Below are 57,671 nucleotides of genomic sequence, written 5' to 3'. Positions count from 1 at the left end.
CTTCTTGCCGCCGTTCTCGATCATCTCGTCGAGCAACTGCCTCAGTTGGAGCTGGTAGTCGTCGGTGAACTCGGTCGGATCGAAATCGCCCGCCATGCTCTCGACCAGCGTCTGCGCCATCTTCAGTTCCTTCGCCTTCGGCTTCTCCGCGTCGTCGAGGGAAGGGAACTCTGCTGCGCGAACTTCGTCGGGCCACAGCAACGTCTGGATCACCAGGACGCCGTCGCGAGCGCGCATCGCGGCCAGGCGCGTCTTCTGTCGCAGAGTGAAATGCACCAGTGCTGTTCGATCACTCTCGGTGAGTACAGTCGAAAGCAGGACGTATGCCTTCGGCGACGCCGAATCCGGTTCGAGGAAGTAACTCTTCTCGAACAAGATCGGATCGATCTGATCGTTCGGCACGAATTCCAGCACCGGAATCTCGTGCTTCTCCGCGGCCGGGAGTTTGTTGAAGTCCTCGTCGCTCAAGATGACGCGCGATCCGTCTTCCGAGTCGTACGCCTTGTCGATGTCCGCGAACTGAACCGTGTTTCCGCACTCGGAACACACACGGTTGTACTTGATGCGGCCACCGTCTTTTGCATGGACCTGGTGAAATCGGATGTCGTGGTCCTCGGTCGCCGAGTACACCTTGACCGGGACGTTGACCAGACCGAAGGCTATCGAGCCTTTCCAAATCGAGCGCATGCCTCCCATGATGGTCGCCGCCGGCCGTTTGCGCGAGGCAAACGATCACGGTTGATCCCGAACCGTTGCGTGTGGATGGGTCGGTTCGGGGCGTATCGAGCGGGTATCCGCTTCGAGAACCCGACTCGCACACCTGGGGGGACACTCCGATGAGAATCCGAACCTACCGTCGACGCGTCACCGCGGCGCTGGCGATTTCACTGGTTCCACTGCTGTTTGCGCCTTTGCCCGCGAACGCAGATCCGGCACGCACCGTAACCATCAGCGTCCGCTCCGATGCGATGGGCCGCGACATTCCACTCGAGGTGATCCTCCCCGCCGACACGAGCGCCCCACGGCCCACGTTGTATCTGCTCAACGGCGCCGGTGGTGGCGAGGACAGTGCAACGTGGGAAGGACGGACCGATGTCCTGGACTTCTTTGCCGACAAGAACGTCAACGTCGTGACGCCGCTGGAAGGAGCGTTCAGCTACTACACCGACTGGCAGAAGGACGATCCCGTACTCGGACGCAACAAGTGGCAGACGTTCCTCACTCGCGAACTGCCGCCAGTCATCGATGCGCAGTTCGGTACCAACGGGGTCAACTCCGTCGCGGCGATCTCGATGACCGCGACCTCGGTACTCAATCTCGCGATCTCAGCCCCAGGGCTGTATCGGAGTGTCGGGGCCTACAGCGGGTGCGCGGAGACTTCCACCCAGCCGGGTCAGGACTACGTGCGACTGGTGGTCGGTGCGCGGGGTGGCGCTGATCCGACAAACATGTGGGGACCGTTCGACGGTCCGGGATGGCGCGAGAACGATCCCGTCGTGAACGCGGAGAAGCTGCGGGGGACCGAACTGTACGTCTCCACCGGATCCGGGCTGCCAGGTCCGCACGACAACCTTCAGGCGCCCGATGTGAACGGAAACCCCGGAGCACTCCTGAATCAGATCATCGTCGGCGGCATCATCGAATCCGCGGTCAACGGGTGCACGCACGGATTGGCGGACCGACTGAACGCACTGGGCATCCCCGCGACCTTCGACTTCAAGCCGACCGGAACCCACTCGTGGGGTTACTGGCAGGACGACCTCCACAACTCCTGGCCGATGATCGCCAGCTCGATGGCAGCGCAGTAGTCGGTGCGGATCAGTAGTCGGTGCGGATCTGGTCACCGGAAAAACGGCGCGCGCATCAACGTCTTTCTCACGTGCCACGGTGACGATCGGAACAGTGTTGCCATTACCTTCGCCGTCGCGGCCGCGTCCCGTCGATCGGAAAGGTATGACCGCTGAGCCTCGACCGGTAGATCGAAGAACTTGTCGAAGAATGTGGTGACTTCGCCCGAGTCGAGGGTGAGAAGTGCGTTCAGACCAACGCGGCGGAGAGCGGATACCGCCTTGGCCGAGCGAGGCCAGAGTGCCGCGTTCGGATCCTCACCGTCGGCGATTGCTTTCGCGACAGTGTCGGCCTCGGCGAGTGAGGAGGCAACGCTGTATCCGGTTCCCGGATGCATCAGACCGCCTCGCCCGCCGAACCGGAGGACAGCGTCCGGGGACGAGTCCCTCGGGCCTTCGACCGCAAAACGGACTCGCTCGACCGGCGCGTCGTCGGGGACTTCGCAGCCCCGATTGTGAAGTCGGGTGCGCAGACGTGTTTCGAGTTCGCGCAACCCCAACGCCGGCCGGCCGACGAGGCAGGTCTCCTCGAGGAGGACTCGCTCGTTGTCGAGCGGGACCGCGTAGAGAAACGAGGGAGTGTCGGCGTCGGAGGTGCCGTTGTCTGTTCGCCAGTCCATGAACCAGGCCTCGCTGCCGCCCAGAATCGGATCGGCCAGAGCTCGGTCCACGATCATTCCGAAGGCCGTCTGCTGCGCGGTTGTCACTGCCAGATCGGTGCCTCGGGCGTCGACGACGACGGATCCCGTCAGCTGCGATCCGTCCACGCACACGACGGTGGTGGTGGACAGTGTTTGAGCGCGTAAGCCTCTGAACTGTATGGATGTGTCGGAGAGAAATGATTGCAGTAAAGATGTATTCAATACGCAATAGATGCGATCAAGCGTTTTCTGCCCGCTGGTCCACACGCTCGGGCGTTCGATCCGGCTCGCGATCACCTCGCCCGGCAGCCACGACGGCAACTCGTCTGCCCACGCCGAGTACGTCGGCGTCCACACCCGATGAGGATGCGGATCGACAACGACAACGGTGAGTTGCCGGGCGATACAGCGCGTCGCGAGTGCCCGCCCCGCCGGCCCTCCGCCCACGATCACCACGTCGGCGGAGGAGTCGAGTGTGCTCATGATCGGCGCACTACATCGATCCCGTTGCGAGCAGACCGCTGTCGACCCGGACCGTTTCGCCGGTGATCCATGCCGCCGCGTCGGAGACGAGGAAGCCGACCAAGCCGGCAACGTCCTCGGGGGTGCCGAGCCGCTTCATCGGGTAGCCCGCCGACGCCTTGTCCTCGCCGGCAGCGACCAGTGCTGCCGCGAACTGCGTCTTGACGATCCCGGGTGCTACGGCATTCACACGAATCTTCGGTCCCAGTTGCCAAGCCAGTTCTTCCGTCAACCGGATGAGCGCAGCCTTCGACGCGCCGTACGCCGCGATGACGCCCGTCGACCGGATCCCGGCCACACTTGCCAGGTTCACGACGGCTCCACCGTGTTCGCCCATCCACGCCCGATGTGCTTGTTGGACGTAACCGAGGGCGGCAACCACGTTCACGTCGAAGATCTTGCGCACGGCGTCGAGGTCCGCCTCCATGAGCGATCCGAAGACGGGATTGATTCCGGTGTTGTTGACCAGAATGTCGAGCGAACCGAACTCGGCGACGGCGCGGTCGACGGCACCGGAGCGGGCCTCGGCATCGGCAGCGTTGCCCGCGAATGCGACGACCTTGCCGCCGTGCCCCAGATCGGACAGTTCGGATGCAGCAGCCTCGAGGGGCTCCGGCTTGCGGGCTGTGATCAAGACGTCGGCGCCGCGAGCGAGGAGTTCGGCGGCGACAGCTTTGCCGATTCCGCGACTTGCGCCGGTGACGATGGCGGCGCGGCCTTCGAGGTCGCGAGGACGAGTGCTGTTTTCGCTAGTCATGTCCCGAACGTTAGCGGACTCACACGCTCCTGGTCGGAACGACCGTCAGGTCACGGTAAAATCGATAGTTCTTGTGTCTGTAGTCAGGCATTGTTTACCCGTATTCGTCGTTTTTCCTGAGGAGTTTGCTTGATTACCGCCACTGACCTCGAAGTTCGTGCCGGTGTCCGCACCCTTCTCACAGCTCCCGGGCCTTCGCTGCGCATCCAGCCGGGCGACCGGATCGGACTCGTCGGACGAAACGGAGCCGGAAAGACGACCACTCTGCGCATCCTCGCCGGTGAAGGTGAGGCATATGCGGGAAGCGTCGTACGCACCGGTGAACTCGGATACCTCCCGCAGGACCCCAAAGAGGGCGACCTGAGCATCCTCGCCAAGGACCGGGTTCTCTCTGCCCGCGGCCTCGACACGATGCTCCGCGAGATGGAGAAGCAGCAGATCCTGATGGGCGAGGTGCTCGATCAGGAATCTCAGGACCGCGCGGTCAAGAAGTACGGCCAGCTCGAGGATCGATTCTCGGCCCTCGGCGGCTACGAAGCCGAGAGCGAAGCCGCACGTATCACCAGCAGCCTCGGCCTCGAAGACCGTATTCTCGGGCAGCCGCTCAGCACGCTGTCCGGCGGTCAGCGTCGTCGTGTCGAATTGGCGCGAATCCTCTTTGCCGCCTCCGACGGCAGCGGCGCCCGCTCGGACACGACTCTGCTGCTCGACGAGCCCACCAACCACCTCGACGCCGACTCCATCACCTGGCTGCGTGGATTCCTCCAGAACCACGAGGGCGGACTGGTGGTCATCAGTCACGACGTCGACCTGCTCAACGACGTCGTCAACCGTGTGTGGTTCCTCGATGCCGTCCGCGGTGAGGCCGACGTCTACAACATGAACTGGAAGAAGTACCTCGACGCTCGTGCCACGGACGAGCAGCGTCGTCGCCGCGAGCGCGCGAACGCCGAGAAGAAGGCCGGTGCGCTGCGGATTCAGGCAGCGAAGATGGGTGCAAAGGCAACCAAGGCCGTCGCGGCTCAGAACATGGCCAAGCGAGCCGACAAGTTGATGGCGAACCTCGATGCAGAACGTGTCTCGGACAAGGTTGCGCGGATTCGTTTCCCCGAGCCCGCCGCTTGTGGCAAGACTCCGCTCATGGGCAAGAACCTCACCAAGGTGTACGGCTCGCTCGAGATCTTCACCGGTGTCGATCTCGCGATCGATCGTGGGTCTCGTGTGGTTATCCTCGGACTCAACGGTGCAGGTAAGACCACACTGCTCCGCATCCTCGCGGGCGCGGAGAACGCGGACGCGGGTGAGCTGATCGCCGGTCACGGACTCAAGGTCGGCTACTTCGCTCAGGAGCACGACACCCTCGACGACGACGCGTCCGTGTGGGAGAACATCCGCCACGCTGCGCCGGATACAGGGGAGCAGGAGCTGCGTTCTCTGCTCGGTGCCTTCATGTTCACCGGCCCACAGCTCGAACAGCCGGCCGGAACGCTCTCGGGTGGTGAAAAGACGCGTCTGGCTCTGGCCGGTCTGGTGTCGTCCGCTGCCAACGTTCTGCTTCTCGACGAGCCCACCAACAACCTGGACCCGATCTCACGCGAGCAGGTGCTCGACGCGCTCCGCAGCTACACCGGTGCCGTCGTCCTGGTCACCCACGATCCGGGCGCTGCCGAGGCACTCAACCCCGAGCGGGTCATCCTCCTGCCCGACGGCAACGAGGACCACTGGTCGCAGGAATACCTCGAGCTGATCCAGCTCGCCTAACCCCCTGTGAGTGGTTAGGGAGTCCCCGCACTCCTCAACCACTCACAGGGGCGAAGCCCCTCAATCTCGCCGCCGCACCGATTCCTCGACCAGATCGAGAACTGCCGAAAGGTTGTCGACGCCGTGGCCGGAGGCGATTCTCGCGACCAGGCCGTCCATCACCAGATCCAGGTATCCGATCAGAATTTCGGTGGGAACGTCGTCACGGAGCCGACCGGCCGATTTCTGTCTGGCGAGGCGCGCACTGGTCGCTTCCGTCAGTTCTACGGAGCGCTGTGACCACTTCTCGCGGAAGTCGGCGTCGTTGCGCAGTCGACGCGCTATCTCCAGTCGCGTTCCCAGCCAATCGAATTGATCGGGCTGCGCGAGCATGTCCCGCATGACCTGGACGAGTCCCTCTTCGGCGACGACATCTGCCATCCGGCTCGCATCCTCGCTTGCGAGAGCGAGGAACAGGCCGTCCTTGTCCTTGAAGTGATGAAAGATCGCTCCTCGGGACAAACCGGTGACTTCTTCGAGACGGCGAACTGTGGCGCCGTCGTAGCCGTATTCCGCAAAGCAGCGGCGGGCGCCGTCAAGGATCTGACTGCGCCGTGCCGCGAGATGGTCTTCACTGACCTTGGGCACGTTGTTGTCCTCGTCTCGCGCTTTCTTTGTGCTCTGAACGCACGTGGCGGACTCAGCACCTCGCTGAGTCCGCCACGTGGGTTAGAGCAGGGCTCGGTTGACTAGCCCCGGATCATGTTGCGAAGCACGTACTGCAGGATGCCACCGTTGCGGTAGTAATCCGCTTCGCCGGGGGTATCGATGCGTACGACTGCGTCGAACACGACCTTCTCGCCGTTCTCGCGCGTCGCCGTGACCTTCATGGTCTTCGGGGTGACGCCCTCGTTGAGCTTCTCGACGCCTTCGATGTCGAAGGTCTCGGTGCCGTCGAGCTTGAGCGAACCTGCGGACTCGCCGACCGGGAACTGCAGCGGGACAACGCCCATGCCGATGAGGTTGGAGCGGTGGATGCGCTCGAACGACTCGGTGATGACGGCCTTGACGCCGAGCAGGCTGGTGCCCTTGGCTGCCCAGTCACGCGAGGATCCGGAGCCGTACTCCTTGCCGCCCAGGACGACCAGCGGGATGCCGGCTGCCTGGTAATTCTGCGACGCGTCGTAGATGAATGCCTGCGGTGCGCCTTCCTGCGTGAAGTCGCGGGTGTAACCACCGGAGACGTCGTCGAGGAGTTGGTTGCGCAGACGGATGTTCGCGAACGTTCCGCGAATCATGACCTCGTGGTTACCGCGACGCGAGCCGAGGGAGTTGTAATCCGCACGCTCGACGCCGTGGGAGTCGAGGTACTGCGCAGCGGGGGTACCGACCTTGATCGGACCTGCCGGGCTGATGTGGTCGGTGGTGACCGAGTCGCCGAGCAGTGCGAGGACGCGAGCGCCCTTGATGTCCTTGACCGGAGCCGGATCCATCGTCATGCCGTCGAAGTAAGGTGGCTTCCGCACGTAGGTGGAGTTCACGTCCCACTCGAAGGTGTCACCCTTCGGGGTTTCGAGGTTCTGCCAGCGGCTGTCGCCCGCAAAGATGGTTGCGTACGACTTGCGGAACATGTCCTGGTCGATCGAGGACTTGATCGTCTCTTCGATTTCCTGCGTGGACGGCCAGATGTCCTTGAGGTAGACGGGGTTTCCGTCGGTGTCGTTACCGAGCGAATCGGTCTCGAAGTCGAAGTCCATGGTTCCGGCGAGGCCGTATGCGATCACGAGCGGCGGGGAAGCCAGGTAGTTCATCTTGACGTCGGGGGAGATACGTCCCTCGAAGTTACGGTTACCCGAGAGCACCGCGGTGACCGAGAGGTCGTTGTCGTTGATGGCCTTCGAGACTGCCTCGGGCAGGGGTCCGGTGTTACCGATGCACGTGGTGCAGCCGTAACCGCCGAGGTAGTAACCGAGCTTCTCGAGGTACGGCCACAGGCCGGCCTTCTCGTAGTAATCGGTGACGACCTGCGAACCGGGAGCCATGTTGGTCTTGACCCACGGCTTGGTGGCGAGGCCCTTTTCGACGGCGTTGCGTGCGAGCAGTGCAGCACCGAGCATGACCGACGGGTTGGACGTGTTGGTGCAGGAGGTGATACCTGCAACAACGACGGCGCCGTGGTCGAGAACGAACTCACCGGCGTCGGACTTGACGACGACCGGCTTGCTCGGACGGCCTTCTGCACCGTTGGCAGCAGAGAGAACGTCGACCGCTCCGTCGTCGGCAAACGACAGAACCGCGGGATCGGAAGCCGGGAAGGACTCTTCGACGGCCTCGTCGAGCTGGGTGTGCTCGGTCGGGTAGTTCTCTTCCACGTAGTTGTGGATGTCCTTGCGGAACGCAGTCTTGGACTCCGACAACAGGATTCGGTCCTGCGGGCGCTTCGGGCCGGCGATCGAGGGAACAACGGTTCCCAGATCCAGCTCGATGTACTCCGAGAAGACGGGTTCCTTGTCGGGGTTGTGCCACAGGCCCTGTTCCTTGGCGTACGCCTCGACGAGAGCGAGCTGCTCGTCGCTGCGGCCGGTGAGGCGCAGGTACTCGATGGTCTCGGCGTCGATCGGGAAGATCGCTGCGGTGGAACCGAATTCGGGGCTCATGTTGCCCAGCGTTGCGCGGTTCGCGAGCGGAACCTCGGCAACACCGTTGCCGTAGAACTCGACGAACTTGCCGACGACGCCGTGCTTACGGAGCATCTCGGTGGCGGTGAGCACGACGTCGGTTGCGGTGACGCCGGGCTTGATCTCACCGGAGAGCTTGAAGCCGACAACGCGGGGGATCAGCATGGAGACGGGCTGGCCGAGCATTGCTGCCTCGGCCTCGATGCCGCCGACGCCCCAGCCGAGCACGCCGAGGCCGTTGACCATCGTGGTGTGCGAGTCGGTGCCGACACAGGTGTCGGGGTATGCCTGTCCGTTACGGGACATGACGGTGGGCGCCAGGTACTCGATGTTGACCTGGTGAACGATGCCCATTCCCGGGGGGACGACCTTGAAGTCGTCGAATGCGCCCTGGCCCCAACGGAGGAACTGGTAACGCTCGCCGTTGCGCTCGTATTCGAGGTCGACGTTGCGCTCGAGTGCGTCGGCCTGGCCGAAGACGTCGAGGATGACCGAGTGGTCGATGACCATGTCGGCGGGGGAGAGCGGGTTGACCTTGTTCGGGTCGCCGCCGAGGGTGGTGACGGCCTCACGCATGGTGGCGAGGTCGACGATGCAAGGAACACCGGTGAAGTCCTGCATGATCACGCGGGCAGGCGTGAACTGGATTTCGATGCTCGGCTCGGCTGAGGGATCCCAGCTCGCGATTGCGCGGATGTGATCCGCGGTGATGTTGGCACCGTCTTCGGTGCGGAGAAGGTTCTCGGCGAGAACCTTCAAGGAATAGGGCAATTTCTCGGTGCCGGGGACGGCCGAGAGGCGGAAGATCTCGTAAGAGTTCTCACCGACCTCGAGGGTTCCCTTGGCTCCGAATGAATCGATACTGGTGCTCACGTCTGCTCCACTCGTCTATGAGGGTCGCTACCGACGGGGCTGTGTCGGCAGCTGAAGCGAGGTACTTCGGCCGGGAAGACCCTCCGTAGCTCACGCCAATCGCACAGTTCGCGTGAGAACTGTCCGAACATCGGAGCTGCAGTAGAACCTGTCCTGACCGGTGGTACCTCTTGGTCCAAGTCTAACAGTACGCTTGTCCTGTGAGAATTCAGGGCAAGTTGACCGAAACAATCTTCATGCAGACTGCGGGCCTGCGCAACGCAGGCTTGGCTGGGTGACCACACCCACAGTTACCGCTCGGGCGGCACGCGCGGCGGTTGCGTGTGACGCCTGGTGGCAGTCGACCTGAAGTAGGCTGCATGCAGGCCCGTCGCGGGTCGGCCGCCGAAAAACGACCTCGGAAGAACTCCCCGCATCTCAGCGGTGGACGGAATCCGAACAGCACCCGGATGAGAGATGTCTGCTCCTACCAATCACGCTTTTGCGCCTGTGCACGTGAAGTCCCCGTTGCACGTCGCTGTTCCGTCGGATGTCGATCTCGACGACGTGCTCGCGGACCTTTCGACGGACGGCGTCTCCGCCCCGGAGTCCGATGTTGTGGGGCTGACTGCGGTGGTGACCGACGCCCGTGAACGTGGTGTCGACTTGAGCGTCGTAGTGGTCGACGCAAATCCGGGCCGGCCTTCCGATCTTCGCGACCTGGCCACGACGGTCGGCAAAACCGAAGGCGGCACGGTTCTCGTTCTGAGCCCAGATTGGATGGGTAGCTACAGCGACTCGATCAGTCGCGTGCAGCTCGAAACCGCGCAGGACCGATCTTTCGGAGAAAGCGCGAGCGTGACCGCGGACCGCTTCTCGCACGAGATCGTGGCGCCGGGTCCGCCGTGGACGCTTTACACGGTCCTTGTCATCGCACTGGTTGCGGTTATTGCCGGAATTACCTTTGCCGTCAAGTGGCGGCGAGAGCCGGAAAACGCGCAAACCAGACATATCGCTTCGACTTCAGAAACGGCGACATCTTCCGACCACCGGGCCGATTCCGTCTGACCTTGGTCCTTTTGCGAGATTTTCAGTAACTCGTCGAAAACAGGTACTCACCGCTGTTTGCGGTGAGTACCTGCCCTTTTTGGTAACTGCATGCCATTCGACCAGCTCAAATACCGTTTGTGTTATTTGTGGCTAAAGTTTCCAAAGAACGCTTGAGTGTCGTACGGTACAACTGGCACTTTTTGGGGAAGAAGTGTCGCAGACAGGCTGATGTTGTTCGACGCGTACTTGTCGGTTGCCTTGTTCTCGAGGTGTCGACGGTGGCGTTCGTACGGCACGTCCAGGTCGACGAGCAGCTCTCGGGCTGTGGGCGACCGGTGCTTGGTCTGCGCATTCCCTCCCCGCACGGATCGGCGACCCAGCGGGCCGTGGCGTTACACGCGAGGGAGAGTTATTTGTGAGGCAAGTAACACGTGGCGGCGAGTCCCGTCGTGGTCCTTCCCGTAAGTCGATGCGCCTGGCGCAACTGGTCATCGGATTCGGCGTTGTCGGGTCCCTGATCGTCGGTACGCCCGCCATGTCCTCGGCCGTACCACCGCCGCCGCCGAATCCGAGTGACTCGGACATCGCTGCGGCCGATTCGCAGGTCTCGTCGAGCGTCGGCACCGTCAGCGCGCTCATCAATCAAGTCGCATCGGCCAACGAACAGTTGTCGGCACTCGACAACGAAGTTGCGATCAAGCGTGAAGACGTCAACAAGACGCTCGTGGATCTGCAGAACGCTCGCGGCGCCGCAGACACCGCAGCGCAGGCCGTCGGCGTCACCAAACAAGCTCTTAAGGACGCGTCGGCGCAGATCGAGGTCGCTCAGACGGACTTCGACAAGTACGCACGCTCGAGCTACGTCAAGGGCACCAACACCGCGTCCATCTCGTCGTTCCTCGACGCCAAGGGCCCGGGCGATGTCCTCGACCGCGCGCAGGTCCTCAAACTGCTCGCCAATACGCAGAGCGCAGTGCTTGACGGTCTCCAACGAGCACGTACCGAGCAGGCGAACAAGGACTCCGCGACCCGCCAGGCAAAGCAGCAGGCCGACGCCGCCGCCGAGGTCGCGGCACAACTGAAGGATCTGGCCGAGCAGGCGATTCAGATCGCGCGCAACGCTCTCGATCAGCAGGTTGCCAAGAAGGCCGCGATCGAAGCCGAGCGGAACTCCGCTCAGGCTCAGCTCGACGCCGCCCGCAATGCAGTCGCAGGTTTGCAGGGCCAACGCCAGGCGTATGCGACGTGGGACGAGCAGCGTCGCGCCGAGGAAGCTCATCAGAAGGCTCTCGAAGCTGCCGCCAAGGAAGCTGCCGCACAGGCTGCTGCCCGCGCAGCTGCCGACCAGGCCGCCAAGGATCGAGCTGCAGCACTGGCAGCGGCTCAGCGTCCGCACACCGCTGTGGAAGACCCGACTCCGACCGTCATCCCGGACGACGACGACACCTGGACTGACGAGGAAACCGGGACCGACGAGGAAACAGGCACGGACGAAGAGACCGGTACCGAAGAGGAAACGGTCACGACGCCCAAGCCCACCACCCCCAAGCCGACGACGCCGAAGCCCAGCACGCCGAAGCCTTCCGTTACCGGAAGCGCTGCAATCGAATCCGTCATCGACCGCGGAATGTCTCAGCTCGGCGTGCAGTACGCCTGGGGCGGCGGCGACGAAAACGGTCCGACGCGAGGCATCCGTGACGGCGGCGTCGCCGACAGTTACGGCGACTTCAACAAAGTCGGGTTCGACTGCTCGGGCTTGATGATCTACGCCTTCGCCGGCATCGGAATCTCGCTGCCGCACTACACCGGCTATCAGTACACCGCGGGCACGCAGGTTCCGTCTTCGGAGATGAAACGCGGCGACATGATCTTCTACGGCCCCAACGCCAGCCAGCACGTGGCGCTCTACCTCGGTAACGGGCAGATGCTCGAGGCACCACAATCCGGTTCGAGTGTCATGGTCTCCCCGGTTCGCTGGGGCGGAATGACGCCGTACGCCGTCCGACTGGTGTCCTGACCGTCAGAGGAAATGCCGCTGACACCCGCATTGTCAGGGAACTATCAAGTTCCCGACGTGGTGTTACGGCATCGAGCGCAACTACCTGGAATAGTTGACGGGGAACACGTTACTGTCGGTACTTTTCTAGGTGAAAGCGATGGATTCTTGGTGACCTCACGTGAAGATTCGGTCGGAACGGTCGACGTAAGCAAGGCGAGCGGAAGTGCGGACGGAGCAGCACCTTCCCTGGCAGCCGACGTTCAGACCTTGGAACGAGCGATCTACGAGGTCAAGCGAGTCATCGTCGGGCAGGACCGGCTTGTCGAGCGCATTCTCGTCGGACTTCTCGCCAAGGGGCACGTCCTCCTCGAAGGCGTACCCGGTGTCGCCAAGACGCTGGCCGTCGAGACTTTCGCGAAGGTCGTCGGCGGTTCGTTCTCCCGCGTCCAGTTCACCCCCGACCTGGTGCCAACCGACCTCATCGGCACGCGCATCTACCGTCAGGGCCGCGAGGAGTTCGACACCGAACTCGGACCGGTCGTCGCCAACTTCGTGTTGGCCGACGAGATCAACCGTGCCCCGGCCAAGGTGCAGTCCGCGCTCCTCGAGGTGATGGCAGAACGCCACGTCTCGATCGGCGGCAAGCGCTACCACATGCCCGACCCGTTCCTGGTGATGGCGACACAGAACCCCATCGAGAACGAGGGTGTCTATCCGCTCCCCGAGGCACAGCGCGACCGCTTCCTGTTCAAGATCCTCGTCGACTACCCGACAGTGGAGGAAGAGCGCGAAATCGTCTACCGGATGGGCGTGGCAGCCCCGGAGCCGCACCAGATCCTCGGTCCGGAGGAGTTGGTCAGGCTCCAACGCGTCGCCAGCAACGTCTTCGTCCACCACGCGCTCGTCGACTACGTTGTCCGGGTCATCGCCGCTACGCGTACGCCGCGTGAGGTCGGACTCGAGGACGTCGCGGGCTGGATCGCGTACGGCGCCTCACCCCGCGCGACGCTCGGCATCATCGCCGCGTCGCGGGCTCTCGCTCTCGTCCGCGGCCGCGACTACGTCGTGCCGCAGGACGTCATCGAGGTGATCCCGGACGTGTTGCGCCACCGCCTCGTTCTCTCCTACGACGCCATGGCCGACGAGGTGACTCCCGACGCGGTCATCGCCCGGGTGCTGCAGACCGTCGGACTGCCGCAGATCGCCGCGCGGCCTGTTCCTACCGTTCCCGGTCCGCCTCAGCAGGGCGCACCGCAGGCACCTCAGTTCAACGCACAGGGCACCGCGAATCCACAGGGCACAGTCAATCCACAGGGAAACGGCGCGCCGATCGCGACCGCTGAGACGATGAGTCGCCCGCAGTGACCGAAGGCCGCGACGGTGGCCAGGCGACACCCGCCGGATCCACCGGTTCGCCGCCGTCGTTCCGATCCGGCGAGCTCAGCGATCCCAAACTCACCGCTGCGCTGCGCACCCTCGAGCTGACGGTTCGTCGTCGCCTCGACGGTGTGCTGCACGGCGATCACCTCGGCCTGATTCCCGGCCCGGGTTCCGAACCGGGTGACGCCCGCGAGTATCAGCCGGGCGACGACGTGCGGCAGATGGATTGGTCCGTGACCGCGCGGACGACTCACCCACACGTGCGCCAGTCGGTCGCGGATCGTGAGCTCGAGACGTGGCTTGTCATCGACCTGTCTGCAAGTCTCGACTTCGGGACCGCCGGATGCGAGAAGCGCGACCTGGTTGTCGCCGCAGCCGCGGCGATCACTCACCTGACCAGTTCGGGCGGTAACCGCGTCGGCGCCATCATCTCGACGGGCGCCCAGACAACTCGAATTCCGGCCCGCGGTGGGCGCATTCATGCACAGGCGATGCTCCGCAAGATCGCGACGACTCCGCACGCCCCGGACGGGGTACGCGGTGATCTGGTCGGCGCGATCGAAGCGCTCAGACGGCCACAGCGTCGGCGCGGACTCGCGGTCGTCATCAGCGACTTCCTCGGGCCGATCGACTGGGAACGCTCGCTGCGCGCCATTTCGGGACGTCACGACGTGCTCGGCGTCGAGGTGGTAGATCCGCGCGACCTCGAACTTCCGGACGTCGGCGACGTGGTGCTCCACGATCCCGAGTCCGGCCGGACCAGAGAATTCACCACGACGCCGCAACTGCGCGCCGACTTCGCCAGAGTCGCCGCCGAGCACCGCGTCGAGGTCAGGCAAGCTCTACGTCGTTGCGGCGCACCGCTCATGTCCCTGCACACCGATCGGGACTGGATCGCCGACGTCGTGAGATTCATCTCGGCACGCCGACACAGTTATGGTGCCGGCGCCGGAACTGGGGGCGTTCGTTCGTGAGTCTTTCTCAATTCACCGCACCGTGGTGGCTGCTGTTCCTCGCTGTCATCGCCGCGTTGGTGGTCGGTTACGTACTCGTGCAGAAGCAGCGAGCCAAGCACACACTTCGGTTCACGAACTTCGCACTGTTGGAGAAGGTCGCGCCTTCGCGGCCCGGGCGGTGGCGTCATATTCCGGCGATTCTGATGGTCATCGCATTGGTGTTCTTCACCGTCGCCCTTGCCGGTCCGACGGCAGACAAGAAGGTCCCGCGAAACCGTGCCACGGTGATCCTCGTGATCGACGTGTCGCTGTCGATGCAGGCCACCGACGTCGAGCCGACGCGATTGGCAGCAGCGCAGGAAGCTGCCAAGTCGTTCGCCGACGGTCTGACTCCCGGCATCAACCTCGGGTTGGTCGCATTTGCCGGAACCGCTTCGGTTCTGGTGTCGCCCACCACGAATCGTGACGCGACGAAGGTCGCCATCGACAACCTCAAGCTCAGTGAGCGAACGGCGACGGGCGAGGCGATCTTCACCTCGTTGCAGTCGATCGACACGCTGTCGGCTGTTCTCGGCGGCAGCGATCAGGCGCCGCCGGCGCGCATCGTGTTGCTGTCCGACGGTAAGCAGACCGTTCCCGAGAACTCGGACGATCCGCGGGGCGGATTCACCGCTGCCCGTCAGGCCAAGGACAAGGGCGTTCCGATCTCGACCATTTCCTTCGGAACGACATACGGGCGAGTCGAGATCGAAGGAGACCGAATCCCCGTCCCGGTCGACGATGCGTCACTGAAGGAGATCGCCAACCTGTCCGGCGGAAGTTTCTTCACGGCATCGAGCCTCGAAGAACTGCGCCAGGTGTACGACACGCTCGAAGAGCAGATCGGTTTCGAGACGACACGAGGCGATGCGAGTCGACCGTGGTTGGTCCTCGGCGTCGTGTTCGCGACCGCTGGTCTGACGATTGCCCTGGTACGCAGGCAGCGTCTGCCCTGATCGAGAGCAGTTCCGAATTGTCCAAATACCGCTGGTACGCGGCCCGCAAAGAATTGATAGGTTGATCGCCATGTCTACCCCTCCCACGACAGTGGTTTCCGAACGGACCGTCACCACACCGCGCTCGGTGCTCGTCACCGGCGGTAACCGCGGAATCGGCTTGGCCGTCGCTCAGCGGCTCGCCGCAGACGGCCACAAGGTAGCCGTCACGCACCGCGGTTCCGGTGTCCCCGAAGGGTTGTTCGGCGTCGTTTGCGACGTCACCGACACCGAGTCGATCGACCGTGCATTCAAAGAGGTCGAAGCGCACCAGGGGCCGGTCGAGGTCATCGTCGCCAATGCCGGCGTCACCGACGACACACTGATCATGCGAATGAGCGAAGAGCAGTTCACGAGCGTCGTCGACGCGAACCTCACCGGTACGTTCCGCCTCTCGAAGCGTGCGACCCGGTCGATGCTGCGCGCGCGTTTCGGACGCTTCATCTTCCTCGGTTCGGTGGTGGGTCTGGCGGGACAAGCCGGCCAGGTCAACTACGCCGCGTCCAAGGCAGGCATCGTCGGTATCGCTCGTTCCCTGACAAGGGAACTCGGCTCGCGTTCGATCACCGCCAACGTCGTCGCACCGGGTTTCATCGAGACCGACATGACGGCAGCACTGGGCGACGACGTGAAGGACAAGGCCACCGAGTTCATCCCGTTGCAGCGGACCGGAAAGCCGGAAGATGTTGCAGCAGTTGTCAGTTTCCTCGCCTCCGACGATTCGGCATACGTCTCGGGTGCAGTCATCCCCGTCGACGGCGGACTCGGCATGGGGCACTGACCCGCTTTTCGCACACACACCTTTCTCGTACGTCTGAAATCAGGAGGACATCTCATGGGCGGTTTGCTCGAGGGTAAGACCATTCTTGTCACCGGCATCATCACCGATTCGTCGATCGCGTTCCACGTGGCCAAGGTCGCGCAGGAGCAGGGCGCGAAGGTACTGATCACCGGATTCGATCGTCTGCGCCTCATCGATCGCATCGCCCAGCGACTGCCGCAGCCCGTGCCGCCGGCAATCGCGCTCAACGTCCAGAGCTCGGAGGATCTCGCATCTCTCGCCGAGCGTGTGCGCGAGCTGGCTCCCGAGGGTATCGACGGCGTGGTCCACTCGATCGGCTTCGCTCCCCGCTCCTGCCTGGGAAGCCCGTTCATGGACGCGCCGTGGGAAGACGTGGCGGTCGCACTCGAGGTGTCCGCCTACTCGTACAGCGCACTGGCCAAGGCCTTGCTGCCAGTGCTCAACGACAACGCGTCCATCGTCGGAATGGATTTCGATCCGGCACGCGCAATGCCCTTCTACAACTGGATGGGTGTCTCCAAGGCAACCCTCGAGGCCGTCAATCGGTACGTGGCCAAAGAGGTGGGCGTCCGCGGCATCCGCTCGAACCTGGTGTCCTCCGGCCCGATCAAGACCCTGGCCGCCAAGGCCATTGCCGGCGACAGCACCGGTCCGGGCGCGGAGTTGGACAAGCTGAACACCGCATGGGACGGTGCTGCGCCCATCGGCTGGGACGTCGACGATCGCGAGCCGGTCGCCAAAACGGTCTGCACCGTTCTCTCGGATTGGTTGCCCGGCACGACCGCGTCGATCATCTACGTCGACGGCGGCTTCCACGCGATGGTCGGCTAGTAGCACCCCTTCTACTACACAGGTGAGTACCCGGGTGACCCCCGCCGAACGGCATCACGCAAGATTGAACTCATGACCGCAAGTATGGACATGCAGTTCGATGCTCTTCTCGTTTTGTCGTTCGGCGGTCCCGAAAAACCCGAAGACGTACGGCCGTTCCTCGAAAACGTCACGCGCGGTAGGGGAGTGCCACCGGAGCGGCTCGACGCCGTTGTCGAGCACTACATGCATTTCGGTGGAGTTTCGCCCATCAACGCGCTCAACCGAGACCTGATCGAACGGGTCGAAGGTGAGTTGGCAGCAGCCGGCGTGGACCTGCCCGTGTACTTCGGCAACCGCAACTGGCACCCGATGGTCGAAGACACCGTCGCCAAGATGCGCGAGGACGGTGTCCGCAATGCCGCCGTGTTCGCCACGTCGGCGTGGGGCGGTTACTCGGGATGTCGGCAGTACCACGAGGACATCGTCCGTGCCCGTGAAGCCGTCGGTGACGGCGCACCGACGCTGACAAAACTTCGCCAGTACTACGACCATCCGCTCGTCGTCGGCGCGTTCGCCGACGGTGTGCGCGCGGCCCGCGCAGAGTTGCCCGAAGCGACTCGCGATACCGCGCGCCTGGTGTTCACGGCGCATTCGGTCCCGAGTGCCGCAGACCGCAATGCAGGGCCGCCGGCAGAGGGCGGAAACCTCTACAGCCGACAGGTTGCCGAGGCTGCGAAGTTGGTTGCCGAGGCCGTCGGCGTCGAAGATTTTGATCTGGTGTGGCAGTCGCGATCAGGCCCGCCGCAGGTTCCGTGGCTCGACCCCGACATCTGTGATCACCTGGATACGCTGTCCGCCAAGGACGTTCGCGCCGTGATCGTGTGTCCTGTCGGTTTCGTCTCCGATCACCTCGAAGTGGTGTGGGACCTGGACACCGAGGCCAAGGACAAGGCGGCCGAACTCGGTATGGATTTCGTGCGCGCCGCGACACCCGGCCGCGATCAGCGTTTTGCGCAGCTGGTGCCCACGCTCGTTCGGGAACTGGCCGACGCCGAGCAGCCACTGCGATTGGGGGTCGAGCCGCTGCTCGGCTCGACCACCAACGGTCTTTCGTGTGCGGTGAACTGCTGCGCGGCCGTTCAGCGCCCCCGCTGACGGAAGCTTTTCGACGCTCAGGAGTTCGGCTGCTTCAGCTTTCCGCAGGGTCCCGGAACGGTGGACGTGCTGCGTGAGGTGAGGAGCGTCTCGACGATCTGTCGATCCTCGGGGCTCAGTGACGGGTCGATGTAGTTGAGCTTGGGCGCCCCCAGTTCGCGGACTCGCCCGGCGAGGGTCGCTACAAATGACACTCGTTCTTCGTCGTCGTCGTTGACGTCGTGGATCTGCAGCACCGACACCGGAAACTTGCGCAGCGTCACAGGCAGGAAGCGGGCGCCGAGCACATGGTCGACGTTGAATCCCGCCCACTGCCCCTGGTTGGCTTCCACGCATTCGGCGTCGGAGTGAATTGCGCTCTCGCCGATGTACTTACGGGCGGGGAGCATCTTCTTCGGTGCAAGTTCGGATGCACCTTGCTGTAGCACGGGAAAGTCGCCGTCCGAGTACAACCAGGGTTGGTTGGCCATCGAGATCAACCGGCCGGCGTCCAGATCCGGGAGATAGCGAGACTTGAGGAGAAACGCGACGCTGTCGACCGAGATGCCCAGCAGTTCGGCGGCCTTCTGTCGGCTCATCGCAAACGTCGGGGCATTCTTCGGGGCGATCTGGATCAAATTGACCATGCGAACTCCTGTAAGTGTTCAATTGTTGCGGGCTTGGTACAGCTGACATGACAATTCGCCGATTATCAACCTCTAGCTGATTTCCGACTTGTAGATGAGTCGGTTGTCACCATCCGAGTTCACGCAACCGGGGATCTCCGATCCCGAAGTGGTGGCCGATTTCGTGGATCACGGTTCGGCGAACTTGCTCGATCACCTCGTCTTCGGTGCTGCAGATCGCACAGATGGCCCTGCGGTAGATCGTGATGCGGTCGGGGAGGACGCCGGCGTACGTGGTGGTTCTCTTGGTCAGTGGGATGCCCTGATACAACCCGAGCAACCCCGGTCGTCCCCCTTCGAGTTGAACGGTCACCGCGACGTTGGCCATCTCCGCACCCAACTTCGGGGGCAGACTGTCGAGCGCCCGCTTGACCATGTCCTCGAACTGACTGTCGTCCACGTCGATCATCTGCCCATTGTGCGTGCGAGGGCGGGATCCGGGTGTGTCCATGTGGAAACAGTGCAGCTTACGGCTATGTTCATTGCGTGGCCGAAGACCTCTATCACCGTTACGAATTCACATTCATCGTTCAGATGCTGACAGTCTCGCAAGAGCAGGCGATCGAAGAGAGCTTGGGCGGAAAGGTCGAGGACCGGCGTGGACTGCAGTTGCTGACGCTCACCTCGGAAGGTATGCGAGCGGCGACGACGGCTATCACCGTGGTCGACCAGTTGGTGGCTGCAGGCGTGCGTCCCCAGCGGACGCATCCCGATTTGGTGTCACGTCAGGACATTGCCGACCGCGCGAGGGTGACGCGGCAAGCTGTCGGACAGTGGGTGCGAGGGGTCCGGCAGGCGGCTACTCCCTTCCCGATTCCGTACAACTCGGTCGCCGGGGGGATCTGGTTCTGGGGCGATGTTCTGGACTGGTTGCGCCGTCAGGGGTACAGCCAGGACACCGGTTTGCGCTACCCGACGCTGGACGAACATATTCGCATCGACCGCCATATTGCGATCAATCACAAGACTGCGGGTTGACCGATCAAACGGTTTGCCTGAAAATAGCTATTGAAACAAACCGACGGTAGGTATAAAGTCCCTAAATACCTCAATCAATCTATCGGTGCGTCGGTCCTGCTCTGGGGGGAGTTCGGTCTGCGCTGCAGATACCCGAGCATGCGAGCAGGAATCCATGGTTTCGACCCCCGAAGTTAGACCGATGCCCAAATCGGCCGCACTCACGACTTCTGTGGCTATTTCCAGCGCTGGAGCAACGACGAAGCTACGCGAAGATGCAACGGGCAGGGGCCGTCTGCGAGCGGCGACGGCGGCACTGTTCCGGCGCTCACGCCCACGCGCGGCTTCCGCGCCACCGTTGAGCGTGCTTCTTCTCGTCACCTCCGACAATGGTCTCTCGCAGCGGGCTGGTCTTGTTCTTCGCGAGGCGGGGCACCAAGTCCGCACCGCCGTCGTCGCCGACGCGGACGCAGTGCTGGCCGCGACGTCTGCGGGAGATTTTGATCTCATCATCTGCCCGTTTCTGAAAGCCTATGTACCGGAATCTATTTGGCAGCGGTGGACAACGATCATCATCCATCCCGGCCCGCCCGGTGATCGCGGACCGTCCTCGCTGGACTGGGCGATAACGGATGGCGAACCGATCTGGGGAGTGACCGCGTTGCAGGCCGCCGAGGAACTCGATGCCGGAGCGGTGTGGGCGTGGCGGACATTCGAACTCCAGAGCGGTGTAACCAAATCTTCGGTATACAACGAGGCAGTCACCGACGCGGCGATGGAGTGCATTACGGAGGTCGTCGAACATTTCCGTACTCCTGACTTCCAGGCGATCCCATCGGACCGAGTTGCGCGGCCCGTGGCATCGGCCCGATCGAGGCCCAGCATGAAACAGGCCGATCGCGTTTTCAGCTGGGAGGAAGACGCGTCGAGCATCGTCCGCGCCGTCAACGCCGCCGACGGGTTTCCCGGCGTCGCCGTTCAGTTGGGGCTCGACCGGGTCTACGTCTACGACGCTCACCCCGATACCCACGTCGATGCAGCGCCCGGCACCATTGTCGAGTACTTCCACCAGGCGATACGTGTCGCCACCGGTGCGGGCTCCGTATGGATCGGACATGCGCGGCTCGTCGGCGCCGGCAATGTCAAACTTCCGTCGACCGCGGTCGTACGTCCGGACGTGTTCGTTCCACAGGTCTGGGAGAGTCGTTACCCCGAGACCGACTATCACCGCGACGGCGAAATCGGATATCTCTCGTTCCGCTTCTACAACGGTGCGATGAGTACGAAGCAATGCGCCCGACTGGCCGCCAGGCTCCGCTGGGCGATCGCGCAGGACACCAAGATCCTTGTCCTGACGGGTGACTACGACAGATTCAGCAACGGTATCCACCTCAACGTCATCGAGACAGCGTCGGATCAAGCCGGAGAAGCGTGGGCCAACATCAAAGCCATCAACGAGATCGCGAAAGCGATCATCACCTGTACGGAACAGGTTGTGGTGGCGGCATTCACAGGCAACGCCGGTGCCGGCGGGGTCATGCTCCCGCTTGGAGCCGACGTAGTCGTGGCCAGGGACGGTGTGGTTCTCAATCCTCATTACGCCACGATGGGCCTGTTCGGCTCGGAACTGCACACGTACACACTTCCGGCTCGGGTCGGCGAGGAGCAGGCCCGCAGCCTGCTGGCCGAGTGCAGTGCGATCGGTATCCGTCGAGCCTTGGACATCGGACTTGTCGACGCGATCGGCCCCAGGCGGCCGGATCTGTTCGAGGCGTGGTTGCACGAGGTCGCCACCGACTTGCTCGAAGGAGATCGGATGGAATCGATGCTGGAGCGCAAACGTCGTCGACTGGAACGTGATCCGGTGGGGCCCTACGAGGAGCGTGAGCTCGAAGAGATGAAGATCGACATGTTCGGTGACCGCAACGGGTTTGCCGAGAAACGCCGGAACTTCGTGCTCAAGCTCTGATCGACACGCTGTTCGCCGACGCGACACGGGCAGTGCGAACGACGTCCCACAGTCGTCGCAGCAGGTCGTCACGCCTCTGCGCAGTGGACACGCTCGGGGCCTGATTGGTCGAGACCGACGCAGCGACGGTAAGAATGGCTGCCACGTTGTCGGCGGTGTCGATCACCTGTAGATGCCGAGGTGACAGTGTCGACGGCCAGCGGTACCCGGCCTGGGCCTGCAGCGCTTCGGCGACCAGCGTACGAGCGTCGCCCCCAGGCATTCCGGTGGCTACGGTCGGAAGCCCGCCGAGCACCTCCGCTGCGTCCCGAACAGCCTGGCGCAGTTCGTATTCGGCTTCACGGAGTCCGGTCGATTCGGCGCTGCCCGCCACAGTGGGAATGGAGAAAACCGTCCACCGCAAGACGTCCGGACCTTCCTTCGACGGCACGAGGCCGACTCCCGGCTTGCCGACGGCGCCGATCTGTATCCCTTCACCCGTTGCGATCGCAGCGCGTGCGAACTCGGTGCCAGTGGGCAGGCCACGTACATCGCCGGCCGTAGGAAGGACCAGGCGGACTTCAGCAGCCTCCGAGCGGGCGATTCTCAACAGGGTGGACACACCCGAAGCCGTGACTCCCGGCCACTCGAGATCGTGGCGGACCGCGGTTTCCGCATCGGCGGCGCCGATCAGGTGCATCGGCGCCCACGCGGCAAGGGCGTCGATGACGTCGTCCGGCGCAGCGTCGCCCGCGAGCCATGACGCTGCCCACACGGTGAGGGTTGCGCTGGGAGAACTCATGACCGTGAAGTTTAGTTCGGCGTGGCGACATGCGCGGCCCCGGCGTTGTGACCTAGCGTGATCCGGCGTGAGCGGTGGCAACGGATACGGTGACATTTTTGCGGGTCATACCCGCAAACAGAAGCGCGTGACGCCTGAAGTGGCGGCCGAACGTGATCTTGTCGTCGAGGATGCGGCGACAGGATTCTGCGGTGCGGTTGTCGGTTTCGAGCGCACGTACGACGGCGATTTCGTGCGACTCGAGGACGGGCGTTCCCGGACGCGGTTGTTCGCGATGCGCGAGGCGGCCTTCCTCCTCGACGGCTCACCGGTCACCCTCGTTCGCCCGGCCCCCAAGCCCGCGTCCACCAAACCCGCACGATCGGCTTCGGGTTCGACCCGAGTCGAAGGCTTACGTGCACGCACGGCACTGCCCAGCCGGATCTGGGTGGAGGGAGTACACGATGCTGCCCTCGTCGAGCGGGTGTGGGGCCATGACCTTCGCGTCGAAGGTGTTGTCGTCGAACATCTCGAAGGGCTCGACAATCTGGGGGAGCGGCTTGCCGAATTCGGGCCGGGCCCCGGCCGCCGTGTCGGTGTCCTCGTCGACCACCTGGTCACCGGTTCCAAGGAAACCCAACTGACTCAGGGCCTCGGCCCGAACGTGTTGGTGACCGGACATCCGTACATCGACGTGTGGGAGGCCGTTCGTCCCAAATCTGTCGGAATCGCCTCCTGGCCGAAGATTCCACGCGGCGAGGATTGGAAGACGGGAATCTGCCGCGAACTGGGCTGGGGGACACCTCAGGAGGGCTGGCGGCGGGTCTACAACTCGGTCGAGAGCTTCCGCGATCTGGAAGCTCCCTTGATCGGTGCCGTCGAACAACTTGTCGATTTCGTTACCGAGCCGAACTGACGTAGCGGCGGCCTGGGTCACACATTCTGGTTAGATGGTGTTGTGGCTGCACTTATTTGGCTGATCGGAGCACTGGTGCTCGCCGGGGCCGAAGCGCTGGTGGGGGATTTCTTCCTGCTGATGCTCGCCGGTGGGGCGCTCGCTACTGCCGGTGTCAGTGCTGTCACCGACTTCCCGGTGTGGGTCGACGCCGTCATGTTCGGAGTGTTCTCCGCCGCCCTCGTCCTGGGTGTGCGACCGATCATGTTGCGTCGCTTCGGTAGTCCGCCACCGACCCCGACCGGAATTCAGGCACTCGAAGGTAAACACGCTCTGGTTCTGGAAGAAGTGGGCGAGCATTCCGGGCAGGTCAAGTTGAACGGCGAGGTGTGGACTGCCAGGCCGTACGACACCACCGAGGTGTACCCGCCGGGCACCAAGGTGACGGTGATGGAAATCAACGGCGCAACAGCAGTCGTCTGGAGGGGACCTTAATGGCAGCACTCATAGTGCTCGGTGTGTTGGTGCTATTCGTGATCTTGGTGGTCGCGAAGTCGGTAGCACTGGTACCGCAGGCAGAAGCCGCGGTGATCGAGCGGCTCGGTAGGTATTCGAAGACGGTGTCCGGTCAGCTCACATTCTTGATCCCGTTCGCCGATCGTGTGCGCGCCAAGGTGGATCTTCGTGAGCGGGTGGTCTCCTTCCCACCGCAACCGGTGATCACCCAGGACAACCTGACACTGTCCATCGACACGGTGGTGTACTTCCAGGTCACCAATCCGCAAGCTGCGGTGTACGAGATCAGCAACTACATCGCTGCCGTCGAGCAGTTGACAACCACGACGCTGCGAAACGTCGTCGGCGGAATGACCCTCGAAGAGACTCTGACCTCGCGTGATTCCATCAATGGTCAGCTTCGTGGTGTCCTCGACGAGGCGACCGGCCGCTGGGGCCTGCGAGTGGCCCGCGTCGAGCTCAAGAGCATCGATCCTCCGCCCTCCATCCAGGAGTCGATGGAAAAGCAGATGAAGGCGGACCGCGAGAAGCGCGCGATGATTCTGACGGCTGAAGGCCACCGCGAATCCGCTATCAAGACAGCCGAGGGTGCCAAGCAGAGCCAGATTCTTTCCGCCGAGGGCAACAAGCAGGCCTCGATCCTCAACGCCGAGGGTGAGCGTCAGTCCCAGATTCTTCGGGCCCAAGGTGACCGCGCGGCCAAGTACTTGCAGGCCCAAGGCGAGGCCAAGGCCATCGAGAAGGTCTTTGCTGCTATCAAGTCCGGTAAGCCGACTCCGGAATTGCTTGCATACCAGTATCTTCAGACGTTGCCGCAGATGGCGCAAGGCGATGCGAACAAGGTGTGGCTCGTGCCCAGCGACTTCGGTGACGCACTGAAGGGATTTGCGAAAACGCTTGGCGCGCAGGGGCAGGACGGTGTCTTCCGTTACGAGCCGCCGGCCGCCGAAGAGAATCTTCCCAACCCTGAGGACGATTCAGCTGAGGTGGCGGAGTGGTTCGAAACGAAATCCGATCCGGCTATCGCAGAAGCAGTCCGTGCTGCTGAAGTTGCTGCACGCACTCCCGTCGAAGATCCGGCAGCTGCGGTCAGGCACCTCCGTGAAAGTGCGCCCGAGCAGCCCGGATTCGTAGATCCCGCGCTGCCGCAGCAGAGTGAAAATCCTTGGCCCGGTCAGCTACCGCTGCCGTCCGAACGCGAAGAATTCCAGCAGAAGTACCCGTACCAGGATCAGCCGCCGGAGGGCGGCCAGCGCCGGTAGGCGCCTCTCGTAGTAATCGGGACGGGCACTCGTCACCTACGTGATGAGTGCCCGTCCCGTTCCGCATACTGCGATCGCCCAGAGGACGCTGACGAAGGTTCCCATGATGAACTGCTCGGACGCGTGAGGTTCGCGAAGTTCCGGGTACCGTGCGAGCCCCTTGACTGCCAAGACGATCGCGATCCCCTCCGGCCAGGTTGCGAGAATCGACGCTGCCACCGCGAGCCGTTCGAGGATGCCGATCACACGTCCGCCGCGAAGAGGTCCGGCGTCCGGTGCCGGGCTCCCGTCCGGTTGGCGACGAGCGATCTTGAAGGTGGCAAGTACCAACGGTGCACCGGCCGTGGCGGCGGCAAGTACGCACAGGACAAGCGTCGCCCCGAGAGCGAAACCGGTGACCGGGGTCGTTCGGGTCGATGCCAGTGCGGCAACACCCAGCGCCGGAAGAGCCACCACGGACGACGCCCATTCGGGGACTTCCAGTCGACCACGACTGAGCGGTCCCAGTGCCGCTGCAACTGCTGGTGCCGCGGCGGCGACGGCGAGCGCGATCAACGCCAGAACGACCATGTATTCGAGCCCCCTGCTGTGTCGACGAGTTTGTACCGGTGCGAGCGTGAGCAGTCTAGGGCTGGAGTCTGACCAAAAGTCGTTCTGCGAGTCTGCGCCCGGCGAGTTCTGCGTGCCACCCGGCTGTCAGGAGTCGCTTGGACATGGCCTGTTTGGTGATTCCGAGGTGGGCTGCCGCGCTGACCTGAGTAAGTCCGCTGTCCATCAGAGCGATGGCTTCGCGTCCATCCTTCGTCTGTCTCGTGACAATCGTTCCGAGCAAGGTGAACGCGGCATCGACATCGGCGGCGAGTTCGTCGCGTGAGCTATCGGCCGGCGCCTGTTCGACGGCAATTCTGGCCGGAGCTCGCTTGGCTCGCTCGACGGCGATCCGAGCAGCTTCGAATGCCGGTCCTCGTCCGGCCCGGGTCTGCCGTGGGAGAGGCTGCTCGACGGGACCGATCCCGATCCCGACACTCCAGTGCTCGCGCCGAATCAGCTCGAGTGCGACGAGGACGAGTAGCGCCGGATCGTCGGTCACCGCTTGAATCTCGTCGCCCGCAGTGCGCTCGAACGGCCGCAGGAGCCTGCGATCGGCCATGTCGTCGATGATGTCCCCGACGCGGTCGACATCGCGTCGGCTACCTCGCTGATCCACTGTCAGTACGAACATTAGTCAATGCTAGATAGTTGACTGTCAATAGTCAATCTTTTTGGGTTGACTCAATCAAATCAACCTCTTGAGGTTGACCGTTGGCAACGATGGTTTCGCCCGGTGAAGGCTGACGGCGAGCGTCGAACACCAGACCGGCGATGCCGATCGCAATGCAGATCCCGGACAGAATCAGGAAACGAGGATCGGCTTCGCCGGAGAGCGCATCGCCCAGAACGACAATCCCAACAGTGCCGGGCAAGATGCCGACGACGGTGGCAAGGATGTAGGGCACGATCCGGATCGACGAAATGCCGCAGCAGTAGTTCACCACCGAGAAGGGGACAAACGCGATCAAGCGCAGAGAGCCGACGGCCAGCCACCCCCGCTTTTCGATCCGCTCGTCCACCCGCCGGATCGTCGGACTCGAAATCCGTTGCCACACGACGTCACGGCCGATGGCGCGGACCAGGTAGAGGGCCAGAACGGCGCTCACAGTCGTTGCCGCCACAGTAAGAGCGATGCCGGTCACCGAGCCGAAAAGAACCCCCGCACTGAGGGTGAAGACGGTGCGCGGGAACGGCGCGACGGTGACTATCGAATGAACCAGGAAGAACACGAGGGGAAACGCCGGGCCAACCGAGTCCGCCCACTCTCGCACCTGGGACACCGTGGGATGTGGGGCGAGGAGGGCTGCGAGGAACAAAGCGAGCACTACCAGGACTATTGCGATCAATCTTCGGTCCAGCAGGCGTCCCATCACAGGTCACAAGGCTACCTGCGAACGGTGAACCGGGCCGACTGCCGACCCGCAATCGTGAGTCGAACATTGCCACGGGGGCGGGAAAGCGACGTGCTCCAGGCGACAATGAAACGGCGCTGTGACGAAAACCACTAGGCTTTCGGAGTGGCCTTCACCTGTAGTCCCGGCCAGTGAAACGAACTCGCGGGTAACCCGTAAACATGCTGAACAATCGCTAGGTAAGGGCCGGTCACACGTGCACGAACGACCGAATCTGCACGTCGTCTGACCGGTCGGAAAGTGGCCGCGAACAGCCCTGTGAAGAACATGACGTGATCCTCACGATATCTGGGCTCAACCGCGGGTTAGCATCACAGAACTAACGAACAAATCCGATTATCGGTAAAGCGCTCACGCAAAAAATGAGAGGGAGCGGACACAGTGTCATTAGCTTCAGAAGCCGAGGCTGTCGAGCAGGCGTACGCGGAGTGGCAGCGCTCCGTAGCCGGTGTGCTCGCCAAGTCCCGCAGAGTCGATGCGGCAGAGCTGGGCCCCGAGCCACAGAAACTGCTCGAAACCGTCACCTACGACGGTGTCACTGTCGCACCGCTCTACAGCCCACGCGACGAGCGTCCCGAGCAGAGCTTGCCGGGCACGTTTCCGTACGTGCGTGGCGTCGACGCTCACCGTGATGTCAATGCCGGTTGGTTGGTTTCCGCTGCATTCGGAACCGCCTCGGCGGCCGAGACTAATCGCGCCATCCTGGACGCCCTCGAAAACGGAGTCAGCGCACTCTGGTTGAAGGTGGGCGCCGACGGCGTTCCGGTCACCGACCTCGCCGCTGCGCTCGAGGGCGTGCTTCTCGACCTCGCACCGCTCACGCTCGACGCAGGCGCCGAGATAAACGATGCAGCCCGCGCACTCTTCTCTCTCCTCGATGCTCGCGGCGAAGCCGGCGACGGCGTCAGCGATCGCGGCAGTATCCGAGTCCACCTCGGTGCAGCGCCGCTGACCAGTTCGTTCTCAGGCGCAGCCGACGTCGAATTTGCAGGCGCCGTCGAGTTGGCAGCCCTCGCCGCAGCTCGCGCGGAAACCGTGCACGCGATCACCGTCGACGGCACGGCCTTCCACAACGCGGGTGCCGGCGATGCCGAGGAACTCGGAGCCGCGATTGCCGCCGGACTCGAATACCTCCGCGCACTCACCGCAGAGAGCGGTCTGACCATCGGTGCTGCGTTGTCGCAGTTGGCTTTCCGCTACTCGGCAACCGACGATCAGTTCCAGACCATCGCGAAGTTCCGCGCCGCACGTCTCGTGTGGGCCCGCATCGCTCAGGTCTGTGGAGCTTCCGACTTCGGTGGAGCGCCGCAGCACGCAGTCACCTCCGCCGCGATGATGGCTCAGCGTGATCCCTGGGTGAACATGCTGCGCACGACCCTCGCCGCATTCGGCGCCGGCGTCGGCGGAGCAGATGCAGTGACTGTTCTTCCGTTCGACGTCGCCCTGGCCGACGGCACCCTTGGTGTCAGCAAGTCCTTCTCCTCGCGCATCGCACGCAACACGCAGTTGCTTCTCCTCGAGGAGTCGCACCTGGGCCGCGTGCTCGATCCGTCGGCGGGCTCCTGGTACGTCGAGGACCTGACGCAGCAGATCGCCGCCACCGCGTGGGAGTTCTTCCAGGAAATCGAAGCAGCCGGCGGATATCTGGCGGCACTCGAAGCGGGAATCGTCTCCGGTCGCATCGCTGCCACGAAGGCCAAGCGCGACTCCGACATCGCACACCGTAAGACCACGGTCACCGGTGTCAACGAGTTCCCGAACCTCGGCGAAACGCCGCTGTCCGCCGAAGCCGTCGAGCCCGGCCAGTCCGTCGCCCGCTACGCAGCTGCATTCGAAGCGCTTCGTGACCGTTCGGACGCGTTCCTCGCCGCCGGCGGCGCCCGTCCCACTGCGCTTCTCGCGCCGCTGGGCTCGGTTGCAGAACACAACGTTCGCACCACGTTTGCGTCCAACCTGCTCGCTTCGGGTGGTATCGACGCAGTCAACCCCGGCCCGCTCGAGGTGGGCGCCGAGGCCATCTCCGCTGCAGTCAAGGCTTCCGGTGCCACCGTCGCGGTGCTGTGCGGCACGGACAAGCGCTACGGCGAGAGCGCCGCAGCGGCCGTCGCCGAACTTCGCGCCGCCGGCATCGCCAAGGTGCTGCTCGCAGGACCGGAGAAGGCAGTCGCCGACGCGACCGGCGATTCTCGCCCGGACGGATTCCTCACCGCCCGCATCGACGCAGTGTCGGCTCTGACCGAACTGCTCGACTTCATCGAGACGGGAAGCTCCAAGTGACGACACGAGAGGTCAAGCACGTGATCGGCAGTTTCGCCGAGGTCCCACTCGAGGACCCGCAGTCTCCGGCACCCACACCGCCGTCGGTCGAGCAGGCCCAGGCGCTCATCGAAGAGGGCGCCAACGCCAACAACTACGCCGCCGAGCAGGTTGTCTGGTCCACCCCGGAAGGCATCGACGTCAAGCCGGTGTACACCGGTGCGGACCGCACGGCCGCCGCCGAGTCGGGTTACCCGCTCGACAGCTTCCCGGGCGCAGCGCCGTTCCTGCGTGGTCCGTACCCGACCATGTACGTGAACCAGCCGTGGACCATTCGCCAGTACGCCGGATTCTCCACTGCCGCGGAGTCGAATGCGTTCTACCGTCGTAACCTCGCGGCCGGTCAGAAGGGCCTCTCGGTCGCCTTCGACCTCGCTACACACCGCGGCTACGACTCCGATCATCCTCGCGTTGCCGGTGACGTCGGAATGGCCGGTGTCGCAATCGATTCCATCCTCGACATGCGTCAGCTCTTCGACGGAATCGACCTCTCGCAGGTCTCGGTCTCGATGACGATGAACGGCGCCGTGCTGCCGATTCTCGCGCTGTACGTCGCTGCGGCAGGCGAGCAAGGTGTCACTCCGGACAAGCTGGCCGGAACGATCCAGAACGACATCCTCAAAGAGTTCATGGTTCGTAACACCTACATCTATCCGCCGAAGCCCTCGATGCGGATCATCTCGGACATCTTCGCGTACTCCAGCGCGGAAATGCCGAAGTACAACTCCATCTCCATCTCGGGCTACCACATCCAGGAAGCCGGAGCGACGGCCGATCTGGAACTGGCGTACACCCTCGCCGACGGCGTCGAGTACATCCGCGCCGGCCTCGACGCCGGTATGGACATCGACAAGTTCGCACCTCGCCTGTCCTTCTTCTGGGCCATCGGCATGAACTTCTTCATGGAGGTCGCCAAGCTCCGCGCCGGACGCCTCCTGTGGGCCGAGCTTGTTGCCAAGTTCGATCCCAAGAGCGCGAAGTCGCTCTCGCTGCGTACCCACTCGCAGACCTCGGGCTGGTCTCTGACCGCGCAGGACGTCTTCAACAACGTTCCGCGTACCTGCGTCGAAGCCATGGCTGCCACCCAGGGCCACACTCAGTCGCTGCACACCAACGCACTCGACGAGGCCATCGCACTGCCGACGGACTTCTCCGCCCGCATCGCCCGTAACACCCAGTTGCTGCTGCAGCAGGAATCCGGCACCGTGCGTCCCATCGACCCGTGGGGCGGCTCGTACTACGTCGAGTGGCTCACCAACGAACTCGCCAACCGGGCTCGTAAGCACATCGAAGAGGTCGAGGAAGCCGGCGGAATGGCTCAGGCCATCAACGAAGGCATCCCGAAGCTGCGCATCGAGGAAGCTGCCGCCCGCACCCAGGCACGCATCGACTCCGGTCGGCAGCCGCTCGTCGGCGTCAACAAGTACGTTCCCGACGAGGTCGACACCATCGAAGTTCTCAAGGTCGAGAACTCCAAGGTCCGCAAGGAACAGCTCGAGAAGCTGGTTCGCCTTCGCGCAGAACGTGATCCGGAAGCCGTCGAGGCCGCACTCGCGAACCTCACCCGCGCTGCAGCATCCACCGAAGGCGGCATGGAGAACAACCTCCTCGCCCTCGCTGTTGTCGCCGCCCGTGCGATGGCTACCGTCGGCGAGATTTCCGACGCCCTCGAAAAGGTGTACGGACGCCACCAGGCCGAGATCCGCACCATCAGTGGTGTGTACCGCGACGAGGCAGGAACGGTGAGCAACATCAGCAAGGCGATGGAACTGGTCGAGAAGTTCGCCGAGGACGAGGGACGTCGTCCCCGCATCCTCGTCGCGAAGATGGGCCAGGACGGTCACGACCGTGGCCAGAAGGTCATCTCCACGGCCTTCGCGGACATCGGATTCGACGTCGACGTCGGACCGCTGTTCCAGACCCCCGAAGAGGTCGCCAATCAGGCGGCCGACAACGACGTCCACGTAGTCGGTGTGTCGTCGTTGGCAGCCGGTCACCTGACCTTGGTGCCGGCGCTGCGGGAGGCTTTGGCTGCGGCCGGTCGTCCCGACATCATGATCGTCGTCGGCGGCGTCATTCCGCCCGGTGACTTCGACGAACTCTACGAGGCCGGCGCTGCTGCCATCTTCCCGCCCGGAACCGTCATCGCCGACGCTGCCAGCGGATTGTTGGAGAAGCTCTCCGCCCAACTGGGTCACGACCACAGCTGAGAAGGGGGTCACTGAAGATGGCACGTCAGCCCATCGACATTGATTCCCTCGCCGAGGCGGTGCGCGGAAATCAGCGTGCCGGCCTCGCTCGGGCGATCACCCTCGTCGAGTCCACTCGCGACGACCACCGGGCCCTTGCACAGCAGCTTCTGCTGAAGTTGCTGCCCGAGGCCGGGGGAGCGCACCGGATCGGCATCACCGGCGTTCCCGGCGTCGGCAAGTCGACGTTCATCGACGCGCTCGGAATGTACTTGCTGGGCAAGGGACATCGGGTTGCGGTGTTGGCGGTCGATCCGTCGTCCACCCGCACCGGCGGCTCGATTCTCGGCGACAAGACACGCATGGCTCGGCTCACCGTCGAACCGAATGCGTACATCCGGCCGTCACCGACGTCCGGCACGCTCGGTGGTGTTGCCAAGGCAACCCGCGAGACCATCGTGCTTCTCGAAGCTGCCGGTTTCGACGTCATCCTGGTGGAGACGGTGGGTGTCGGCCAGTCCGAAGTCACTGTTGCCAACATGGTTGACTGCTTTACGTTCCTGACCCTCGCTCGTACCGGTGATCAGCTCCAGGGCATCAAGAAGGGTGTCCTCGAGCTCGCAGATCTGGTGGCGGTCAACAAGGCCGATGGCAAGCATGAGCGCGAGGCAAAGGGTGCTGCCCGCGAATTGGCCGGAGCGCTTCGCCTGATCTACCCGCACGACGCCATTTGGAAGCCGCCCGTCATCACGATGAGCGGCCTCGAGGGTGTCGGGCTGGACGAGTTCTGGGGAACTGTCACCAAACACCGTGAGGTGCTCACCGAAGCAGGACAGTTCGAGGAGAAGCGTCGCAAGCAACAGGTCGATTGGACCTGGACGATGGTCAACGATCAGCTGCTACGCAGGCTCTCGAGCAACGATCGGGTGCGTGCGATCCGGGCCGACGTCGAGCAGAGCGTGCGTGACGGTTCGCTGACAGCAGCGTTGGCGGCGGGGCGAATTCTCGACGCGTTCGACGGAAGCAACTAGGGCGAAAAAACAAAATCCCGGGTATCCGAGCGCGGATACCCGGGATTTCTTCTGTGACGAGCTATCGTTCGCGTTCGACCGCAGGCTCGGCGAGTTCGTTCTCGACAGCGAGTTCGACGCCCGTGAAATCGCCTTCGGCCTCGGCTGGGGTGAGCGTGGACCGCTTCCACGCGTAGAACAGCAGCGCTGCCCACGCGCCGAGAATGGCCAGGTAGCCGGCCACTGTGACCGCCCCGGTGATGTCGAAGGATTTGAACAGCTTCTGTGCGTTGGTCAACACGATGACGCCGCCCACCGCCGTTCCGAGCAAGGTGGCAGGTACGCGGCTGACCAGCCACGCCGCGAACGGGGCAGCGATGACACCGCCGAGCGCAAGACCGGCGACAACGAGGAGGTTTCCCGCCGACTCACGACCCAACCCGACAAGAAATCCCAGCGACGCGGCTGACGCGACCAGAAACTCCGAGGCGCTGACCGAGCCGATCACGGTGCGCGGCGCGGTCTTGCCCCGCGAGAGCAGCGTGCTGGTGGTGATCGGACCCCAACCACCACCGCCGGATGCATCGATGAAACCACCGAACAGGCCGAGGGGGGACAGGAAACGTGCAGTGTGCGGAGTGGTACGAGCATCCGCGACGGCCGGTGGGCGGACCGAAAAGCGAAGTGCCACATAGATACCGATGGCCAGCAGGATCGTCGCCGTGATGGGGACTGCCGCTTCGGTGGACAGACCCGATAGCACGGTTGCGCCGATGAATGCACCGACTGCGCCGGGCACACCGAGCTTGGCGACGAGCTTCCAGTCGATGTTCTTGAACTTCCAATGCGACACACCCGAAGCGAGGGTGGTGCCGACCTCGGCCAGGTGAACAGCGGCGCTGGCCTGAGCCGGACCGAGGCCACCGATCATCAACAGAGTGGTTGCGGTGACACCGAAGGCCATACCGAGGGCGCCGTCGACGAGCTGGGCGCCGACGCCGACAAGGGTGAACAAAAGAAGGTTGAACATGAGAAGACAGACTCCGAGCGAAGAAGCGACAAAGTCAGGGGTGCAGGCAGCGAGAATCGCCGCTCAGCAACACGCCTGATCGAAGCATGCGCTACGACGAGTGGGCCAGAACGCCATCAATCCGAGCGCAAATGCCGGGGAGGCATCGTGGCTGGAAATCTGCACGTCAGGTCCTTTGTTCTCGTTCGTTGGTGTTCTGTCCATGCGAGCATAGCCGGTGCCCGGCTCGGTCAACCTACGACGCGGGCGTAATTTCCCACTCGGTGGACAAGTCGATCGAAGAATTCCGCCGGATCGGTGCCGACCGCGATATCCGCGTTTGGCTCACGCTTCCAGTGTCCGACCCAGTCCGCGACCGTCGTTCCGATCAGCAGTGGACTCGCGGTTTCGACATCTACCGTTGCCGGCTTCAGTGTCGCCAAGCTCGGATCGAGCGCGACGGCAGCAGCAAAGGGATCATGCATGTGAGCAAGAAAGCCCTGGTCGTATTCACGATGGAATTCCATGTAGAACCGGATCGCGTCGGACATATGCCTGATCACGCTGTTGGACGCGGAACTGCGGACGTCGGGACCGTCGTCAGGGGAGATGATCTCTTCCGGAGTGCTCCCGGCAGCTTCGGCGAGCCGACGCACATGTTCGGGGAACATCTCGATGGATTCGGTGACGTTGAGGCCGCAGATGATCGGGCGCCGGTGCGCGGGTACGACGGAGAACGCGTCGAACACCTCCTTGGCGGCGTGCGGATCCACCGAGACGTTCCACTCCGCGGTCGGCGTCGTGTTGCCCGGATAGTTGAACGACCCACCCATCACGACCAGCCGCTTCAGCAGAGACGGCAGATCGGGTTCACGCCTGATCGCCAGCGCAAGGTTGGTGAGCGGCCCCGTCACCAATCCGGTGAGTTGTCCGGGGTACTCACGCACGAGATCCACCCAGAGGTCGGTGGCCGTTCGGACCGAGCGCTTGCGACCCGAATCGGGGAGGACGGCATGGCCGATCCCTTGCGGACCGTGAGTCTCCTCGGTGGTGCGCAACGGGATGACCAGTGGCTCGCGGGCGCCGAGTGCAACCTCGATGTCCGGGGCGCCGCAGAGCGCAAGCCAGTTCAAGTTGTTGGCCGCGACCTGTTCCACCGGAACGTTGCCGGCGGTGCTCGCAATCCCCAGAATCTCGGCTTCGGGGCTGGCAAGGAGATAGAGAAGCGCCAACGAGTCGTCGATGCCGGTGTCGACGTCGACGATGAGCTTGTGCGTATCACTCATCGGTGGCCACCAGGATCGTCGGTGAATGCAGGACAGGGAAGTTGACCGACCGAGCGATGAAGCACTTCGTGTGTGCGGGGCCGTGAAGCTCCTCGGCCTTCTCGACCATCGACGCCTCCGCGACCAATACCGTCGGATTCAACGTCACTTCGATGAACTGGCCGCCGCCATCGGATTCCTCGATCATGCTGCCGACCGGCTGATCGCTGTAGTCGAGAACGACGACCCCAGCGGCAGCTGCCAGACCGAGGTACCAGAGCATGTGGCATTGGGCGAGGGAGGCAACGAGCAGTTCCTCGGGGTTCCATCGCTGCGCGTCACCGCGGAACGAGGGATCGGAGCTGCCGAGAAGTTCCGGCTTTCCGACCGCGGATATTGCATGATTGCGCGAATATCCCTGCGTGCTGGACGTTCCGGTTCCCAGATCGCCCGTCCACTGAAGGTCGAGTGTGTAGGTATGTGACTTCACAGGTCCATCTTGCCCTGAATGTGCCGGTCCCTCAGTGTGCCCACTCCGCGCGATCCGATCCCCACGGATGGGCTGGTTCGGGGTAGTCCTCGAACTCTGCCAGCGCGGGTCGTGCGGTGGTCACGTCGGCATGGTTGACAACAACATTCAGGCCGGGAGCGGTCGGTAGACCGGGATGGACGGTTCGGCCGGGTGCGTCGAGAAGACGGGCGCCGGTGCTGGCCAATGACACGTCGACATCGCGGCCACGGCCGTCCTGCGAGCGCAGCATCAACGCGTCGAGGATCCCAGCTGCCAAGAAGTATCCGGTCGAGTGGTCGAGGGCCTGCGCTGGAAGTGCGCCCGGTTTCTCGCCGCCCTCGAGGAACGAGATACCGGATGCGGCCTGCACGATGCTGTCGAAGCCGCGGCGATTCGCCCACGGACCTTCCCATCCCCACGCGCTGACGCGCCCGTGAATCAGGTGGGCGGGAAGATCCTGCCCGATGAGTGCTTCGAGTGCGCCCGGACGGTAGCCGGTGACCAGTACGTCTGCGGTGTCGAGGAGTTCGCGGAATGCTGCCGCTTCCGCCGAGGACTTCAGGTCGAGAAGCGCCGACCGCTTGCCCTGGCCACTGTCGAGGTGCTGCCATCCGATCTCGGGGATCGCCGGAGGGTCGATCCGCAGAACGTCAGCGCCGACCAGCGCGAGGGCACGGGTCGCGACCGGGCCGGCGATGACCCGGGTCAGGTCGAGAACACGTGGGCGCGTCGGATGCGTGCGGGGTTTTCCCTCGTCGCGTACTCGGATGGATACCAGAGGCTCAGACCTCGCAGCTGCGCACTGCTCACTCAGGCGCCACTCGGTCTCGGTACGAACACGGACCGCGATGGCGCCGATCCCGGCGGCCTGCTGCTCGATCTCGATGGCGCTGAGTTCGGATATCCGTTGCGCCACTGCATCTTTAGGTGATCCATGGTCGAGTTCGAGGATGGCGAGCAGGCGGTCGCGATGGTGTGGATAGTTGCCGTGCGTGCGGACCCAACCGTCGCGGGCGGCAAAGAACCCCGAGTATTCGGAGAATCCGTTGATCGGTTCGCCGCCGATCCGGAACAGTCGATCGCTCGAGAAGGACGCGGCGATGCGCTCGGGATCGAGGGTCCAGTGTCCGTCGCCCCGGCTGGTTGACCGAGGAATTGCCGAGGCGAAGGCCGCGACTGAGCCTGCAGCGAGGTCGAACACCGGCAAGTGCGCCGCAAGGAAGCCCGCCGAGTCCGGGCATTCGATGTGGCCGCGTCGGTCGTCGGTGTGCACCCCGACGTCACGTTGGTATTCGTCGAGATAGAACCCGTACCCGTGATCCATGTGGCGCCTTTCGGCAGTTCAGTGGCCGAGAAGCTCCCGGCACTTCTCTGCCAGCGTATCGCGGAGCGGCGCAGCACGATCCGCCAACTGTTGTTGCTGACGCACGTATTCGGCGCGGCCCGCGGGAGTTTCGATACGAATGGGGGAGTACCCGTACTCGGCGAGGTCGTATGGGCTCGCGCGCATGTCGAGTTCACGGGCCAGGAGCGCGTGTTCGAAGCACCGCATCACCAGATCGGAATCCACGAGTGGCAACAACTTGAAGCTCCACTTGTACAGATCCATACCCGCGTGCAGGCAGCCCGGCTGTTCGTGATCGATCTGAGTTTCGCGTGCAAGCGGGAGCGAGTTCTTGGGGGCCGCGTCCGGTGTGAAGAACCGGAACGCGTCGTAGTGCGTGCATTTGAGTGGCAGGGATTCGACGACCGCGTCGGTACCGGCGAACCCGAGCCGCAGCGGCACTGACTGGTGACGGATCGCGTCCTCGCCGCCGCGATAGACCATCGCCCATTCGTGGAGGCCGAAGCAACCCAGCACAGCGGGCCGCGCCGACGTCTGATTCAACAGATTCCACACGAATTCGACTGTGTGACGCCGACGCTCCAGCACGGCGGACTCGACCGTCGCGGTACCCGAATCGTCGACGCGGTAGCCGGAGAAGGCTGCGTATTCGCCGGCGTTCTCGAGTGCGACTCCGTACCCGGGGTGCCAGCGGCGCAGTTGGGCGGGCTTGAAGTTGTAGTACGTGAAGAGGAAGTCGTGCACCGGGTGAGAGATACCGGCGCTACGACGCGCTCGGTGCGGCTCGACGAGCTTCTCCACCTCCTCGAGGTGAAGTGCCCGCCGAGCCGTCCACTCGCTCTGTGCGAGTGCGAGTGAATGCACCGAACGTGTCATCGATCAGCTGTTTCTTTGTCCGGGAACAGCATCCGTGCCGCGGTGCGTGCCGTCGCGAACCGTTCCGACGTACTCCTCGAGCAGATCCTCGAGCGCGACGATACCGATCACGACTCCGTCGGCGTCCGTGACTGCGCCGAGGTGCGAGCTGGCCCGACGAAGGCCGGCCAACGCTTCGGCCAGCGGCGTGCTGAGCGGAACGATGGGCAACGGGCGGATATCCGATGTCGGAACGACGGTGTCCGGCCCGGCAGCTTCGTCGAGCACCTCGTCGAGCACATCCTTGAGGTGCACGTACCCGGCCAGCGATCCGTCGCTCGCTCGGACCGGGTAACGCGAGTATCCGGTCTCGATGACCGCACGCTCGATCTCACCCAGTGTTGTTCCCGACGGCGTGAGGGGAATGGTCCGCACCTTGTCGAGGGTGATCAGGACCTCGGAGACGGTGCGATCTGTCGATTCGAGTGCCTGCTTCAAGCGCCGGTGTTCTTCGGCGTCGATCAGACCCTCGGATCGCGATTCACCGATCATCGCGGACAACTCCACCGCCGAGACAGTGACGTCGAGTTCGTCCTTGGGCTCGACGCGCAGGAGCTTGAGCACTCCGTTGGCGCAGAGGTTGTAGAACGCGATGATCGGGCGAGCGATCTTGATGAACGCCAGATGCACGGGAACGAGCAGCATGGCCGTCTTCTCGGGGCCCGCCAACGCGATGTTCTTGGGCACCATTTCGCCGAGGAGGATATGCAGCACGACGACCAGCGAGAGCGCGATCGCAAACGAAATCGGGTGTAGCAATCCGTCGGGAAGGCCGACGGCTTCCATCGGCACCTCGAGGAGATGCGCAATGGCGGGCTCGGCGACCTTACCGAGGAGGATCGAGCAGATCGTGATGCCCAGCTGAGCTGCCGCAAGCATCAGCGAGAGGTTCTCACCGGCCTTGATGACCGTGAGTGCCCGCTTCTTACCCTGCGCGACAAGTGCCTCGAGGCGGTCGCGTCGTGCGGAGATCAGCGCGAACTCCGCACCGACGAAGAATGCGTTACCGGCGAGCAGCACGACGGTGAGGAGTACACCGAAGAGGTTATTCATCGTCGGACTCCTTCGTGTCGTCGTCTGCGGATTCGGGTTCGACATGTGCCGGGACCGGCGTGATGGTCACTCGGTCGATACGACGGCCGTCCATACTGGTCACTCGGGCGATCCACTTTCCGCGGGAATCACCGGAGGAGTCGACGTCGGGCAATTCCACTTCGTCACCCTCGTCGGGGATTCGGCCCAGTTCGGTGAGCACCAGACCGCCGAGGGTGTCGTAGTCGCCTTCGGGCGCGGTGTATCCGGTTGCCGACGTGACCTCGTCGATGCGCAGGAGACCGGAGCACGACCAGCCGTCGCCGACGCGCTGTACGTCGAGTTCGGGTTCGTCGTGTTCGTCGCGCACATCACCGACGATTTCCTCGATGAGGTCTTCCATCGTGACGATGCCGGCTGTTCCGCCGTATTCGTCGACGACAAGCGCGACCTGCATGCCGTCGGAGCGGATCCGCTCCATGACGGTGTCTCCGTCCAGGCTCGACGGCACGACGGGCACACGTTGAGCCAGACTGTCGACGCGCGTCGTCCGCCTGCGCTCGGCCGGAACGGTGAACGCGTGCTTGATGTGTACGACGCCGACTGTGTCGTCGAGATCGCCGCGAACGACGGGGAAGCGCGAGTAGCCAGTTCGCGACGCCGTCACGATCAGGTCTGCGACGGTGTCCGAGAGTTCCAGCGATTCGATCTTCACTCGCGGAGTCATCAGCTCTTCTGCGGTGCGGTCACCGAACTGCAGCGAACGGTCGACGAGCATCGCCGTGCCCTTGTCGATGGACCCGCGCTGCGCGGACGTCCGCACGAGGGACCCGAGTTCCTGCGGTGATCGCGCCGAGCGCAATTCTTCCGCGGGTTCGATGCCCAGGCGTCGCACAATCCAGTTGGCGGTTCCGTTGAGGCCGTTGATGGCCCACCGGAAGATCAGCGAGAAGCCCGCTTGCAGGCCCGCAGTCGCGCGGGCGGTGGGCATCGGCTTGGAGATTGCGAGGTTCTTCGGTACGAGCTCACCGAAGATCATGGAGAACGAGGTCGCAATCACGAGCGCCAGGATCAAAGACGTTGTCGAGGCAGCGGATTCGCTGAGCCCGACGGCCTTCGTGACCGGTGTGATGAACCGTGCCAGAACGGGCTCGGCCAGGTAACCGGTGATCAGGGTTGTGATCGTGATGCCCAGCTGAGCGCCGGAGAGCTGGAACGAGAGAGTCTTGTGCGCGTGTTGAACCTGCCGCGAGCGTCGGTCGCCGCCACGAGCAGCTTCGTCGACGGTGCTGCGTTCGAGCGCGGTCAGTGAGAATTCGGCCGCCACGAAGAGGGCGGTGCCTGCAGTCAGCGCGATGAAGCCGACCAGGCTGAGAATGGTGAAAACGATGTCCATGTGTCATCGCCACCTGAGGTGTGCACGGGGGCCGCCGGGTTTGTCTCCCGGCTCGCTAGAGGAGCCCTCCGAACCAGCGGAATCAGACGATTCCTCGGATAAAACGACGGGTGTAGCGCCGGGTAAGTGTGTGGGTGCCTCGGGCACCGGGTTCCTCTCGTCGAAGCCGAGTATTTCTCGGCTGTAGCGGGCTCGGTCGGGTCGCCGATGGGCACCCGACCGAGTTTTGTTTCCTGTTTACGGATCCAATGATACCGGCGGGTGCCCGGGAGTAGGGACCCGAGCACCCGCCGACTGTCATAAAACGTGGTTCACCAACCCGACGGAAGCGGCCGTCCTTCGGCGAATCCGGCGGCGGACTGCACTCCCAGAACTGCCTTCTCGTGCAGCTCCTCGAGTGAGCGCGCACCCGCGTACGTGCAGGTACTGCGTACGCCGGAACAGATCTGATCGATCAGGTCCTCGACTCCGGGACGCTCGGGATCGAGACGCATCCGCGAACTGGAGATGCCTTCCTCGAACAATCCCTTACGGGCGCGATCGAAAGCCGTTTCGGTGGCTGTGCGAGCGGCAACAGCGCGCTTGGAGGCCATACCGAAGCTCTCCTTGTACGCGTTGCCCGCCTGATCGACTTTGAGATCGCCGGGGGACTCGTACGTGCCGGCGAACCACGAGCCGATCATGACGTTCGACGCGCCCGCCGCGAGGGCGAGTGCAACGTCGCGAGGGTGGCGAACGCCGCCGTCGGCCCAGACGTGCTTGCCGAGCTCACGTGCTGCTGCAGCACATTCCGCGACGGCCGAGAACTGCGGGCGTCCGACGCCGGTCATCATGCGAGTCGTGCACATGGCTCCGGGCCCGACGCCGACCTTGACGATGTCCGCGCCTGCGGCGATCAGATCACGGGTTCCCTGTGCGGACACCACGTTGCCTGCAACCAACGGGACGCCGAGGTCGAGCGCCTTGAGGGTGGTGAGCGCATCGATCATTCTCTGCTGGTGACCGTGAGCCGTGTCCACGACGATCACGTCGGCACCGGCGTCGACGAGTGCCTTGGCCTTGGCGCCCACGTCGCCGTTCACACCGACCGCAGCAGCGACCCGGAGTGCGCCGCGCTCATCGACTGCGGGGTCGTAGATGCCGGCACGAATCGCGCCGGTGCGAGTGAGGACGCCGGCGAGGGTTCCGTCCTCGTTGACGATGACGGCCAACGGATCGTGCTTGGTTTCGAGCAGTTCGAAGACCTCACGCGGTGTGGCGGTGACCGGGGCGGTGACGAAGTCGGTGATCGCGACGGTACGTAGGCGAGTGAACCGATCGACATCCGCGCAGGCAGCCTCGGTGACGACACCGAGAGGCTTGCCGTCCTCGACCACTACGACTGCGCCGTGTGCACGCTTGGGTAGCAGCGCCAGCGCATCGGAGACGGCGTCGTCCGGACTCAGCGTGACCGGCGTATCAGCGACGAGGTGGCGGCTCTTGACGAACGCCACGGTCTCGGCGACAGCGTCAGTGGGGACGTCCTGCGGAATGATGACCAGTCCGCCGCGGCGGGCGACAGTCTCGGCCATGCGGCGGCCGGCGACTGCGGTCATATTGGCGACGACGACGGGAATGGTCGTTCCGGATCCGTCGGAAGAATTGAGATCGACGTCGAACCGAGAGGTGACCTCGGTCCGGTTAGGGACGAGGAAGACGTCGTCGTAGGTCAGGTCGTATGGGGGGCGTTGCCCTTCGAGGAACTGCACGTTTCACGAGCCTACCGTCGATTCCGCCGTAGCGCCCTCGGTATCGCGTGCTTGTGAGCGGGAGAGGGCGATCGTGGTCATGATCATGACGGCGACGGCGCACCCGATGAGAGCAATTCCGGGACCGTCGACGCGGAGGCGTTCGTCGAGAACCGTCATCCCCAGGAAGATGGCCGCGATCGGCTCGCCGATCGTCAGGGCAGGTAGCGACGCCGACAGAGGCCCGACCTGGAACGCGCGCTGTTGGAGGTAGACCCCGATTGCGCCCGAGGCGATCAGCGCCCACGTCTGCCATGCCGAAATCACCCCGACGACACCGTGCCCGAGTAGGTCGGTGACGTACTTGGTGAAAGCGACGGCCACGCCGTAGAAGATTCCGGCCGCGGAGCCGAGAAGCAGTGCGCGCCAGCCACCGTCGAGCTTGGACAAGCCGCCGATAGTTGCGACCACGGCCACTGCGACCGTGATAGTCAGGGGCACAGCCCAATCCGACCAGGGAGCGTTGCTGTCTCCCTCGGTGGGATCGCCGACTACGAGGAAGATCGCCAAGGAAATCGCGAGCATGATCGCCAACGACCACGCAGAACGGGTGATGCGAATTCCAGAGAACCTGGCCGAAAGTGGCAGCGCGAACAGCAGCGAGGTCACGATCAGCGGCTGCACCACCAACACCGAACCCAACGACAGTGCAACGGCCTGCATGACGTAACCGCCGCCGTCACCGATCAGCCCGGCCCACCACCGAGGACTGCGAATCAACGACGCCACCAACGCCTCGCCCTCCGGAACCGCAGACGCGGCGCGCTGCTGAGCGACGGAGGCACACGCGAAGAGAAGCGCGGCGACGAGTGCGCAGAGAACAGAGATCAGTGGAAGATCACCCATTCCCTCAGTGTGCGCGCTTGCCCGCCCGATTTCCGGCAGACGGCTTTCCTGCGCCGGGTGCGCCGCGACGCGGGGTCAAGCCCTTGGACGCCAGACGCTCCGAACGGGTCGGGACCGGAGTGCCGTCCGCACGGATCTTCTTCACACTCTTCGGATCGGTGACGCGCCGCGAGGAAGCGGCGCGCTTGTCGCCGTCCTTCTTCATCCGGCCTCCGGCAGCGGTCCGGCCTGCAGTGTCGTGTTCCTGACGGCCACGCTTGGCGGTGTGCTTGACGGCGACCGTCGTATCGGGAGCTTCGACCGGTATGCCCGTCGGCTCCATCGCACCGGTGATGCGCGTGAGCTCCAGATCGTCAGGACGAACCCGCACGCCGTGAACCTTGATGCCTGCCTGCTTGGTCAACTTCTCGACCGAATCACGTTCTTCGTCGGTGACGATGGTGACGACGACGCCCGATTCCCCGGCGCGTGCCGTCCGGCCGGCCCGGTGCAGGTAGTCCTTCGCCTCCGCCGGGGGATCGACGTGAACGACGAGCGTCACGTCGTCGACATGGATTCCGCGCGCGGCGACATCGGTGGCGACCAAAACCGGTGTTGTCCCGTCGGAGAACGACGCGAGGGTCTTGGTCCGGTTGTTCTGCGTCTTGCCGCCGTGCAGGGCGCCGGCCGAGACACCGATCAAATGCAGTTGCTGCGCAAGACGATCCACTCCGTGCTTGGTCTTGACGAACATGATGGTCCGTCCCGCCCGTGAAGCGATATGTGCGACAACGGATCTCTTGTCGTCGCGGTCGACGAAGAGCAGGTGATGCTCCATGGTCGAGACCGTGGCAACCGGGGGAGCAGTCGAGTGCGACGCCGGATTGCGCAGGTAACCCGCGACCAGATCGTCGACCTTGCCGTCGAGTGTTGCCGAGAAGAGAAGGCGCTGACCGTCTTTCGGTGTCGTGTCGAGAATCTTCGCAACCTCGTCGATGAAACCCATGTCTGCCATGTGGTCGGCTTCGTCGATGGTCGTGATCACGACGTCGTCGAGAATCACCGACTTCTGCTCGAGTAGGTCGAGTAGGCGCCCTGGGGTCGCGATCAGGAGATCGACGCCGCGGGCAAGGATGTCGGCCTGACGCTTGATCGGAACGCCACCGACCGCATTTGCCACACGCAAACCGATCTCGGTAGCAGCGTCGTCGAGTGCCTTGTGGATCTGGATCGCCAGCTCACGGGTGGGAGCGAGCACCAAACCGCGCGGACAATTCCGCTTGCTCGCCCCACCCTTCAGGCGCACCAGCATCGGAAGCCCGAAGGCCAGAGTCTTTCCGGAACCCGTCGCGCCGCGCCCGAGGACATCCCGGCCGGCAAGAACATCGGGGATGGTTGCCGACTGAATGGGGAAGGGGGCATCGATGCCGCTACGGCGCAACGCGTGCACCATCACGGCGGGGATTCCGAGGTCGACGAACGAACGCCCTTCGGTCGAGGTGGGCGAGTCGATCGTCGATTCCTGCATTTGTCCAGGCTACCGGGTATCGGTAGACGCAGATGACCGCATCTACCGATACCCGCTGTGAATCAGGCCTCGATTTCGCTGCGGTCACCGCTCCACAGTGTGTGGAACTTGCCCGGCTTGTCGATGCGCTCGTAGGTGTGCGCGCCGAAGAAGTCGCGCTGCCCCTGAGTCAGGGCGGCCGGCAGACGCTCCGCGCGGAGACCGTCGTAGTACGAGAGCGAAGACGCGAACGCCGGTACCGGAATGCCGAGCATCGTCGCGGTGGCGACCACGCGGCGCCAGCTGTCGATGCCTGCCTCGATGGCCTCGCGGAAGTACGGCGCCAGGATCAAGCTCGGCAGGCTCGGATCCGCGTCGAACGCGTCCTTGATGCGGTTGAGGAACTGCGCACGGATGATGCAGCCACCGCGCCAGATCGTCGCCAGGTCGGCAGGCTTGAGGTTCCAGTCGTACTCGGCGCTGCCGGCAGCGATCTGATCGAAGCCCTGCGCGTACGCCACGATCTTCGACGCGTACAGCGCGGCCTGGATGTCGGCGGCGAACTGCTCGGCGTCAGCAGGCTTGTCGCCGAGAGAGCCGGCGGCCAGACCCTGCGCCTGAGCTGCGGCGCGCTGATTGCGGCTACCGGACAGTGCGCGAGCGAAAACGGCCTCGGCGATACCGGTGACCGGCACGCCCAGATCCAGAGCGGACTTGACCGTCCAGCGGCCCGTGCCCTTCTGCTCGGCAGCGTCGACGATGACGTCGACCAACGGCTTGCCCGTCTCGGCGTCGACCTGGCGGAGCACCTCGGCGGTGATCTCGATCAAGTAGGACTCGAGCGTGCCCTTGTTCCACTCGGTGAAGACGTCTGCGACCTGACCGGCGTCGTAACCGAGTGCGTCGCGGAAGAGGTTGTACGCCTCGCCGATGAGCTGCATGTCGGCGTACTCGATGCCGTTGTGCACCATCTTGACGAAGTGACCGCTGCCGTCGGGGCCGATGTGCGTGCAGCACGGGGTGCCGTCGACGTGAGCGGAGATGGACTCGAGAAGCGGGCCGAGAGCCTCGTAGGACTCCTTCGGGCCGCCGGGCATGATCGACGGACCGTTGAGTGCGCCTTCTTCGCCACCGGAGATACCAGCGCCGACGAAGTGCAGACCGCGGGCGCGGATCGCTGCTTCACGACGGATCGTGTCGGTGTAGAGCGAGTTGCCACCGTCGATGATGATGTCGCCGGGCTCCATGGCGTTCGCGAGCTCTTCGATCACGGCGTCGGTCGGGGCGCCGGCCTTGACCATGATCAGGACGCGTCGCGGCTTCTGCAGTGCGGCAACAAACTCCTCGACGGTCTCGGTGCGCACGAAATCGCCCTCGGAACCATGCTCGGCGATCAGGGCATCGGTCTTCGCGATGCTGCGGTTGTGCAGGGCAACGGTGTGACCGTGGCGGGCGAAATTGCGGGCAATATTCGAACCCATGACGGCCAGGCCGGTGACGCCGATCTGAGCTCGGGGTGATTCGGTGCTAGTGGTTGACATACTTACAGCTTTCCCTCTCGGTCCGCGGCTGTGAAATCCTGCGCTGTGCGCAGCCGAAAACGGTGCGGCCGCGACGCGCGTGAACATTCAGACCGTGCATACAAAACACGGATGCAGATCACTTTAATTGCAGTGACCTGCATCCGTCTCGATACAGTTTCCGGCACAGCCGGAAGGTTCTCAGTGTTCAGTTGTCGAGCCGCAGCTCAGCGCAGGTATTACCGCTGTTCGCGCTTCGGGCCGTCGAATCCGTCATAGCTACGACGGTCGGTGCGGCTGCGGAAGCCGCCACCGCTGGTCGAGGCTGCACGGTTGTCGCCGCCGTCGCGGTTGCCCTGGTATCCACCGGAAGTGCGGTTGCCCTGGTAACCGGTCGAGGGGCGGCTGTCGCGATCGCCGTACGAGCGGTTGTTGTCGCGGCTGCCCTGGTAGCCACCACCGGACGAACGGTTGCCCTGGTATCCGCCGCGGCTCTCGCCGTCACGGCTTCCCTGGTATCCGCCCGAAGAGCGGTTGCCCTGGTAACCCGTCGACGGGCGGCTGTCGCGGTCTCCGTAGGACGGACGGCTGTCACGGTTGCCCTGGTAACCACCGCTGGAGCGATCACCCTGGTATCCACCGGAAGAGCGGTTGCCCTGGTATCCGCCGCGGCTCTCGCCGTCGCGGCTTCCCTGGTATCCACCGGAAGAGCGGTTGCCCTGGTATCCGGTCGAGGGGCGGCTGTCGCGGTTGCCCTGGTAACCACCGCTGGAGCGATCACCCTGGTATCCGCCGCGGCTCTCACCGTCACGGTTGCCCTGGTAGCCACCCGAAGAGCGGTTGCCCTGGTAGCCGCCGGAAGAGCGGTTGCCCTGGTAGCCGCCACGGCTTCCGCCACGATCACCGAAGGAACGCTCGCCACGAGAAGAGCTCTCGCGCAAGGGTTCTCCGGTCGGCTTCTTGGCGCCGGTGATGCGAGCAAGTTCAGCAGAACCCGGGGTGACGGCAACGGCTGCGGCATTGACGCCGGCCATTCCGGTCAGACGCTTGAACTGACGCTTCTGGTTGGGCAGCACGATGGCGACAACGGTGCCCTTCTCGCCGGCGCGAGCGGTACGACCAGCGCGGTGCAGGTAGTCCTTGTGGTCGGCCGGGGGATCGACGTGAACGACGAGGTCGATGCCGTCGACGTGGATACCGCGCGCTGCAACGTCCGTTGCGACGAGGACCGGGGTGCGGCCGTTCTTGAAACGCTCGAGGACGCGGGTGCGCTGGTTCTGTGCCTTGCCGCCGTGAAGCGACTCGGCAGCGATGCCGACTGCGCGGAGGCGGTCGGTGATTCCCTCGCAACCGAGCTTGGTGCGGGCGAACATGATGGTGCGTCCGTCGCGGGCACCGATCTCGGCGAGGACGGAATCCTTCTGCCCACGATCGACGAGGAGGACGTAGTGCTCCATCGTGTCGACGCTTGCGCGGCCGTCTTCGGTGGAGTGGGTGACGTGGTTGGCCAGGAACTGACGAACCAGCGACTGGACCTCACGGTCGAGGGTTGCCGAGAACAGCAGACGCTGTCCGTCTGCGGGGGTCTCGCCGAGGATCGAGCGAACCTCGGGCAGGAAGCCCATGTCCGCCATCTGATCGGCTTCGTCGAGCGCGGTGATTTCCACCGAGTCGAGGATGCAGGTGCCCTGACGCAGGTGGTCGCCGAGACGACCCGGCGTTGCGACGAGGACGTCTACGCCGCGGCGAAGCTGATCGACCTGCTTGGCGAACGGCGTTCCACCGACAGCGGGACGAACCGTGAGTCCGAGTGCGCCGGCGTAGGAGTTGAGGGAGTCGACCACCTGGAAAGCAAGCTCACGGGTGGGGACGAGCACGAGTGCGCGGGGACGCTTTGCGGCCGGGCGATCTTCGTGGCGTGAGAGGCGGGTCAGCATCGGCAGGCCGAAGGCGAGGGTCTTACCCGATCCGGTCTGCGCGCGGCCGAGAACGTTGGTTCCGGCGAGCGCGTCCGGGATGGACTGCGCCTGGATGGGGGACGGGACGGTGATGGAGTTGCGCGCCAATGCGGCAACAAGCTGCTCGGGCAGGCCGATCTCGGCGAAGGTGATACCCGGCTCGGTGGCGACTGCTTCTTCGGCAGCGGGGGTGTTGACGGTGGGGTCTTCGATGTTCTCGGAAGACGACATTTGGACAGCGTTGGTCACGCGGAAACCTCTCCGGACTACGGGCACGTCGCGGAGCGGAAGAAGCCATGCTGAAATACACGACACAGTTCGCAAAGGGACGAGCCAGGGCACATGTCACCTGGCAATCCGAACGCATACTGCGGGGAATTGGGCTGTGTGCCGTTATATGTTGACGGACCACGATGGTGGCCGTGGTCCACTCTACGCCACCGGGGACACCGAAGTCAGGTAGCCCCGCCTGTGACCTGCACTACTACACGGGGTTGCGCAGGTCAAGACTCAGTATGCGTTGAAAAGCAGTCGAAGTTCGGTGAGCCAGGGCACAGCCACCGCAACCGTGGGAACAACGAGAATCGCGACCGCCCCGAGATACGCAAAAACTGCGATGCGGGGATCTGCATCGTCGGCCGAGAGGCGCTGCACTCGGATGAGCGTCGACGGGCCGCCCGCTGCCATCGCTCCGCGGGGTGCCGTCGATCCCGCACACGCGACAAGTGCCCGCGCGAGGGGAGTGGGACCGGTAGCCCGCACAGCTGAATCGTCGGCGAGCAACTCCACCAGCAGTTGTACCGATCCCAGAGCCGACTTGCTACGGACGAAACGGGGGAACGCGTGGTTGACGGCCGTGAAAGCCTCGAGGACCAGATCGTGACGAGCTCGCAGGTGTGAACGCTCGTGCGTCAGAATTGCTTTGACCTCGGCATGATCGAGGTTCTGCAGAGTGCCTTGACTGAGAACCACGCGTTGGCGCAGACCTGGCAGGCAGTATGCGATCGGTTCGTCCACGTCCAGCACCCGCAGATCGGGTGTGCGTTCCACCGACGCGGGCATGGCGCAGTCGTCGAGAAGGTCCACCAACACGCGGTGACGTGCACGGCGACGTCGGGTTCTCACAGCGACCTGGATTATCGAGAAGATCAGCTTCGCGCCGATCAGAAGCGTCAGGGCAAAAACAACCACGTACAGAATCCACAGCGGGAGCCCGAGTGCATCGATTTCGGCGGTCGGGGCCGTCGTCGGCCTACCGTCAGCGCCGGGAACGAGCAGCTGGCTGGCAATGGCCAGGCCCGAGCTGAATGCCGACAGCACCGCAGCAATCGCGACGGCTTGCCACAGAACCAACGCCGCGCGTGGAGCGCGGTAAGGCCACGTGGAGCGGCTCAGGAGTGCGGGAACCGGACCGGCCAGCAACAAGGCAAGCAGTCCGAAAACCAGTGCAGTAGTGGCGTTCATGTCCTACACATCATGCACGACGAAATCAGTTCGGCCTAGAAATTCCGGGCTGCGCAGCCTTTTTCGCGGACTCGCGCACCTCGAGGGCAGCGAGCGCTTCGCGGAGAGCATCGGCTTCGTCAGCATTGACCTGTCCCACGAAGTGGACGAGTGCCGCAGCGCGACCGCCGGACTCCGGAGCCTGGGCCAGAGCGTCGACCATCAGGCTCGCGACCAGTTCTTCGCGCTTGTTGACGGGAAGATAGCGATGGGCGCGATCGTCACGCTGCTGAATCACCAGATGCTTCTTCGCCAGGCGCTGCAGAACGGTCATTACCGTCGTGTACGCCAATTCGCGATGTGTCGCGAGTGCTTCATGCACCTGTCGCACAGTTTGCGGTTCCGATGTGGACCACAAATGATCCATCACCGCGCGTTCGAGTTCACCTAGACCTGCCATTCTTCGATTCTACGGACTTCCACGACGAAATACGTACTACTGGTAGTAGTAACCGCCTCGGTGGGGGTGTGGTATTGGCCATAGTGATCTGCGTGACGGTTACGGTGGTGTGAGACGACCAAAGTCCCGACGATGACGATGCCCGATAATTGCAAGCCAACAGTCGATCCGCAGAAAGTAGCCGCACGTAGATGACGATCGACAGTTCGCCGGGCACCGAAGAATCGACATCACGGGCGCGGGTAGTCACGCAGAAAGCTGCCGGCATCATCCGTTTCGGCATTCGCGACGCACCCTTGACGGTCGTCCTACTTCTCACCATGTGGATACTGGGCGCCGTAACCGGCAGCATCGTTCACGGACCGTCCCGCGATCTCGAGCACACGATCGGTGCGGGAATGGGCTCGATCCAGCACGGACATGTCTGGATTCCACTGAGCTCCGCGCTGTGGGCAGGAAACCTGCTCGGGTACATCGGCGCGAGCGTGCTCCTGATTGCGGTCGCTGCACCTCTCGAACGGCGGATGGGAACGATCAAGCTGGCGATCGCCGGCGCAAGCACTCAAATCTTGGGAGTTCTGCTCGGGCTCGGCTGGGCATCCTTCGTGAAAGTGTTCGACTCCAATTGGGGGTTCCGCCTCCATGTCGGCTCCGCTGTCGGCGCGAGCGCGTGGATCGTCGGCGCCGCGATGGCCGCCAGCTCGAACATGGGGACATTGTGGCGTCGCCGCATCCGCGTCGGAACCCTGGCTTTGACCATCACCTTGGCCCTGTTCAGTGGTCAGCTGCAAGATGTCATCCGATTCTTTGCCGCTGTGGTGGGTTTGGTCATCGGACAGTGGATCGTCGGACGATCGGCTCGCGGTGAACGCATCGCCGGGACACAGCGAGAGGGCCGCGTCCTGGTCGCCATCGTCGTCGCGGCAAGTGCGATCGGCCCGATGATCGCCGCGCTGTCCCCACAGGCGGTTGGCCCACTCGCCGTACTCCGCGATCTCTTCCGTGGTGTTCCCTGGACTGTCGCAGAAGTACGTGAGCTGTGCGCCGAATCCGCGTCGGATCCGGACTGCCGACGCGGCCTCCTCGAGCTGAGACTCTCGGGGATCGGGCCGACTCTGCTCTCGTTGATGCCGTCGATTTTTGTGCTGGTGTTGAGCGATGGGCTCCGTCGTGGCCGCAGATTCGCCTGGATTGCGACTGTCTGTGCTCAGGTCGTCTTACTCGTCCTCTCGATCGGGAACTTCGTCATCAGGTTCGTCGACGCAGTCGACAGCGACAGCTTGTTCTACGGAATCAGCGATCCGAACGTGTATCGAACTCTGGTGCCGTTCCTGACACCGCTCTTCGTGCTGATCCTGCTGATCGCCACACGTCGATACTTCGACGTCGCGGCCCCGGCCAAGACGTATCGACGTCTCGGTGCTGCGATCGTGACCTTGCTCGCGGTCCTCGCCGTGATCTACGTCGGCGGCGGAATGCTCGCCAGGCACGGGTTCGACCGCGAGCCCACGGTCACGTTGCTGCTCGCGGACTTCCCACAGCGCCTTGTACCGCCGGTGTACCTGCAGTTGATCGACCCGCGCCTGCTTCCCGTGGACATCGAGTCGACGTTGCTCTTCGAGTGGACCGGCGTCGTGTTCTGGGGCGTTGCCGCCGTGTTGGTATTCGTGAGTTTCCTCAAGCCGGTCAAGACCGCCGATCCCAAAGCCGCCGAACGAGCGCGATCCATGTTGATCGCCGGTACCGGCAGCCCGTTGTCGTGGATGACGACGTGGAAGGGGAACACGTACTGGTTCAGCGCGGACGGTTCGAGTTACGTCGCGTATCGCGTCATCGCCGGCGTTGCTCTCACCACCGGTGATCCGGTCGGTCCTCCAGATCGCATGCGCGCGGCGATCGAGGGGTTCGCCGAGTTCGCGTCGTCGAACGGTTGGATTCCCTGCTTCTATTCCGTGACCGACGACGCCCGAACCATCACCGATTCGATGGGCTGGAGCGGTCTACAGGTCGCCGAGGAAACCGTGCTCGACCTGGGACAAGTCGCGTTCACAGGAAAGCGGTTCCAGGACGTGCGCACAGCACTGAACCGGGCGAAGAAGTCCGGTATCACCGCCGAGTGGATTTCCTTCCCTCATGCACCTCTCGCGATCAAGGATCAGATAGTAGCGATCTCGGAGGAGTGGGTAGCGGACAAGGGGATGCCCGAGATGGGATTCACCCTCGGCGGACTCGACGAGGTCGACGACGAACAAGTGCGATGCCTGATCGCGGTCGACGAGGATCGCACCGTGCACGGTGTCACGTCGTGGCTACCGGTGTACCGCGACGGCAAAGTCGTCGGGTGGACACTCGACTTCATGAGGCGACGCTCCGAAGGGTTCCGTCCCGCGATGGAGTTCCTCATCGCTTCCGCTGCACTGAAATTGGAGGAGGAGGGCGTCGAGTTCCTCAGTCTGTCCGGTGCACCGCTGGCAACAATCGCCGGTGACTCCGAGAGGAATGCGAACGAACCGGAGGCCACGACTTTCTCGGCGATGATGGACAGCGTGCTCGACCTACTCGGTCGCACCCTTGAACCGGTGTACGGATTTCGATCGCTGCTGGCCTTCAAATCGAAGTTCCAGCCGCGGTACGTGCCGATGCACATGACATTCGCCGATCCAGCCGCGTTGCCGAGCATCGGCAACGCGGTCGGACGGGCATACCTGCCGACCGTGACGATCGGTCAGGGATTCAAACTCGTTCGGACGATTCTGGGTCGCTGATTCGCGATCGTCACGCAGGCTTTGCCGGCCCGCCGACGGCGCCGAACACGTGCCGGGTTCCGATCGGAACGATCAGCGGCCGATCCGAGACGGGATCGTCGATGACCGCGGCTTCGAGACCGAACACCTCGAGCAGAAGTTCCGCGGAAATGATGTCCTTGGGGACACCAGAAGCGACGACGGCGCCGTCGCGCATCACGATCAGATGATCGCTGTATCTGACCGCGAGATTGAGGTCGTGCAGAACCATCACCACGGTGCGCCCCATTTCCTCGTGGAGTTGATCCACCAGGTCGAGGACTTCCATCGAGTGTGCGAGGTCCAGATAGGTAGTCGGTTCGTCGAGAAGCAGGATGTCGGTTCCCTGGGCGAGAGCCATCGAGATCCAGGCTCGCTGACGCTGACCGCCGGACAATTGATCGACGGGCCGATCGGCGAGATCCGAGACACCGGTCAGCTCGAGCGCTTCGGCTACCTCGCCCTCGTCGTCCGCGGACCACTGCCTGATCCACGACTGGTGCGGGTGGCGCCCACGTGAGACCAAATCGGCGACGGTGAGCCCTTCCGGCGCAACCGGAGTCTGGGGGAGCATTCCGAGCACCCGCGCGACTTCCTTGGTCTTCATCGAACTGATCGCCTTGCCGTCGAGGATGACCGATCCACCCTTTGGCTTGAGCAGACGACCGAGCGCGCGCAAGAGCGTCGACTTGCCGCAACCGTTGGGTCCGATGACCGTCGTGATCACGCCGGTGGGGATCTCGAGATCGAGTCCGTCGACGATGATGCGATCCCCGTACCCGAGCGTCAGATTCTGCGCGACGAGACGCGAAGGAGCATCGGTGGACTGGGCGATGGTGGTCATGCTGTGACCTTCCGATTGTTACGAACCAACAGGTAGAGCAGGAACGGGCCGCCCAGTGCGGAAGTCACGATTCCGACGGGGAGTTCCACAGGCAGAATTGTTCGAGCGATGACGTCGCTGCCTACCACCAGTACAGCACCGGTCAGCGCGGAAGCCACGATGGGCGGGCCGGCGGAGCGCACCAGACGCATGGCGACCTGTGGCGCAGCCAGGGCGACAAAGCCGACCGGACCTGCTGCTGCGGTCGCGATGGCGGCCAGTGCCACGGCGGAAAGCAACAACTTGGCCTGTGATGATTGCAAGCGAACACCGAGTGAGGTTGCGTTGTCGTCGCCCAACCGCAGTGCTCCCATGGTGAACGATGCGATCACCGCGTAGCCGCCGACTACTGCGACGGCGATTGCGACCGGCCACATCTGATTCCAGGTGGCACCGTTGAGTGAACCGTTGAGCCACACCTGTGCGCGAGAAGCGTCGTTGATGTCCGCCGAGATGAGGAGCCATCCCGTCGCTGCCACCAGCATGGCGTTGATGCCGATACCGATCAGGATGAGGCGGAACCCCTCGACGCCCTTGCGCCACGCCAAGGCGTAGATCACCACTGCTGTCAGTAGGCCGCCGCAGAGCGCAGCCAACGGAATCCCCAGTGTGGCAAGCAGTCCCACGAACGAGCCACCCCCGCCGAGTACGATGAGTGCCACTGCGGCGGCACTCGATCCAGCCGTGATTCCGAGGATGTCGGGGCTGGCGAGGGCATTGCGCGCAATCGTCTGGGTGACCGCACCGGCAATGCCGAGTGCCATACCGATGAAGAGCGCGGTGAGCGACCGAGGAAGTCGAAGGTCGAAGACGATCAGGTTCTGTGTCTTGCTGCCATTGCCGAGCAGGACCGAAATGACATCGGGGATCGAGATCGGATAGTCGCCTCGCCCGATGTTGATGCAAAGCAGAAGGAACAGCGCAACTGCGAGGGCAATGCTCACCGACACCGCGAGTGGGCGGTAGACCAGCGAGAATCCACCGAGGCGGATCGACTTACGTGAGGGGACGGTCCGGGGGAGTACCCGGAGTTCCTGCTTGAGCGTCACAGACTTGCCAACTTCCTGCGGCGTACGAGAGCGATGAAGAACGGAGCGCCGAACAGGGCCAAGATGATGCCGACCTGCAACTCACCAGGGCGCACGACCACGCGGCCGATGATGTCCGCGGTGATCAACATGACCGCGCCGAGTAAGCCCGCGTACGGGACCAGCCAGCGGTAGTCGGGTCCGGTGATGGCCCGGGCTACGTGAGGGACCACCAAACCGATGAACGCGATCGGACCACACGCCGCGGTGGCGGCGCCGGTCAGCAGGGTGATCGCGACGATGCCGAGTGTGCGACTGAACGCGATGTTCGTTCCCAAGGCTTTTGCGACGTCTTCACCCAAGCTGAGGACGTTGAGCCCCGGCGTACTTGCCAAGGCGATGACCAATCCGAGTATCAGGAAAGGTAGGACCTGCCAGAGGACGTCGAACCCGCGACCGGACACCGACCCGACAACCCAGAAACGGTAGGCGTCCAGGCTCGTCTGGTCGAGGATTATCACGGCGTTGGTCATGGCTTGCAGGAAGAACGCGACGGCCGCGCCCGCCAGAGCCAGACTCAGAGGACTTGCGCCGCCGTTTCCGATGGAAGACAAGCCGAAAACGACGATGCTGGCGACGAAGGATCCTGCGAACGCGAACCAGAGGTACTGACTCGGCGCCGTAAAGCCGAAGAGGTAGATCGCCATGACCACGAAGAACGCCGCGCCTGCGTTGAGGCCGAGTAGACCGGCATCCGCCAACGGGTTGCGCGTGTGTCCCTGAATCAAGGCACCGGCGATACCGAGTGCAATTCCGACAACAAGACCCAAAATCGTTCGTGGGGCGCGCAACGTCCGCACGATGATGTCCGTTTGAGTTCCGTCCGAATTGAAGAGCGCGTGGAAGATCTCGGCGAACGTCAGTGGACGAGCACCCACCGCGATACTCGCGAGCATCACAAGCGCGAGCAGCACGGTGAGGACCGCGAGTCCGATCAGGCGGCGCCGGCGAGTTGCACCGACACTGTTGTCGCGTGCGAGTTCTTCGAAGCCCTCGTCGCGGGCCGTGCTTTCTCGGACCACCTCGATGCCGCTTCGGTCGAACGGTCTGCGCAGAGCCCGGCGGACACCGATGGGCTGTTTGGTGGTCGCGTCACGCGTGACCAGGCCAACCCATCCCTTCCCCGAGGTCCGACCGGTGGCCCCCTCACGGAATCCGAGGTTCCACACAAGGAGACCGACGGCGATCGCTATTGCTGTCCCGCCGAAGACTGCTCGATCGGCCTCGCCGCCACCGTTGTCGTCACGGAGCGACTGGACGATGTACCAGCCGACGATCAACGGAAGTAGGAACACCGCCGCGTCGAAAAGTCCAGCCAGGACACGCATTCGGACAGGAGCGGGGCCGCGCGGCACGATGCGCCGTCCGTACGTCTCGCTGGGTCCTCGGGGATGTCCGTTCCCGAGAGATTTGATCATCGTCACTGGCGGTTCGAGCTCCTGGTCTTGGTGCGCAGGGAATTCGCATCTTAGGTTACGGAACCCTATGCGGGTGCGCTTCCTGCGGGGGACGTTCCTGTGAATATGCGGTGCCCAGCGTCACAGTTCTTTACTCTTGAATTATGGTGAGGCTAACCTACATTAAGAACCACAAGACAACTTCGGCCGATTGGAGTGCACGGTGACCATCACCTTGACCACCCAGCATGCGGATGTTCGTGAATTCGAACTCCGGTCGAACGCATTGAGCCGCACCAGCGTTCGCCTACGAGCACTCAACCCTGACTATCCGCGCGTCTACGCGGTTGCCGCCATGGCGGGCGAAGGTAAACGGCGTTGGTGGCAACTGAGCGAGGGCCTGTGCGGGGATCGGGTGCATCAGATGTTCGCCCGTTCACTTCAAGATCTCGACAGCGCCGAAGCTGCGGCGATCCAGGTTGCCACGTCACTTATTCATGCCGTGGTCGGCAGGGTGGCCGCGTCGATCGTCTCCGAGGGGTCCGCATGGGACCCGGGGCTCGAGAACCTGTTCATCCACATGGACAGCGACGGCGGGATCGACTGGGCCGGCGTGGTCGACGAAACGCTGCGCGTTGCGCCCAACGGACGGGAGTCCGGCAGTGACGGCGTCGTCGACATGCCGTGTGAAGAAGCGCTCCTTGTCTGGACCGCGCACCGTTGCCTGACTTCACTCCGAGCCATTTATGACGCCGTCGCCAGGTGTGCGCCCGTCGACCAGTTCAGATTCTGGGGCCTGGTAGGGGAGTCGATCCTGGGTGCAGCGGCCTACGTCCCCATCTTGGCCGGTGAGGGCGAATCGGCCGCTCAGCGTCGAGGGCAGGGACTGCTGGACGCCTTTGTCGCCGCCGGGCTGCCGGTTCGTGCGCGCCGCAAGGTCTCGCTACGCCCTCGTTGGAACCAGTTCGACGAAGGGCTTGCTAAATTAGGTCAGCCTTGCCTATGATTGTGGAACACCTCGCAGAGAGCTACACGACGCGAGAGTGACGAAACTGCCGGACCGCGCCGGAGTCCTGAGGGCTGCAGAGACTCCCGGTCCTTCCCACGGCGGGTTTCCCATCGAATGATGGGAAACCCGCCGGTTCTTTTTCCAGACCTGATTCCTAGCTCGAGTTACCTCTCGTGTAATCAGGTAGGGAGTGGCAGCCACACCGGCGCCAGAGAATCACAGATGGAGATGGCATGGTCGACACTGCTGAGACCGCAGAGATGATGAAACGGCTCGGGACGGGCTTCGACGCCACCATCGGCCTGGAATACACCGAACTGAGCCCAGACCGTGTGAGGGCGCAATGGACGGTCAAGCCCACGCTGCACCAGCCCGCCGGGATACAGCACGGGGGTGTGTACTGCTCGGTGGTGGAGTCTCTCGCCAGCGTCGGTGGCACCGTGTGGCTGGGCGAGCGAGGACACGTGGTCGGAGTCAACAACAACACCGACTTCCTGCGCGCAACGCGGGAGGGCATTCTCACCGCTGAAGCCACCCCGATTCATCGCGGACGCACCCAGCAACTCTGGGAAGTTCGCATCACCGACGAGAACGGCCGACTCGTTTCCAAGGGGCAGGTTCGCCTCGCGAACATCACCGAGGTGGCGAAGATCGGAAACTGACCACGCGGCAGTCGATCGAATAACGAAGGGGGGGGGGGGGGGGTGTAGCAACCACCCCCCCCCCCGGTTGGGTGCAGACGCCCCGGGGGGCGGTGGGGACAAGGCACC

At 63.7% G+C, this 57,671-nt stretch carries 49 protein-coding genes (1 of these 49 running past the window's edge); 21 read left to right on the top strand and 28 right to left on the bottom strand.

Going from position 1 to position 57,671, the window contains the following annotated elements; all coding sequences use genetic code 11:
* A protein-coding gene (ku, locus tag QM596_RS10510) for a non-homologous end joining protein Ku (RefSeq protein WP_007727895.1) crosses the window boundary here: on the bottom strand, positions 1-687 show its 5' portion. 153 nt of this gene lie to the left of the window's left edge; 687 of the gene's 840 nt are visible here — the first part of the coding sequence; its start codon is at positions 685-687; its stop codon lies beyond the left edge, outside the window.
* Positions 688-836: 149 nt separating this feature from the next.
* On the opposite strand from ku, the gene QM596_RS10505 reads away from it, so the two are divergent.
* Positions 837-1,808, top strand: coding sequence for an alpha/beta hydrolase (locus QM596_RS10505; RefSeq protein WP_283308908.1), 972 nt, complete (start codon positions 837-839; stop codon positions 1,806-1,808).
* Between the two features lie 32 nt (positions 1,809-1,840).
* Here QM596_RS10505 and QM596_RS10500 read toward each other — a convergent pair whose 3' ends face one another.
* Together QM596_RS10500 and QM596_RS10495 are read right to left on the bottom strand one after the other, a co-directional pair.
* Positions 1,841-2,971 (bottom strand): lycopene cyclase family protein, encoded by a 1,131-nt coding sequence (locus QM596_RS10500; protein WP_283308907.1) that lies wholly within the window; start codon positions 2,969-2,971, stop codon positions 1,841-1,843.
* A 10-nt stretch (positions 2,972-2,981) separates the two neighbouring features.
* Positions 2,982-3,767 (bottom strand): SDR family oxidoreductase, encoded by a 786-nt coding sequence (locus QM596_RS10495; protein ID WP_283308905.1) that lies wholly within the window; start codon positions 3,765-3,767, stop codon positions 2,982-2,984.
* Positions 3,768-3,896: 129 nt separating this feature from the next.
* Here QM596_RS10495 and QM596_RS10490 point away from each other — a divergent pair, with 129 nt between their 5' ends.
* Positions 3,897-5,528: an ABC-F family ATP-binding cassette domain-containing protein gene (locus tag QM596_RS10490; RefSeq protein ID WP_283308903.1), complete on the top strand. Its 1,632-nt coding sequence runs from the start codon at positions 3,897-3,899 to the stop codon at positions 5,526-5,528.
* A gap of 60 nt (positions 5,529-5,588) precedes the next feature.
* Here QM596_RS10490 and QM596_RS10485 read toward each other — a convergent pair whose 3' ends face one another.
* On the bottom strand, positions 5,589-6,155 hold the full coding sequence (locus QM596_RS10485) for a TetR/AcrR family transcriptional regulator (protein ID WP_003944970.1): 567 nt from the start codon (positions 6,153-6,155) through the stop codon (positions 5,589-5,591).
* A gap of 101 nt (positions 6,156-6,256) precedes the next feature.
* Complete coding sequence (gene acnA / locus QM596_RS10480) at positions 6,257-9,058, bottom strand: aconitate hydratase AcnA (protein ID WP_019748421.1); 2,802 nt, start codon at positions 9,056-9,058, stop codon at positions 6,257-6,259.
* A 456-nt stretch (positions 9,059-9,514) separates the two neighbouring features.
* Between acnA and QM596_RS10475 the strand changes: the two genes are divergently transcribed.
* From QM596_RS10475 to QM596_RS10440, 8 genes are all read left to right on the top strand, one after another.
* The gene (locus QM596_RS10475) at positions 9,515-10,105 is read left to right on the top strand and encodes an Rv1476 family membrane protein (protein ID WP_020969605.1); all 591 of its coding nucleotides are present in this window, start codon (positions 9,515-9,517) and stop codon (positions 10,103-10,105) included.
* Between the two features lie 451 nt (positions 10,106-10,556).
* Entirely contained in the window at positions 10,557-12,104 is a 1,548-nt protein-coding gene (locus tag QM596_RS10470; protein ID WP_029255350.1) for an NlpC/P60 family protein, read from the top strand.
* A 150-nt stretch (positions 12,105-12,254) separates the two neighbouring features.
* Positions 12,255-13,451 carry an AAA family ATPase gene (locus tag QM596_RS10465; protein ID WP_019748425.1) on the top strand — a complete coding sequence of 399 codons (1,197 nt, stop codon included), beginning with the start codon at positions 12,255-12,257 and terminating at the stop codon, positions 13,449-13,451.
* The gene (locus QM596_RS10460) at positions 13,448-14,440 is read left to right on the top strand and encodes a DUF58 domain-containing protein (RefSeq protein WP_003944991.1); all 993 of its coding nucleotides are present in this window, start codon (positions 13,448-13,450) and stop codon (positions 14,438-14,440) included. The genes QM596_RS10465 and QM596_RS10460 overlap by 4 nt, the downstream gene beginning before the upstream one ends.
* The gene (locus QM596_RS10455) at positions 14,437-15,417 is read left to right on the top strand and encodes a VWA domain-containing protein (RefSeq protein ID WP_003944878.1); all 981 of its coding nucleotides are present in this window, start codon (positions 14,437-14,439) and stop codon (positions 15,415-15,417) included. The genes QM596_RS10460 and QM596_RS10455 overlap by 4 nt, the downstream gene beginning before the upstream one ends.
* A gap of 70 nt (positions 15,418-15,487) precedes the next feature.
* Entirely contained in the window at positions 15,488-16,237 is a 750-nt protein-coding gene (fabG1, locus tag QM596_RS10450; RefSeq protein WP_007727875.1) for a 3-oxoacyl-ACP reductase FabG1, read from the top strand.
* A 54-nt stretch (positions 16,238-16,291) separates the two neighbouring features.
* A complete protein-coding gene (inhA, locus tag QM596_RS10445) occupies positions 16,292-17,089 on the top strand; it encodes an NADH-dependent enoyl-ACP reductase InhA (protein WP_283308900.1) in 798 nt (265 codons plus the stop codon).
* A gap of 84 nt (positions 17,090-17,173) precedes the next feature.
* Positions 17,174-18,226 carry a ferrochelatase gene (locus QM596_RS10440; protein WP_021344248.1) on the top strand — a complete coding sequence of 351 codons (1,053 nt, stop codon included), beginning with the start codon at positions 17,174-17,176 and terminating at the stop codon, positions 18,224-18,226.
* Positions 18,227-18,243: 17 nt separating this feature from the next.
* Here the strand turns inward: QM596_RS10440 and QM596_RS10435 are convergent, their stop codons facing one another.
* Together QM596_RS10435 and QM596_RS10430 are read right to left on the bottom strand one after the other, a co-directional pair.
* Positions 18,244-18,852 (bottom strand): hypothetical protein, encoded by a 609-nt coding sequence (locus QM596_RS10435; protein WP_020907744.1) that lies wholly within the window; start codon positions 18,850-18,852, stop codon positions 18,244-18,246.
* A 106-nt stretch (positions 18,853-18,958) separates the two neighbouring features.
* Positions 18,959-19,300 carry a metallopeptidase family protein gene (locus QM596_RS10430; protein WP_003944783.1) on the bottom strand — a complete coding sequence of 114 codons (342 nt, stop codon included), beginning with the start codon at positions 19,298-19,300 and terminating at the stop codon, positions 18,959-18,961.
* Between the two features lie 77 nt (positions 19,301-19,377).
* On the opposite strand from QM596_RS10430, the gene QM596_RS10425 reads away from it, so the two are divergent.
* Together QM596_RS10425 and QM596_RS10420 are read left to right on the top strand one after the other, a co-directional pair.
* Positions 19,378-19,869 carry a hypothetical protein gene (locus tag QM596_RS10425; protein WP_283308898.1) on the top strand — a complete coding sequence of 164 codons (492 nt, stop codon included), beginning with the start codon at positions 19,378-19,380 and terminating at the stop codon, positions 19,867-19,869.
* Positions 19,870-20,050: 181 nt separating this feature from the next.
* Positions 20,051-21,817, top strand: a complete 1,767-nt coding sequence (locus QM596_RS10420; protein ID WP_283308897.1) for an enoyl-CoA hydratase-related protein — start codon at positions 20,051-20,053, stop codon at positions 21,815-21,817.
* Here the strand turns inward: QM596_RS10420 and QM596_RS10415 are convergent.
* Positions 21,807-22,598 carry an Rv1486c family protein gene (locus tag QM596_RS10415; protein WP_283308896.1) on the bottom strand — a complete coding sequence of 264 codons (792 nt, stop codon included), beginning with the start codon at positions 22,596-22,598 and terminating at the stop codon, positions 21,807-21,809. The two genes, QM596_RS10420 and QM596_RS10415, sit on opposite strands and share 11 nt — an antisense overlap.
* Positions 22,599-22,665: 67 nt before the next feature.
* Between QM596_RS10415 and QM596_RS10410 the strand changes: the two genes are divergently transcribed.
* From QM596_RS10410 to QM596_RS10400, 3 genes are read left to right on the top strand one after another with little or no spacing between them, the layout of a single operon-like run.
* Positions 22,666-23,493 (top strand): DUF3097 domain-containing protein, encoded by an 828-nt coding sequence (locus tag QM596_RS10410; RefSeq protein ID WP_283308895.1) that lies wholly within the window; start codon positions 22,666-22,668, stop codon positions 23,491-23,493.
* Positions 23,494-23,535: 42 nt separating this feature from the next.
* Entirely contained in the window at positions 23,536-23,967 is a 432-nt protein-coding gene (locus QM596_RS10405) for an NfeD family protein (protein WP_019748432.1), read from the top strand.
* Positions 23,967-25,250 (top strand): SPFH domain-containing protein, encoded by a 1,284-nt coding sequence (locus tag QM596_RS10400; protein ID WP_003944935.1) that lies wholly within the window; start codon positions 23,967-23,969, stop codon positions 25,248-25,250. Before QM596_RS10405 ends, QM596_RS10400 begins: the two co-directional genes overlap by 1 nt.
* 36 nt (positions 25,251-25,286) lie before the next feature.
* Here the strand turns inward: QM596_RS10400 and QM596_RS10395 are convergent, their stop codons facing one another.
* Genes QM596_RS10395 through QM596_RS10385 form a run of 3 tightly spaced genes read right to left on the bottom strand, consistent with a single transcriptional unit; the run spans position 25,287 to position 27,211 of the window.
* Entirely contained in the window at positions 25,287-25,820 is a 534-nt protein-coding gene (locus QM596_RS10395) for a hypothetical protein (RefSeq protein WP_003944797.1), read from the bottom strand.
* Positions 25,821-25,875: 55 nt separating this feature from the next.
* Positions 25,876-26,472 (bottom strand): hypothetical protein, encoded by a 597-nt coding sequence (locus QM596_RS10390; protein WP_003944858.1) that lies wholly within the window; start codon positions 26,470-26,472, stop codon positions 25,876-25,878.
* A 31-nt stretch (positions 26,473-26,503) separates the two neighbouring features.
* Complete coding sequence (locus QM596_RS10385; RefSeq protein ID WP_283309294.1) at positions 26,504-27,211, bottom strand: TVP38/TMEM64 family protein; 708 nt, start codon at positions 27,209-27,211, stop codon at positions 26,504-26,506.
* Positions 27,212-27,634: 423 nt separating this feature from the next.
* Between QM596_RS10385 and mutA the strand changes: the two genes are divergently transcribed.
* The 3 genes from mutA to meaB are packed head-to-tail and all read left to right on the top strand — an operon-like array spanning position 27,635 to position 32,789.
* Positions 27,635-29,530 carry a methylmalonyl-CoA mutase small subunit gene (gene mutA, locus QM596_RS10380; RefSeq protein ID WP_283308891.1) on the top strand — a complete coding sequence of 632 codons (1,896 nt, stop codon included), beginning with the start codon at positions 27,635-27,637 and terminating at the stop codon, positions 29,528-29,530.
* Complete coding sequence (gene scpA / locus QM596_RS10375) at positions 29,527-31,779, top strand: methylmalonyl-CoA mutase (protein WP_019748436.1); 2,253 nt, start codon at positions 29,527-29,529, stop codon at positions 31,777-31,779. Before mutA ends, scpA begins: the two co-directional genes overlap by 4 nt.
* A gap of 17 nt (positions 31,780-31,796) precedes the next feature.
* Positions 31,797-32,789 (top strand): methylmalonyl Co-A mutase-associated GTPase MeaB, encoded by a 993-nt coding sequence (gene meaB, locus QM596_RS10370; RefSeq protein ID WP_003945003.1) that lies wholly within the window; start codon positions 31,797-31,799, stop codon positions 32,787-32,789.
* Between the two features lie 61 nt (positions 32,790-32,850).
* On the opposite strand, the gene QM596_RS10365 is transcribed toward meaB, so the two are convergent.
* The 14 genes from QM596_RS10365 to QM596_RS10300 all read right to left on the bottom strand — a co-directional run bounded on the left by QM596_RS10365 (position 32,851) and on the right by QM596_RS10300 (position 49,741).
* Positions 32,851-33,798, bottom strand: a complete 948-nt coding sequence (locus QM596_RS10365; protein WP_283308889.1) for a sulfite exporter TauE/SafE family protein — start codon at positions 33,796-33,798, stop codon at positions 32,851-32,853.
* A gap of 230 nt (positions 33,799-34,028) precedes the next feature.
* The gene (locus tag QM596_RS10360) at positions 34,029-35,063 is read right to left on the bottom strand and encodes a nucleoside hydrolase (RefSeq protein WP_283308888.1); all 1,035 of its coding nucleotides are present in this window, start codon (positions 35,061-35,063) and stop codon (positions 34,029-34,031) included.
* Positions 35,056-35,532, bottom strand: coding sequence for an OsmC family protein (locus QM596_RS10355; RefSeq protein ID WP_019748441.1), 477 nt, complete (start codon positions 35,530-35,532; stop codon positions 35,056-35,058). The genes QM596_RS10360 and QM596_RS10355 overlap by 8 nt, the downstream gene beginning before the upstream one ends.
* Before the next feature lie 31 nt (positions 35,533-35,563).
* A complete protein-coding gene (locus QM596_RS10350; RefSeq protein ID WP_283308886.1) occupies positions 35,564-36,877 on the bottom strand; it encodes a CoA transferase in 1,314 nt (437 codons plus the stop codon).
* A gap of 18 nt (positions 36,878-36,895) precedes the next feature.
* Entirely contained in the window at positions 36,896-37,774 is an 879-nt protein-coding gene (locus tag QM596_RS10345; protein ID WP_060938561.1) for a hypothetical protein, read from the bottom strand.
* A 3-nt stretch (positions 37,775-37,777) separates the two neighbouring features.
* Positions 37,778-38,866: a hemolysin family protein gene (locus QM596_RS10340; RefSeq protein ID WP_003944826.1), complete on the bottom strand. Its 1,089-nt coding sequence runs from the start codon at positions 38,864-38,866 to the stop codon at positions 37,778-37,780.
* A complete protein-coding gene (locus QM596_RS10335) occupies positions 38,859-40,241 on the bottom strand; it encodes a hemolysin family protein (protein WP_019748444.1) in 1,383 nt (460 codons plus the stop codon). The genes QM596_RS10340 and QM596_RS10335 overlap by 8 nt, the downstream gene beginning before the upstream one ends.
* A 311-nt stretch (positions 40,242-40,552) precedes the next feature.
* The gene (locus tag QM596_RS10330; RefSeq protein ID WP_042919784.1) at positions 40,553-41,989 is read right to left on the bottom strand and encodes a GuaB1 family IMP dehydrogenase-related protein; all 1,437 of its coding nucleotides are present in this window, start codon (positions 41,987-41,989) and stop codon (positions 40,553-40,555) included.
* Positions 41,990-41,992: 3 nt separating this feature from the next.
* The gene (locus tag QM596_RS10325) at positions 41,993-42,874 is read right to left on the bottom strand and encodes a DMT family transporter (protein ID WP_020907757.1); all 882 of its coding nucleotides are present in this window, start codon (positions 42,872-42,874) and stop codon (positions 41,993-41,995) included.
* Positions 42,875-42,878: 4 nt separating this feature from the next.
* Positions 42,879-44,381 carry a DEAD/DEAH box helicase gene (locus QM596_RS10320; protein ID WP_283308884.1) on the bottom strand — a complete coding sequence of 501 codons (1,503 nt, stop codon included), beginning with the start codon at positions 44,379-44,381 and terminating at the stop codon, positions 42,879-42,881.
* A gap of 62 nt (positions 44,382-44,443) precedes the next feature.
* Positions 44,444-45,901 carry an NADP-dependent phosphogluconate dehydrogenase gene (gene gnd / locus QM596_RS10315; protein WP_007730904.1) on the bottom strand — a complete coding sequence of 486 codons (1,458 nt, stop codon included), beginning with the start codon at positions 45,899-45,901 and terminating at the stop codon, positions 44,444-44,446.
* A 218-nt stretch (positions 45,902-46,119) separates the two neighbouring features.
* Positions 46,120-48,087 (bottom strand): DEAD/DEAH box helicase, encoded by a 1,968-nt coding sequence (locus QM596_RS10310; protein WP_283308883.1) that lies wholly within the window; start codon positions 48,085-48,087, stop codon positions 46,120-46,122.
* 261 nt (positions 48,088-48,348) lie between these two features.
* On the bottom strand, positions 48,349-49,302 hold the full coding sequence (locus QM596_RS10305; RefSeq protein ID WP_003944922.1) for a M56 family metallopeptidase: 954 nt from the start codon (positions 49,300-49,302) through the stop codon (positions 48,349-48,351).
* Between the two features lie 25 nt (positions 49,303-49,327).
* On the bottom strand, positions 49,328-49,741 hold the full coding sequence (locus QM596_RS10300) for a BlaI/MecI/CopY family transcriptional regulator (RefSeq protein ID WP_003944876.1): 414 nt from the start codon (positions 49,739-49,741) through the stop codon (positions 49,328-49,330).
* Between the two features lie 191 nt (positions 49,742-49,932).
* Between QM596_RS10300 and QM596_RS10295 the strand changes: the two genes are divergently transcribed.
* Positions 49,933-52,506: a bifunctional lysylphosphatidylglycerol flippase/synthetase MprF gene (locus QM596_RS10295; RefSeq protein WP_182261188.1), complete on the top strand. Its 2,574-nt coding sequence runs from the start codon at positions 49,933-49,935 to the stop codon at positions 52,504-52,506.
* Between the two features lie 10 nt (positions 52,507-52,516).
* Here QM596_RS10295 and QM596_RS10290 read toward each other — a convergent pair whose 3' ends face one another.
* Genes QM596_RS10290 through QM596_RS10280 form a run of 3 tightly spaced genes read right to left on the bottom strand, consistent with a single transcriptional unit; the run spans position 52,517 to position 55,913 of the window.
* Complete coding sequence (locus QM596_RS10290; RefSeq protein ID WP_020907760.1) at positions 52,517-53,368, bottom strand: ABC transporter ATP-binding protein; 852 nt, start codon at positions 53,366-53,368, stop codon at positions 52,517-52,519.
* The gene (locus tag QM596_RS10285; RefSeq protein WP_019748452.1) at positions 53,365-54,456 is read right to left on the bottom strand and encodes a FecCD family ABC transporter permease; all 1,092 of its coding nucleotides are present in this window, start codon (positions 54,454-54,456) and stop codon (positions 53,365-53,367) included. The genes QM596_RS10290 and QM596_RS10285 overlap by 4 nt, the downstream gene beginning before the upstream one ends.
* Positions 54,453-55,913, bottom strand: a complete 1,461-nt coding sequence (locus tag QM596_RS10280) for a FecCD family ABC transporter permease (RefSeq protein WP_019748453.1) — start codon at positions 55,911-55,913, stop codon at positions 54,453-54,455. Before QM596_RS10280 ends, QM596_RS10285 begins: the two co-directional genes overlap by 4 nt.
* A 202-nt stretch (positions 55,914-56,115) precedes the next feature.
* Between QM596_RS10280 and QM596_RS10275 the strand changes: the two genes are divergently transcribed.
* Both QM596_RS10275 and QM596_RS10270 read left to right on the top strand, forming a co-directional pair.
* On the top strand, positions 56,116-56,898 hold the full coding sequence (locus tag QM596_RS10275; RefSeq protein WP_020907762.1) for a hypothetical protein: 783 nt from the start codon (positions 56,116-56,118) through the stop codon (positions 56,896-56,898).
* Between the two features lie 236 nt (positions 56,899-57,134).
* Complete coding sequence (locus QM596_RS10270; protein WP_205906149.1) at positions 57,135-57,563, top strand: PaaI family thioesterase; 429 nt, start codon at positions 57,135-57,137, stop codon at positions 57,561-57,563.
* The last annotated feature ends 108 nt before the right edge of the window (positions 57,564-57,671 follow it).

The organism is Rhodococcus sp. IEGM 1406, assembly GCF_030056745.1.
Taxonomy (GTDB): domain Bacteria; phylum Actinomycetota; class Actinomycetes; order Mycobacteriales; family Mycobacteriaceae; genus Rhodococcus_F; species Rhodococcus_F erythropolis.
Note: the sequence above shows the minus strand (reverse complement) of the source record. Positions and strands in the feature narration are given on the sequence as shown.

Coding starts and splice junctions, on each gene's coding strand:
- QM596_RS10505 (WP_283308908.1), top strand. CDS start 837: ATGAGAATCCGAACCTACCGTCGACGCGTCACCGCGGCGCTGGCGATT.
- QM596_RS10500 (WP_283308907.1), bottom strand. CDS start 2,971: ATGAGCACACTCGACTCCTCCGCCGACGTGGTGATCGTGGGCGGAGGG.
- QM596_RS10495 (WP_283308905.1), bottom strand. CDS start 3,767: ATGACTAGCGAAAACAGCACTCGTCCTCGCGACCTCGAAGGCCGCGCC.
- QM596_RS10475 (WP_020969605.1), top strand. CDS start 9,515: ATGTCTGCTCCTACCAATCACGCTTTTGCGCCTGTGCACGTGAAGTCC.
- QM596_RS10470 (WP_029255350.1), top strand. CDS start 10,557: ATGCGCCTGGCGCAACTGGTCATCGGATTCGGCGTTGTCGGGTCCCTG.
- fabG1 (WP_007727875.1), top strand. CDS start 15,488: ATGTCTACCCCTCCCACGACAGTGGTTTCCGAACGGACCGTCACCACA.
- inhA (WP_283308900.1), top strand. CDS start 16,292: ATGGGCGGTTTGCTCGAGGGTAAGACCATTCTTGTCACCGGCATCATC.
- QM596_RS10440 (WP_021344248.1), top strand. CDS start 17,174: ATGGACATGCAGTTCGATGCTCTTCTCGTTTTGTCGTTCGGCGGTCCC.
- QM596_RS10435 (WP_020907744.1), bottom strand. CDS start 18,852: ATGGTCAATTTGATCCAGATCGCCCCGAAGAATGCCCCGACGTTTGCG.
- QM596_RS10430 (WP_003944783.1), bottom strand. CDS start 19,300: ATGATCGACGTGGACGACAGTCAGTTCGAGGACATGGTCAAGCGGGCG.
- QM596_RS10420 (WP_283308897.1), top strand. CDS start 20,051: ATGCCCAAATCGGCCGCACTCACGACTTCTGTGGCTATTTCCAGCGCT.
- QM596_RS10415 (WP_283308896.1), bottom strand. CDS start 22,598: ATGAGTTCTCCCAGCGCAACCCTCACCGTGTGGGCAGCGTCATGGCTC.
- QM596_RS10400 (WP_003944935.1), top strand. CDS start 23,967: ATGGCAGCACTCATAGTGCTCGGTGTGTTGGTGCTATTCGTGATCTTG.
- QM596_RS10395 (WP_003944797.1), bottom strand. CDS start 25,820: ATGGTCGTTCTGGCGTTGATCGCGCTCGCCGTCGCCGCCGCGGCACCA.
- QM596_RS10390 (WP_003944858.1), bottom strand. CDS start 26,472: ATGTTCGTACTGACAGTGGATCAGCGAGGTAGCCGACGCGATGTCGAC.
- QM596_RS10385 (WP_283309294.1), bottom strand. CDS start 27,211: ATGGGACGCCTGCTGGACCGAAGATTGATCGCAATAGTCCTGGTAGTG.
- meaB (WP_003945003.1), top strand. CDS start 31,797: ATGGCACGTCAGCCCATCGACATTGATTCCCTCGCCGAGGCGGTGCGC.
- QM596_RS10365 (WP_283308889.1), bottom strand. CDS start 33,798: ATGTTCAACCTTCTTTTGTTCACCCTTGTCGGCGTCGGCGCCCAGCTC.
- QM596_RS10360 (WP_283308888.1), bottom strand. CDS start 35,063: ATGAGTGATACGCACAAGCTCATCGTCGACGTCGACACCGGCATCGAC.
- QM596_RS10350 (WP_283308886.1), bottom strand. CDS start 36,877: ATGGATCACGGGTACGGGTTCTATCTCGACGAATACCAACGTGACGTC.
- QM596_RS10345 (WP_060938561.1), bottom strand. CDS start 37,774: ATGACACGTTCGGTGCATTCACTCGCACTCGCACAGAGCGAGTGGACG.
- QM596_RS10340 (WP_003944826.1), bottom strand. CDS start 38,866: ATGAATAACCTCTTCGGTGTACTCCTCACCGTCGTGCTGCTCGCCGGT.
- QM596_RS10335 (WP_019748444.1), bottom strand. CDS start 40,241: ATGGACATCGTTTTCACCATTCTCAGCCTGGTCGGCTTCATCGCGCTG.
- QM596_RS10325 (WP_020907757.1), bottom strand. CDS start 42,874: ATGGGTGATCTTCCACTGATCTCTGTTCTCTGCGCACTCGTCGCCGCG.
- QM596_RS10320 (WP_283308884.1), bottom strand. CDS start 44,381: ATGCAGGAATCGACGATCGACTCGCCCACCTCGACCGAAGGGCGTTCG.
- gnd (WP_007730904.1), bottom strand. CDS start 45,901: ATGTCAACCACTAGCACCGAATCACCCCGAGCTCAGATCGGCGTCACC.
- QM596_RS10305 (WP_003944922.1), bottom strand. CDS start 49,302: ATGAACGCCACTACTGCACTGGTTTTCGGACTGCTTGCCTTGTTGCTG.
- QM596_RS10300 (WP_003944876.1), bottom strand. CDS start 49,741: ATGGCAGGTCTAGGTGAACTCGAACGCGCGGTGATGGATCATTTGTGG.
- QM596_RS10295 (WP_182261188.1), top strand. CDS start 49,933: ATGACGATCGACAGTTCGCCGGGCACCGAAGAATCGACATCACGGGCG.
- QM596_RS10290 (WP_020907760.1), bottom strand. CDS start 53,368: ATGACCACCATCGCCCAGTCCACCGATGCTCCTTCGCGTCTCGTCGCG.
- QM596_RS10280 (WP_019748453.1), bottom strand. CDS start 55,913: ATGATCAAATCTCTCGGGAACGGACATCCCCGAGGACCCAGCGAGACG.
- QM596_RS10270 (WP_205906149.1), top strand. CDS start 57,135: ATGGTCGACACTGCTGAGACCGCAGAGATGATGAAACGGCTCGGGACG.